Raw genomic sequence first — 56,978 nt, forward strand, 5'->3', positions numbered from 1 at the left:
AGCGTTAGGGAAACGCCCGGTTACATTCCGAACCCGGAAGCTAAGCCTTTCAGCGCCGATGGTACTGCAGGGGGGACCCTGTGGGAGAGTAGGACACCGCCGAACAATCTTTCAAAGGACCCTTGGTCCAGCGTTCAACGCTGGACCAAGGGTCCTTTTTGTTTTTGTACATCTTTACGCCGAAGCGCGGCCATGGGTTGGTTGCGCGAGAATGACTAGCGGTACCCCGAAGACAGGAGTCACACCCATGTCCAACTCTCCCGACGATCGTCCGGAGCGCGAGCCTCGGCGCAACGACGGCGGTGACAGGGGCGGCTACCGCGGGGGCCGTGACGACCGGGGCGGCGACCGTCCTCCGTTCCGTCGTGACGACCGCGGTGGTCGACCGGCCGGCGGTGGCGGCGGTTTCCGTCGCGATGACCGTGGCGGGCGTCCCGCCGGCGGTGGTGGTGGCGGCTTCCGCCGTGACGACCGTGGTGGCGAGCGTCCGTCGTACCCGCGTCGTGACGATGAGCGTGGTGGGTTCCGTGGCGGTCGTGACGACCGCGGCGGCGACCGGCCGAGCTACCCGCGCCGCGATGACCGCGGTGGCGACCGTCCGTCCTTCCCGCGTCGTGATGACGACCGTGGTGGGTTCCGTGGCGGCCGGGATGACCGGGGCGGCGACCGCCCCTCGTACCCCCGTCGTGACGATGACCGTGGTGGGCGTCCTTCCGGCGGTGGTTTCCGTCGTGATGACCGTGGTGGCGACCGTCCGTCGTACCCGCGTCGTGATGACGACCGTGGTGGGTTCCGTGGCGGCCGTGACGACCGTGGTGGCGACCGCCCCTCGTACCCCCGTCGTGACGACCGTGGCGACCGGCCCTCCGGCGGCGGTTTCCGTCGTGATGACCGTGGTGGCGACCGTCCGTCGTACCCGCGTCGTGACGATGAGCGCGGCGGGTTCCGTGGCGGCCGGGACGACCGTGGTGGCGATCGGCCGAGCTACCCGCGCCGTGATGACCGCGGTGGCGACCGTCCGGCGTTCCGTCGTGACGACCGTGGCGACCGCCCCTCCGGCGGTGGCTTCCGTCGGGACAACGACCGTCCGTCCTTCCCGCGCCGTGATGACCGCGGTGGGGACCGTCCGTCGTACCCCCGTCGTGATGACGAGCGTGGTGGGCGTCCTTCGGGCGGTGGTTTCCGTCGTGATGACCGCGGTGGGGACCGTCCGTCGTACCCGCGTCGGGACGATGACCGTGGTGGGCGTCCGTCCTACCCGCGTCGTGACGACGAGCGTGGTGGGTTCCGTGGCGGTCGTGACGACCGTGGCGGCGACCGGCCGAGCTACCCGCGCCGTGATGACCGCGGTGGCGACCGTGGCGGGTTCCGTGGCGGTCGTGACGACCGTGGTGGCTACCGTGGTCGCGATGACCGTGGCGGCGACCGCGACTACCGTGCGGACCGCGATCGGGACCCGGTCAAGCGGCTTCCGATCGACGAGGACGTCACCGGTCTCGAGATCGACGCCGATGTGCGTCAGGAGCTGCTGAGCCTGCCCAAGGGGCTGGCCGAGGAGGTCTCCAAGAACCTGGTCATGGTCGCCCGGCTGATCGACGAGGACCCCGAGCAGGCCTACGCGTACTCGCGCATCGCCCTGCGGCTGGCCTCCCGTGTCGCCGCCGTCCGCGAGGCCGCCGGCTTCGCCGCGTACGCCACGCAGAAGTACAGCGAGGCGCTCGCGGAGTTCCGCGCCGCCAAGCGCATGACCGGCTCGGTGGAGCTGTGGCCCGTCATGGCCGACTGCGAGCGCGGCCTCGGCCGTCCCGAGCGGGCGCTGGCCATGGCCGGCGAGCCCGAGGTGCAGAAGCTGGACAAGGCAGGCCAGGTCGAGATGCGGCTGGTCGCGGCCGGGGCCCGGCGGGACCAGGGGCAGCTCGAAGCCGCCATCGTGACCCTGCAGAGCCCGGAGCTGGCCTCCAGCTCCGTCCAGCCGTGGACCGCGCGCCTGCGGTACGCGTACGCCGACGCCCTGCTGGCGGCCGGTCGTGAGGACGAGGCGCGCGAGTGGTTCGGCAAGACCCTCGAAGCGGACAAGGAGGGGGCCACGGACGCCTCCGACCGTCTCGCCGAGCTCGACGGTGTCGAGTTCCTCGACGCGGCGGTCGACATCGCCGACGAGGACGACGAGGACGAGGACCAGGACCCGGCCGAGGTGGCCGCGGCCGAGCGTGCCTCCGACGTCGCCGAGTACTACGACGAGGACGACGAGGAGTACGAGCCGCTGGAGGAGTCCGAGGCCGACTTCGACGTGACGGACGAGGTCGCCGTCGTCGACGACGATGACGAGGGCGACGACGAGGACGCGGACCAGGGCAAGGCCTGAGTTCTGAAACGCCCGTGACATGCAGAAGGGCGGCACCCCCGTGGGGTGCCGCCCTTCTGCATGTCCGGAGCACGGTCAGGTCAGGCCGCGCAGCACCAGGCCGGTGGCCGGCTTCGGGCCGAAGGACGTGGACTTGCGGGGCATGGTGACGCCCTGGCGGGCCAGGTCCCGGACGACTTCCTCCCGTACGGGATGCAGCAGGACCGCGGTTCCCCCGTGGCGCTCGGCCATGGCCACGGTGGCGGCGGCGTCGTGGATGTAGGTGATCTGGTCGGGGGTGTCCGGGACGTGCCACACGGCGTCGAGCAGGGTGGCGTGCAGGACGGTGGCGTCGAGTCGGCGCCAGGCCTCGGGGCGGTCGCGGCGGACCGTGCGGTCGAGGAGGGCCGGATCGGGGTCGGTGACGAGGTGGAAGGTGCCGTCGCCGGTGAGGAGGAAGGCGTTGCCCCGCTCCGCGGCGTCCGACAGGGCCTCCAGGGCCAGGGGGAGCGGCCCGTCGACCGTGCGGACCCGGAAGGTGCCGGCGACCGCGGCCAGGGCGTCGGCGACCGGGAGGCGGCGCAGCATCCGGTGGATGGCGCGGACCTGCAGGGGGTAGCGGGCGGTGTCCACGAGGAGGACGAGGCCGAAGTCCCAGGGCGTCGGGGAGCCGTGCTCTTCCTGGAGGCGCAGGTAGGTCGCCCAGCGGTGGTGGCCGTCGGCGATGAGGGCCTGGCGGTGGCTCAGGTCGGCGGTGAGGGTGGCCAGTTCCCCGGGATCCGTGATGGCCCAGAGGCGGTGCTGGAAGCCGTCCTCGGTGGTCGTGGAGAGGAGGGGGGCCCTCCGGGCGGTGTTCTCGACGACCGCGGCCGCGCCCGCCGCGGGGTCGTCGCCGCGGTAGGTCAGGAGGAGGGGTTCGAGATTGGCGGAGGTGGCCCGCATCAGGCCCGCCCGGTCGGTGACCACGTCCGGCATGACGTCCTCGTGGGGCAGGACGATCCCGGCGTCCGCGGTGGACAGGGCGAGGGCGCCGATGACCCCGCGCTGCAGGAGGCCGGCCCGGCGCTGTTCGTACACGTACAGCGCGGGCTCGGGGTCGGCGCTGAGGACGCCCTCGGCCAGCCAGTCGCGCAGGGTGCGCGCGGCCTGTTCGTTGCGGGCGGCGGGGGTGCCCGCCTGCGGGAGGATCAGGCGGACGATGTTGTGCGGGTCGGCGGATTCGAGGTGGTCGACTCCGTCGGGGCGCACGACCACGTCGTACGGCGGCGAGGTGACGGCGGCCAGGCTGCCGACACGCTCCGGGACATAGCGCAGGCCATGGAACGGGATCAGGCGCAGCCCGGGGTCCGCGGTGCCAGATGTGGTCATTGGTGCATGGTAAGACGCGTCTCGCGATGCGGGATGATCGGGGGAGTACGGAATCGGACAAGATCGATCTCTCCCGGCGACGGCTGGGAGGGGCCCCAGAGGAGCGGACAGGATGACCCGGCAGAGCAGGACCAGTCCCGCGGCGAGTGAGCGGAGTCTGCACCAGGCGTACGACACGGCTCTGCTGGACCTCGACGGTGTGGTGTACGCGGGCGGTGAGGCCATCGCGCATGCCGTGGAGTCGCTGGCCGCGGCCCGGGCCGAGGGGATGCACCTCGCGTACGTCACGAACAACGCCCTGCGGACGCCGGACGCCGTCGCGGAGCACCTGGGCGAGCTGGGCATCCCGACCGAGGCGGCCGAGGTGATCACCTCGGCGCAGGCGGTGGCCCGGCTGATCGCGGAGCAGGTGGAGCCGGGGTCGAAGGTGCTGGTGATCGGTGGGGAGGGGCTGCGGGTCGCGCTGCGCGAGCGGGGGCTGGTGCCGGTGGAGTCCGCCGAGGAGGAGGGCCTCGCGGCGGTCGTCCAGGGGTACGGGGGGCCCGACCTGCCGTGGGGGCGGTTCGCCGAGGCCTCGTACGCGATCAACCGGGGCGTGCCGTGGTACGCGTCGAACACCGACCTGACGATTCCGGGGGCGCGGGGGATCGCGCCGGGCAACGGGGCGGCGGTGGAGGTCGTCCGGATCGCGACGGGCGCGGAGCCGCAGGTGGCGGGCAAGCCGCTGCCCCCGATGCACCGGGAGACGGTGCTGCGGACCGGGGCGCGGCGGCCGCTGGTCGTGGGGGACCGGCTGGACACGGACATCGAGGGTGCCTTCAACGGTGAGGTGGACTCGCTGCTGGTGCTGACCGGGGTGACGGACGCGGCGCAGCTGGTGCGGGCCGAGCCCCGGCACCGGCCGACCTACGTGGACCGGGATCTGCGGGGGCTACTGGCCGGCCAGCCGGAGGTCGAGCGGTCGGCGGAAGGCTTCCGCTGCGGTGGCTGGACCGCGGTCGCGCTGGACGGCGTACTGGAGGTGCGGGGCGGGGACGGTGACCCGGTCGACGGGCTGCGGGCGCTGTGCGCGGCGGCCTGGACGGCGGCCGGGGACGGGGTCTGCACGCTGGACGCGGCGAAGGCGCTGGCCCGGCTGGGGCTTTAGCCGGTCGCCGGCCGATCAGGCTCGCCCTCGGGGAGCCGACCCGCGCGGAGGGTAGGCTAACCTAACTTCCGTGTTGGTCGAGAGTCCCCCTGAACCCGAACCGGGCACGGTGCCTGCGCAGGCCGCCGTCGCCCGCCCGCGTCATGCCGCGCGCGCCGCCGGTCTGCTCGGCGCCCTCGCCGTGCTCGCGCTGGTCGCGGTCGTGAGCATCGCCGTGGGCGCCAAGCAGATGCCCCTCGACGAGGTCTGGCACGGCCTCTTCGACTACGCGGGGACGCCCTCCGACGTGGTGGTGCGGGACCTGCGGGTGCCGCGCACCCTCCTCGGCGTGATGGTCGGGCTCGGACTCGGCCTGTCCGGGGCGGTCATGCAGGCGCTGACCCGCAATCCGCTGGCCGAGCCGGGCATCCTCGGCGTCAACGCCGGGGCCGCTGCCGCAGTGGTCTCCGCGATCAGCTTCTTCGGAGCGAGCTCGCTGAGCGAGTTCGTGTGGTGGGCCTTCCTCGGCGCCGCCGTCGTCTCCGTCGTCGTCTACGTGCTCGGGGGCAGCCGCAGTGCCACGCCGGTGCGCCTCGCGCTCGCCGGTACGGCGGCCAGCGCGGCCCTCGTCGGCTACATCAACGCCGTGCAGCTGATGGACAGCAAGGCGCTGGACAAACTGCGCTTCTGGACGGTGGGTTCGCTGGCCTCGGCCGGCATGGACACCGTCCGGCAGGTCGCGCCCTTCCTGCTGGTCGGCGCGGTGCTCGCGCTGGCCCTGGGCCGGCCGCTCAACGCGATGGCCATGGGCGACGACACCGCGCGGGCGCTCGGCGCGAACCTGACACGGACCCGGATCGGCGCGATGCTCGCCATCACCCTGCTGTGCGGTGCGGCGACCGCCGCCTGCGGGCCCATCGTGTTCATCGGGCTGATGATCCCCCACCTCGTACGGGTGTTCACGGGCCCCGACATGCGCTGGGTGCTCGCCTACTCGGCCGTCCTGTCGCCCGTCCTGCTGCTCGGCGCCGACGTCGTCGGCCGTGTCGTCACCCGGCCCGCCGAACTGCAGGTCGGCGTGGTGACCGCGCTCATCGGCGGCCCCGTCTTCATCTACCTGGTTCGGCGCAAGAGGATGGCCCAGCTGTGACCGTGACCGCCACATCCCGTCCGCTGCGCCTTCCCGGCGGGATCTCGCTGCGGGTGGAACGGCGCGCCCTGGCCGTGGGCATGCTGCTCGCCGTCGCCGCGTTCGCGCTGGCCGTGCTGCTCATCGGCACCGGGGACTTCGACATCGCGCCGTGGGACGTCGTACAGACCCTGCTGGGCAACGGCAGCCCCGCCAACGACTTCATCGTCAACGACCTGCGGCTGCCGCGGGTGCTGGTGGCGCTGCTCGTGGGCGCGGCCCTCGGGATGGCCGGGGCCGTCTTCCAGTCCGTCTCCCGCAATCCGCTCGGCTCCCCGGACCTGCTCGGATTCTCGTACGGGTCCGCGGTCGGCGCGCTGATCGTCATCATCCTGTTCGGCGGCTCGGCCACCGAGGTGGCCGTCGGAGCGCTGGTCGGCGGCCTGCTGGCCGGTGCCGCCGTCTACCTGCTGGCGTACAAGCAGGGCATCCACGGCTATCGGCTGGTCCTGGTCGGCATCGGCGCCTCCGCCATGCTCATCGCGGTCATCCAGTACCTGATCACCAAGGCCCGGCTGGTGGAGGCCTCCCGCGCGATGGTCTGGCTGACCGGCTCGCTGGCCGGGCGGGACTGGGCGCAGGTGTGGCCGCTGCTCGCGGTGTGCGCGGTGCTCTTCCCGTTGGTCCTGGGGCAGGGGCGGGCCCTGCGGATGATGGAGATGGGCGACGACGCCGCCCACGCCGTGGGGGTGCGGGTGGAGCGCACGCGGCTGCTGCTGATGCTGGCCGCGATCCTGCTGACCACCGCGGCGAGCGCCGCCGCCGGGCCGATCAGCTTCGTCGCGCTGGCCGCGCCGCAGCTGGCCCGGCGGCTGACCCGGTCGCCCGGGGCCAACCTGGCGACCGCCGCGCTCATGGGCTCGGTGGTGCTGCTCGCCTCCGACTGGGCCTCGCAGCGGGCCTTCGGCGCCGACCAGTTGCCGGTGGGCGTGGTGACCGGGCTGGTCGGCGGTGTCTATCTGCTCTGGCTGCTCGTCACCGAGCGCAGGGCGGGACGTATATGAACGCTAGGAGTACGCAAGTGCAGCGGCTGACCGCGGAGAACGTGACCCTCGGCTACGACCGGCGGGTGATCGCCGAGAACCTGTCGGTGGAGATCCCCGACCACTCCTTCACCGTGATCGTCGGGCCCAACGCGTGCGGCAAGTCCACGCTGCTGCGGGCGCTGTCGCGGATGCTGAAACCGGCGGCCGGGCGGGTGCTGCTCGACGGGCAGGCGATCGGTTCGATGCCGGCGAAGAAGGTGGCCAGGACGCTGGGGCTGCTCCCGCAGTCCTCGGTCGCGCCCGACGGGATCACGGTGGCCGACCTGGTCTCGCGGGGCCGGTACCCGCACCAGGGGCTGCTGCGGCAGTGGTCGGCGCAGGACGAGCGGATCGTGGCGGAATCGATGGCCTCGACCGGGGTCGCCGAGCTCGCCGACCGGGCCGTGGACGAGCTGTCGGGCGGGCAGCGGCAGCGGGTGTGGATCGCGATGGCGCTGGCGCAGCAGACGCCGCTGCTGCTGCTCGACGAGCCGACGACGTACCTGGACATCCAGCACCAGATCGATGTGCTGGACCTGTGCGCGGAGCTGCACGAGACGCAGGGGCGGACGCTGGTCGCCGTGCTGCACGATCTGAACCACGCCGCGCGGTACGCCACGCATCTGATCGCGATGCGGGGCGGGGAGGTCGTCGCACAGGGGGCGCCGGGGGAGGTGGTCACGGCGGAGCTGGTGGAGAAGGTGTTCGGCCTGCGCTGCCAGGTGATCTCCGATCCGGAGACGGGGACGCCGCTGGTGATTCCGGCGGCGCGGAGGTCCCGTGCGGTGACGTCCGCGGTGTAGCGGGTGCGGCGCCGCTGCCGGGGCTCCGCCCCGGACCCCGCGCCTCAAACGCCGGCGAGGCTGGATGTGGCGACGTGTCTGGGGCGGAGCCCCAGGAACGGCGTGGCCGGGCCTCGTTACAGCAGCTTGCGCAGGCGCATCAGGTCGCGGAGGCCGGCCTCGAGGCGGATGCGGCCGGACGCCCAGGCCTTGGCGAAGTGGAGGTCGCCGCCGACCAGGGCGACCAGGTCGTCGCCGGTCATCGCGAGGCGGATGTCGGCCTTGGTGGCGGGCGGGCCGGGGGTGACCGCGTCCACGCGGATGCGGCCGCCGTCCAGGCGGCCCGCGAAGGTGTGGTCCAGGTCCGTGATGTGGCAGCTCAGGGAGCGGTCCAGCGCGGCCGCCCCGCGCACGTCGCCGTCGGCGCGTGCCAGGTTGCCGGAGAGTCGGTCGAGTGCTTCGCGGCACTCCTCGATCGTAGCCATCGTGATCACGACCGTACCGCAGAGCCGTGCGTGGTCGCCGGGCGCTTCGGGGTAGCGTCGGGGGCATGACCGACGAAGACGCCGCCGAGCCCGCCGCGCTGGGCGTCGTACGCACTCCCACCGGGCACTCCGGGGTGGACGCGCAGCTGGCGCGGCTGGCCGACGCCGACCACCTCCCTGCGGACGGCCACCTCGCCGTGTACGAGGATGTCCACAGGGGGCTGCGCGAGGCGCTGAGCGCGCTGGACGCACCGCCCGTCCCCGGTCCGTACGAAAACAGGAGCTGAACCGAACGTGGCAGGAGTGGCACGCCGCCGCCTGGACGCCGAACTGGTGCGCCGCAGCATGGCCCGCTCGCGCGAGCACGCCGCGCAGCTGATCGCCGCGGGCCGGGTGACCGTGGGCGGCACCACCGCGACCAAGGCGGCCACCCAGGTCGAGACCAGTGCGGCCCTCGTGGTCCTCAAGGACGACAGCGACCCCGACTACGTCTCGCGGGGCGGCCACAAGCTGGCGGGCGCGCTCGCCGTGTTCCGGCCGCAGGGGCTGGTCGTCGAGGGCCGCCGGGCGCTGGACGCGGGGGCCTCCACCGGCGGCTTCACCGACGTGCTGCTGCGCGCGGGCGTCGCGCACGTGGTGGCCGTCGACGTCGGCTACGGGCAGCTCGCCTGGTCGCTGCAGAGTGACGAGCGGGTCACCGTCAAGGACCGGACGAACGTGCGCGAGCTGACGGTCGAGCAGATCGACGGCATTCCGGCCGACCTGGTCGTCGGCGACCTGTCGTTCATCTCCATCGGCCTGGTGCTGCCCGCGCTGGTGCGGTGCACGGCGCCGGACGCCGACCTGGTGCTGATGGTCAAGCCGCAGTTCGAGGTCGGCAAGGAGCGGCTCGGCAGCGGTGGCGTGGTCCGCAGCGCCGAGCTGCGGGCCGAGGCCGTACGGGACGTGGCGGCGCAGGCCTGGAAGCTGGGGCTGGGGGTTCTCGGGGTGACGGCCAGTCCGCTTCCGGGGCCGTCGGGGAACGTGGAGTACTTTCTGTGGCTGCGGGCGGGGGCACCGGCACTCGACCCGGGGGACGTAGACCGTGCAGTGGCGGAGGGGCCGCAGTGACAGATTCATCGGGTTCAGCGGGTGCAGCGGGTTCTGTGGGTTCTGCGGGCGCGTCGGCGCCGGCGGTTTCGGACGACGTGGCGGCTCCGGGGGCGGGGCGCACCGTGTTCCTGCTCGCGCACACCGGGCGGCCGGCGGCCATCCGCAGTGCCGAGCTGGTGGTGAAGGGCCTGCTGAGGTCCGGGCTGGGCGTACGGGTCTTCGCGCACGAGGCGGCGGACCTGCCGCTGCCGCGCGAGGTGGAGCTGGTCACCGAGTCCACGCCGGGCGTGCTGGACGGCTGTGAGCTGCTGATCGTGCTGGGCGGGGACGGGACCCTGCTGCGCGGCGCGGAGTTCGCGCGCGCCTCCGGGGTCCCGATGCTGGGCGTCAACCTGGGTCGCGTGGGCTTCCTCGCCGAAGCCGAGCGCGACGACCTGGACAAGGTCGTGGACCGGGTGGTGACGCGCGAGTACGAGGTCGAGGAGCGGATGACCCTCGACGTGGTCGTGCGCACGAACGGCGACATCGTCCACGAGGACTGGGCACTGAACGAGGCCGCCGTCCAGAAGGTGTCCCCGGAGCGGATGCTCGAGGTGGTCCTGGAGATCGACGGCCGCCCGGTGACCGGGTTCGGCTGTGACGGGATCGTCTGCGCGACGCCGACGGGCTCGACGGCGTACGCCTTCTCCGCGGGCGGGCCGGTGGTCTGGCCGGAGGTCGAGGCGCTGCTGATGGTGCCGATCAGCGCCCACGCGCTGTTCGCGAAGCCGCTGGTGACTTCGCCCACCTCGGTGCTGGCGGTGGAGGTGCAGACCGGGACCCCGCACGGGGTGCTGTGGTGCGACGGCCGGCGCATGCTGGAGCTGCCGGCCGGGGCCCGGGTGGAGGTCCGGCGCGGGGCGGTGCCCGTACGGCTGGCCCGCCTGCACCACGCGTCCTTCACCGACCGGCTCGTCGCGAAGTTCGCGCTGCCCGTGTCGGGGTGGCGTGGGGCGCCCCACTGAGACCTCACTCGTATTAGCACACCCGTTCGGGAAACTCCGGGCGGGTGACGTCACATGGCACCCGTGAAACCTCGGTATGGTCGTCCCGTGCTTGAGGAGATGCGGATACGGTCGCTCGGGGTCATCGACGACGCGGTGGTCGAGCTGTCGCCCGGTTTCACCGCGGTGACCGGCGAGACCGGTGCGGGCAAGACGATGGTCGTCACCAGCCTCGGGCTGCTGCTCGGCGGACGCGCCGATCCGGCCCTCGTACGGATCGGGGCCAAGGCCGCGGTCGTCGAGGGCCGCATCGTCATGCGCCCGGATGCCCCCGCCGCCGTGCGCGCCGAGGAGGCCGGGGCGGAGCTCGACGACGGCGCCCTGCTGATCAGCCGGACCGTGTCCGCCGAGGGGCGCTCGCGCGCCCACGTCGGCGGCCGCTCCGTGCCCGTCGGGCTGCTCGGCGAGCTCGCGGACGACCTGGTGGCCGTGCACGGTCAGACCGACCAGCAGGGGCTGCTGCGGCCGGCCCGGCAGCGACAGGCCCTCGACCGGTACGCCGGGGACGCCGTCGCCGTCCCGCTGGAGAAGTACGGCTCGGCCTACCGCAGGCTCCGCGCGGTCGCCGCCGAGCTGGAGGAGATCACCACCCGGGCGCGGGAGCGGGCCCAGGAGGCGGACCTGCTGCGCTTCGGGCTCGACGAGATCGCGGCCGTGGAGCCGGTGGCCGGCGAGGACGCCGAGCTGGCGGCGGAGGCGGAACGACTCGGGCACGCCGAGTCGCTGGCCTCGGCGGCGCAGGTGGCGCACGCCGCGCTCGCGGGCAATCCCGAGGACCCCGAGGGCATCGACGCGAACACGCTCGTCGCGGGCGCGCACCGGGCCCTGGAGGCCGTACGGTCCCACGACGCGGCCCTCGGCGGGCTCGCCGAGCGGATCGGGGAGCTGGGCATCCTGCTGTCCGACGTGGCCGGGGAGCTGGCGGGCTACGCCGACGACCTGGACGCCGATCCGCTGCGGCTCGCGGCGGTGGAGGAGCGGCGGGCCGCCCTGAGCCAGCTGACGCGCAAGTACGGCTCCGACGGCACCGTGGACGCCGTCCTGGAGTGGGCCGAGCGGGGCGCGGCGCGGCTCCTGGAGCTGGACGGCGACGACGAGCGGATCACCGAGCTGACCGCGGAGCGGGACGGGCTGCGCTCCGAACTGTCGGCGCTGGCACAGGCGTTGACGGACGCGCGGGTGGAGGCGGCGACGCGGTTCGCCTCGGCCGTGACCGAGGAACTGGCGTCACTGGCGATGCCGCACGCGCGGGTGACGATCGACGTCCGGCAGGTCGAGGACGCGGACGGAGTGGAGGTCGACGGCCGCGCCGTCGCCTACGGGCCTTCGGGCGCGGACGAGGTCGAACTGCTGCTCGCCCCGCACCCCGGAGCCCAGCCGCGGCCGATCGCCAAGGGAGCCTCGGGCGGTGAGCTGTCCCGGGTGATGCTGGCGGTGGAGGTCGTCTTCGCGGGCTCCGACCCGGTGCCCACGTACCTCTTCGACGAGGTCGACGCGGGCGTCGGCGGCAAGGCGGCCGTGGAGGTGGGCCGGAGGCTGGCGAAGCTGGCCAAGTCGGCGCAGGTCGTGGTCGTCACGCACCTGCCGCAGGTCGCGGCGTTCGCGGACCGGCAGCTGCTCGTCGAGAAGACCAACGACGGGTCCGTGACGCGCAGCGGGGTCACCGTCCTGGAGGGCGAGGACCGGATCCGCGAGCTGTCGCGCATGCTGGCCGGCCACGAGGACTCGGTGTCGGCGCGGGCGCACGCGGAGGAACTCCTCGCGGCGGCACGCGCGGACGGCTGACCGGAGGGACCCGAGGACGCGGCCCGGGGGCCGGCGGCCGGGCCGGCGCCGGGGTTCGGGGTGCGTGCGCTTCGGCCTCCTGCGCCCGGGCGCGGTCGTTCCCCGGGGCGTTGCTCCACTAGCCCGTGTGGGTGAGGCTGGGGGGTGTCCTGCGGTATCTCTCACGGCATCCGCACTCGTATGGTCCCGGAACGCGCGTGCGGACTGGCATTCTGGGCCACGTCTCTGACCCCCCTCACCCTGGAGCTTCGGCCCGTGAGCAGCTCCCCGGTCTCCGCCCCCCTCCCGGCACAGCCCTACGGGCGGCCGCCGCTCCGTACCGTCCAAGTGCTGGGCGGGGCCGCGGGCGTGGGCAGCAGCGCGCACGTGCGGTCGCTCACGACCGGCCTCGCCGCGCGCGGGGTACGGGTCACGGTGTGCGCGCCCGTCGAGGCGGAGGGGGAGTACGACTTCACCGGCGCCGGCGCGCAGTTCGAGCCCGACGCGGTGGGCGCGCTGCGGGCCGCCTGCGCCGGGGCCGATGTGGTGCACGCGCACGGGGTGCGGGCCGGGTTGCGGGCCGCGCTCGCCCTGCGGGGGCGCCGGGTGCCGCTGGTGGTCAGCTGGCACGGCGACGGCCCGGCGGCCGCCGGGGCGCTCGGGCGGCTGGGCCGGATGCTGGAGCGGCACGTGGCCCGGGCCGCGGCGGTGGTCTTGGGGGCCTCCTCGGACCAGGTGGACCTCGCCCGGCTGAGGGGTGCGCGGGACGCGCGGCTGGCGCCGGTCGCCGTGCCGGCGGCGGGGACGGACGCCGAGCCCGGCAAGGCGCGGGCGGAGCTCGGCGCGGTGGCGCGGCCGTTGCTGATCGCGGTCGGGAGCCTGGTGCCGCACCGCGGGTACTCGGTACTGCTCGACGCCGCGCGGGAGTGGCGGACGCTGGAGCCGGTACCGCTGCTGGTGATCGCGGGGGAGGGGCCGCTGCGGGCCGGACTGTCCCGGCGGATCGAGGCCGAGGAACTCCCCGTACGGCTGCTGGGGCGGCGCCGGGACGCGGCTGCGCTGCTGGCGGCGGCGGACGTGGCCGTACTGCCGAGCCGGTGGGAGGACCGGGCCCTGCTGGCGCAGGAGGCGCTGCGGGCGGGGGTGCCGCTGGTCGCGACGGAGGTGGGGGGCGTGCGGGAGCTGGTGGGGGAGGGCGCGGTGCTGGTCCCGCCGGGGGACGCGGGGGCGCTCGCCGCGGCCGTGACCGGTCTGCTGGCGGACCCGGACCGCCGGGCCGAGCTGGTTGCCGCCGGGCGGGCGCAGGCCGCGTCGTGGCCGTCGGAGGACGACACGGTGGCGCAGGTGCTGTCCGTCTACGACGAGCTGACGGAGCGGGGCCGCCGCTAGCCGCCGCCCTCCGGGGGCCGGTCCGGGTCCCCGCGCCTCAATCGCCGGCGGGCTGGGTTTCCGCCCTGCGCGGGTGCGGGTTCAAGATCGGGGCTCCGCCCCGGACCCCGCGCCTCAAACGCCGGCGAGGCTGGAGTTGCCGGCGAGGCTGGTGTTGCCCGGCGAGGCTCGAGTTGCCGGCGAGGGTGGTGTTGCCCGGCGGGGCTGGGTCTGCCCGGCGGTGGGGTCCGGGGCGGAGCCCCGGGGAACGGTGGAAGGGCGGGTAGGGGACACGCCCCGCAGGGCCGGCCACTGACACCCCGCCTCGAGCCGGCCGCAGCACCGCATGCCGTGTCCGTGCCCGCACGCGCCGCCAGGCGGCCCGGTACCTGAGCCCGCGCTGACCGCTCTGTGCCCGCACCCGCCCCCCAGCGTGGCACCCAGAGGGCGTGGCCGGCTCCCGCCCAGCCGTCGTCGGACGGAGTCCGGCGCAGCGGCGCGAAGCCGGGGAGGCCCGCCAGGGCCGAGCCGTGCGAGAGCCGCGTCAGGAAGGAGCAGGAGCGTGGCGGCGGGCGCGGAGGGCCAGGCTGAGGGAGAGGACCGTTTCGGGGTCGTCCAGGTCCGTGCCCAGGAGTTCCGAGATGCGGGCCAGGCGGTTGTAGAGGGTCTGGCGGTTCAGGTGGAGCTCCCGGGCCGTCTCCGCCTTGCGGCCCGCGTGGGCCAGGTACGTCTCCAGGGTGGGGAGCAGGGGCGGGCGCGACGTCGTGTCGTGGGTGCGGAGCGGGCCGATCGCCCGGTCCACAAAGGCCGCCAGGTCGGGGTGTTCGCGCAGGCGCCACAGGAGGAGGTCGATGTCCAGCCTCCTCGCGTCGTACCACGGGCGGGCCGGCAGCCCGTGCGCCGCCGTGGCGGTCTCCGCGGCGTGGCGCAGGCCCGCAGAGGCGGCCGCCCAGCCCCCGGCGACCCCGACGACCACCGCAGGCGGCGCCCCCGCACGGTCGAGGCCCGCGCGCTCCACGCCCGCCCGCAGGGCCGTGGCCACCCGGTCCGCGACCGCCGTGCGTTCCGATTCGGTGCGCAGGGAGACCAGCAGCGGCACGCGGCCCTCCACCGGGCGGACCCCCAGCAGCACCGGAACCCCGACCGACGACAGCTCCTCCAGGACCGCGCGGGCCAGGACCGCCCAGTTCCCCGAGGGGGCCAGTTCCGACGACAGCCGCATCACGATCGGCAGCAGCGGTCCCGCCCCCGGCTTGAAGCCCAGTACGCGCGCCTGCGCCGGGGCGTCCTCCGCCGAGATGCGGCCCTCCGCCAGGTCCGTCAGGAAGTCGCCGCGGCCGCGCGCCGCCAGCTCCTCCTCCTGACGGGCCTGCATCAGCACGACGGCCAGGACACCGGCCGTGCGCTCCGCCGCCATCCGGTGGACCGGCTGCAGCGGGGCCGAGACCCCGACCAGGACCACCCGCGCGCGCACCGAGCCCGTGCCGTGGCCGCCGCCCGGGACGTCGATCACCACCGTGTTCGCCGACGGCTCGGCCTCGCGCTGGCCGCGCAGGCCCTCCCACACCTGCAGCGGATCGGCGCCCGCGTCGCCGCCCGAGCTGGCGGCCGCGTACAGCAGCTGCCCGTCGGGGGTCTCCAGGAAGACCGGGTTCCCCGTGAAGTCGGCCAGGATCCGCAGGACTTGTGGGATGCCGCCGCCGCCCAGCAGGGCCTCCGTACATCGCCGGTGGACCTCCTCGGCCCGCTGGAGCAGCGCGTAGTGGTGGTTGACGATCTCGGTGTGGATCTCCTCCGTGACCGTGACGAAGGGGACCTCGCGGTGGAGTTGGACGAGGGGGAGGCCCGCCGTGCGGGCCGTTTCCACGAGCGTCGCCGGGAGCCTGGTGAAGCGCGGGCCCAGCTCGACCACCAGCGCCGCGATGCCCCGGTCCGCGAGGCGGCGTACGAAGGCGCGCTGCTCGGCGGGCCGGGTGCCGAGGCCCAGACCCGTCGTCAGAAGCAGTTCCCCGCCCTTGAGCAGGGACGCGATGTTCGGCACCTCGCCCGCGTGCACCCAGCGGACGGTCCGGCCCAGCCGGTCGGCGCAGGCCACCACCTCCGGCAGCCCGCTGCGCAGCCCCGGCAGCTCAAGTGCCCGCTGAACCGTGATTCCGCCCTGGTTGTCCATGCGCGGGACGCTACCGCCAGGCCTGTTCCGTGCACATCACCGGCCGGTTACGGACGGCCATGTGCGCCCGTCCGGCCCGACAACTCGTCGCCCCCGCAACAAGATTATCGGACCACGTGCCGATTGTGGTCTGCGTCACGCGGGGCGAGAGTGGGCGCCCTCCACACGGAAGAGGAAGCCATGAGCAGAGGTATCACCGGTCAGCCACCCGAGGCGTCGACAACTCCGCAGGTGCAGCGGCTCAAAGCCAACTCGGTCGGACTGGTCGGCGTCGTCTTCATGGCCGTCGCCACCGCCGCCCCGATCACCGCCATGACCGGCAACCTCCCCATCGCCGTCGGCTTCGGCAACGGCACCGGCGCACCGGCCGGTTATCTCTTCGCGACGCTCGTCCTGACGGTCTTCGCGGTCGGTTACGTGGCCATGGCCAAGCGGATCACGGCAGCCGGAGCCTTCTACGGCTACATCTCGCACGGCCTCGGCCGGATCGCCGGCATGGCGTCCGGGATGCTCGCCGTCCTCGCCTACATCGTCTTCGAGGCCTCGATCGTCGGGGTCTTCTCCTACTTCGCCAAGACCACCGTCCACGACCAGCTCGGCGTCGACCTGCCCTGGGTCCTGTACGCGGCCGCCATGCTCGCCGTCACCGCCGCCCTGGCCCACTTCGACATCAACCTCACCGCCAAGGCCCTCGGCGTGATGCTCGTCGCCGAGATCGCCGTCCTGTTCGCCGTCGCCACCGCCGTGCTCATCGCGGGCGGCGGCCCGGACGGGATCCCGGTGGAGCCCGTCAACCCCAAGAACGCCTTCACCGGCACCTCCGCCGGCCTCGGCCTCTTCTTCGCCTTCTGGTCCTGGGTCGGCTTCGAGTCCACCGCCATGTACGGCGAGGAGTCCCGCGACCCCAAGCGGGTCATCCCCAAGGCGACACTGATCTCCGTCGTCGGCGTCGGCCTCTTCTACATCTACGTCTCCTGGATGACCATCGCCGGCAACGGCCTGGCGAAGTCCGTGGAACTGTCCGCCTCCGCCAGCCCCCTGGACCTCTTCTTCGCCCCCACCGAGACCTTCATCGGCGCATGGGCCGTCGACGCCTTCCAATGGCTGCTGCTCACCGGCTCCTTCGCCTGCGGCATGGCCTTCCACCAGTGCGCGGCCCGCTACCTCTACGCGATCGGCCGCGAGGGCTTCCTGTCCCCGAAGCTCGGCCGCACCCACGTCAGGCACGGCTCGCCGTACGTGGCCTCGGTGGTGCAGACCGCCATCGCCACCGCGCTCGTCGCCGGTTTCTGGCTCACCGGACAGGACCCGTACCTGCACCTGTACACCCTGCTCGCGATCCTGGGCACGATGGCCATCCTGATCGTCCAGACGCTCTGCTCCTTCGCCGTCATCGGGTACTTCCGCAAGAACCACCCGGAGGACCGGCACTGGTTCAAGACCATGACCGCGCCGCTGCTCGGCGGTGTCGGCATGACCGCCGTCGTGGTCCTGCTGGTGCTGAACATGGAGACCGCCGCCGGGGCCGCGGCCGGCTCGCTGTTCTTCAAGCTCATCCCGTGGATCGTCGGCGCCGTCTTCCTCGGCGGCCTCGGGCTCGGCTTCTGGCTCAAGGCGAAGGCCCCCGCGCGCTACGAGATCATCGGCCGGATCGTCCTGGAAGACGCCACCGAGCGCGCCGACGCCCCCTCCTCCCCCTCCACCACCGCCGCGAACGTCTGAGGAGCTCCACCATGGCACGTACGCCCGTGATGCACGCCCTGCGCAGGCTCGCCGCCGAGCACGCCGCCGCCCGGCGCCTCGGCCTGCCCGCCGCCGAGGTCCGCGGCTCCACCCGCCGCGAACTCCTCGGCCGCGCCGCCGCCCTCGGCCTCGGTACCGCCCTCGCCTCCACCGCCACCGCCCACGCCGCCGGATCCGCCCCCGCCCCCGCCAAGAAGCCCGTCGGGCCCGCCCGCGTCGCCGTCGTCGGCGCCGGCATCTCCGGCCTGACCGCCGCCCTCACCCTCAAGGACGCGGGCATCCCCTGCACCCTCTACGAGGCCAACCCCGCCCGCGTCGGCGGCCGGATGTGGACCCAGCGCGACCACTGGGCGTACGGGCAGACCTCCGAGATCGGCGGCGAGCTCATCGACACCAGCCACAAGAAGATCCTGGAGCTGTGCCGGCGCTTCAACCTGCCCACCGAGGACTTCCTCGGCGGCGGCCCCAACGGGGCGGAGGAAGTCCTCTGGTTCAACGGCGAGTACTACTCCCGCACCCAGGCCGACGAGGACTTCAAGGCCGTCTACCAGGCGCTGCACCGCGACCTCGTGGACGCCGGCGAGGTCTCCTGGAACTCCAGCACCCCCGCCGGCACGGCCCTCGACAACATGACCCTGTACGAGTGGATCGAGACCCGCGTCCCCGGCGGCCACGGCTCCCGGCTCGGCCGTTTCATCGACGTGGCCTACAACGTCGAGTACGGCGCCGACACCGACCGGCAGTCCGCCCTCGCGCTGGTCCTCCTGATGGGCTACCAGCCCAACCCCGGCAACTTCAACGTCTGGGGCCTGTCCAACGAGCGCTACCACATCACCGGCGGCAACGACCAGCTGCCGAGGGCCATCGCCGCCGCACTGCCCGCCGGCACCCTGGTGATGGGCCGCGAGCTGGTCGCCGTACGCGCCAACGCCGACGGCACCCAGACCCTCACCTTCAACGACTCCGGCGCCACCCGGACCGTCGTCGCCGACCACACCGTCCTGTGCCTGCCGCTGCCGATCCTCCAGCGCATCGACACCTCCGGGGCCGGCTTCGACCCGCTGATGCGCAACCTGCTCAGGGACGCCAGGATGGGCTACTGCACCAAGCTCAACATGCAGTTCACCGCCCGCCCCTGGCGCGGCACGGGACCCTGGCCCGGCGTCTCCGCCGGCGACTGCTTCACGGACTCCACCGTCCAGCAGACCTGGGACACCACCAAGGTGCAGCCCGGCACCGGCGGCATCCTGCTGCAGTACGGCGGCGGCACCCTGGCCGGGGCGCTCACCCCCGCGACCCCCTTCGCCACCGAGGCCGATCCGTACGTACGCGACCTCGCGGGCCGCGTCCTGACCGGCGTCGACTCCTTCTTCCCGGGCACCAAGGCGGTCTGGAACGGGCGCGCCCAGCTCTCCGCGTGGCACCGCAACCCCTACTCCCTGGGGGCGTACTCGTACTGGCCCACCGGCTACCTGCACCGCTACGCCAAGTACGAGGGCACCGCGCAGGGCAACGTCCACATCGGCGGCGAGCACTGCAGCTACGACTTCCAGGGCTTCATGGAGGGCGGCGCCACCGAGGGCGAGCGCGCGGCACGCGAGGTGATCGCCGCTCTCGCGTAGGTCCCTACAGCGGCTTGATGTTGTGGTTGGAGCGGAAGACGTTGTCCGGGTCGTACTCCCGCTTCAGCTCGCCCAGCCGCCGCATGTTCTCGGCGCCGAGGCCCGCGACCACCCGGTCGTGGCCCTCGTCCCCGGTGAAGTTGAGGTAGACCGCGCCGGTGCTCCACGGCCGGACATCGGCGCGGACGTCCTTGACCCACTGCCGGGCGCGTTCGTCGTCGGCCGGGTCCTCCCAGATCCCGAAGGGGTGCACCGCCCAGGGCGCGTCGCGGAACGGCACCGGGTAGTCGGCCGGGCCCTCGGCGATCGCGCCGCCCTGCGGCCACACCACGTGCTGGGTGCCGGTCGGCACCGGCATGGAGTCCGCGCGGGCGCAGAACACGTCCACGAACTCGTCGGGCACACCCGTCAGGTACTCCGCCGACCAGTAGTTCCGCATGCCCGGCGGGTCGTCGAGCATGCACTGCAGATCGGCGTACGGGATGGCGGTGACCATCTCCACCTCGTGCGGGATCGCCAGCAGCGGCGCGGCCAGCCTGCGCAGCTCCTCCTCGGGACCCGCGTACGTCACGAGCGCCCCCGCCAGCAGCAGGCCGACCAGGTGCGGCGGGACGAACTCCTCGGGCGGACCGGTCAGGTAGATGGCGCCGCCCGCGGCCTCGCGCGGCCCCGCTTCGATGACGTCCCGGTACGTACGGACCACCTCGGGCCCGCGCTCCGGCAGGTACAGCAGGAACGCGACGGACATCACCGGCAGTTCGTGCAGCCGCAGCGTCAGGGACGTCGCGATGCCGAAGTTCCCGCCGCCGCCGTGCAGCCCCCAGAACAGCTCGGGATGGTCCTGCGCCGTCGCCGTCACCATCTCGCCGTTCGCCGTCACCAGGTCCACGCCCAGCAGGTTGTCCACCGCCAGGCCGAACTTCCGGTCCAGCCACCCACTGCCGCCGCCCAGCACGAAGCCGCCGACCCCGGTGGTGGAGGCGCGGCCGCCGGTGGTCGCCAGCCCGTACGGCTCGCAGGCCCGGTCCAGGTGGCTCATCGTCGCGCCGCCCTCGACGCGGACGGCCGAGGCCCCCGGGTGGACCGTCACCGCGTGCATCCGGCGCAGGTCCACGACCACGCCACCGTCGTTGAGGGACATCCCGGCGACGCTGTGGCCGCCGCCGCGCACCGCGACGGGCAGGTCGAGCCGCCGCGCGAACCGCACGGCGGTCACCACGTCCACCGGGCTCTCGCACTGGGCGATGACGGCCGGCCTGCGGTCGATCATCGCGTTGAAGACCGTCCGGGCCTCGTCGTACCCCGGATCCTCCGGAGCGAAGACGTCGCCGGACAGGTCTTCGCGGAGCTCGGCGAGTGCCGTGCGCGCCTTCGAGAGGGGAGCCATGGCTACCCCCTTCCGGGAGGGGCGGAGGGGCCTACGACCCTTCCAGGCTAATCAGGCCCCGTACGCCCCGCTCGCCGTCAGCCCGGCTCGCGGTCAGCCCCGCTCGCCGTCAGCCGCCGTACGCCCCGCTCGCCGTCAGCCGCAGGGCCGTGTCGATCAGCGGAACGTGGCTGAAGGCCTGCGGGAAGTTCCCGACCTGCCGCTGGAGCCGCGGATCCCACTCCTCCGCGAGCAGCCCGAGGTCGTTGCGCAGCGACAGCAGCCGCTCGAAGAGCCGCCGGGCCTCGTCCACCCGCCCGATCATCGCCAGGTCGTCGGCCATCCAGAACGAGCAGGCCAGGAAGGCCCCCTCGTCGCCCTCCAGGCCGTCGACACCGGCCTCCTCGCCCGCCGTCGGGTAGCGCAGGATGAACCCGTCGGGCGTGGACAGCTCGCGCTGGATCGCCTCGATGGTGCCGATGACCCGCTTGTCGTCGGGCGGCAGGAAGCCCATCTGCGGGATCAGCAGCAGGGAGGCGTCCAGCTCCTTCGACCCGTACGACTGGGTGAACGTGTTGCGCTCCTTGTCGTAGCCCTTCTCGCACACGTCCTGGTGGATCTCGTCGCGCAGCTCGCGCCAGCGCTCCAGGGGGCCGTCCGCGTCCCCGCTCTCGATCAGCTTGATCGTGCGGTCCACGGCCACCCAGGCCATCACCTTCGAGTGCACGAAGTGGCGGCGCGGGCCGCGCACCTCCCAGATGCCCTCGTCCGGCTGGTCCCAGTGGGTCTCCAGGTAGCGGATCAGCTTGAGCTGGAGCAGCGAGGCGTAGTCGCTGCGGGCCAGGCCGGTCATGTGGCCCAGGTGCAGGGCCTCGGTGACCTCGCCGTACACGTCGAGCTGGAGCTGGCCGGCGGCGCCGTTTCCGACGCGGACCGGGCGGGAGTTCTCGTAGCCCGGCAGCCAGTCCAGCTCGGTCTCGCCGAGCTCCCGCTCGCCCGCGATCCCGTACATGATCTGCAGGTTCTCCGGGTCGCCGGCCACCGCGCGCAGCAGCCACTCGCGCCAGGCGCGGGCCTCTTCGCGGTAGCCGGTGCGCAGCAGCGACGACAGGGTGATGGCGGCGTCGCGCAGCCAGGTGTAGCGGTAGTCCCAGTTCCGGACGCCGCCGATCTCCTCCGGCAGGGAGGTGGTCGGAGCGGCGACGATCCCGCCCGTGGGGCCGTAGGTCAGGGCCTTGAGGGTGATCAGGGAGCGGACCACCGCCTCCCGGTAGGGCCCGTGGTACGTGCACTGTTCGACCCACTCGCGCCAGAACTCGGTGGTCGAGTCCAGCGCCGCCTCGGCGTCGGGGGCCTCCGGCGCGCCCTTGTGTGACCGCTCCCAGCTGATGCTGAAGGCCATCCGGTCGCCCGGCCCGACGGTGAAGTCGGAGTACGTGGTCAGGTCCTTGCCGTACGTCTGCGCGTCGGTGTCCAGCCAGACCGAGTCGGGGCCCGCGACGGCCACCGTGCGCCCGTCGACCTTGTGCACCCAGGGCACGACCCGCCCGTAGCTGAACCGCATGCGCAGCGCCGAGCGCATCGGGACGCGCCCGCTGACGCCTTCCACGATGCGGATCAGCTGCGGGGCGTGGTCCTCGCGGGGCGGCATGAAGTCGATCACGCGGACGGTGCCGCGCGGGGTCTCCCACTCCGATTCGAGCACGAGCGAGTCGCCGCGGTAGCGGCGGCGGGTGGCTCGCGGGGCCTCGGATCCCGCCGGGAAGGCCGGGCCGATCCGCCAGAAACCGTGATCTTCGGTGCCGAGAATGCTCGCGAAAATGGCATGGGAGTCGAAACGGGGCAGACACAACCAGTCCACCGCCCCGTCCCGGCAGACCAACGCCGCGGTCTGCATGTCCCCGATCAGTGCGTAATCCTCGATGCGCCCGGACACGTGCATCTCCAGTCGAACGGCCACGTCCGCCCCTAGGGGCGCTTGCATTGCGCGGTGCGCGGTCTCCTGTGTGTGGATCCCCGCGTGAGCCATGATTCCGTATACCGGCTCGGTTACGCCGTCCGACGGACTGCTCGGGCGGCGATGTGTGCGATATCCGAGCAGGATAGAACGGCACCCTAGTGATCTCCCGAAGCCCCCGGGGAATGCGGCTGCTCCAAACGGGTGACCTGCGCCTCCGCGGCCGCGGAGTCCTGCCGCGGCCCCGCCGCGACCCCGGAGGGAACCTCCGCGCCGCGTGGCCGGAGGCGGACCGGTCCGGGCGCTGATAGGCTGGTACCCCGTGGACCGGTGGTCTGCCTGTGCGAATCAGGAGCCCCGAAACCGCAGCTTCGGCGCCCCCTGAGACCCTTCCGGATCGACGGCGGCCGGTGCCGGACGCACTTCACCTCGCGACCACGGGAGCCCCCTCTTGGCGATGCCGCCCAAATCTCTGACGACCAAGCACATCTTCGTCACCGGGGGTGTCGCCTCCTCCCTCGGCAAGGGCCTGACGGCCTCCAGCCTGGGTGCGCTGCTGAAGGCGCGCGGCCTGCGGGTCACGATGCAGAAGCTCGACCCCTACCTGAACGTCGACCCGGGCACGATGAACCCGTTCCAGCACGGCGAGGTGTTCGTCACCAACGACGGCGCCGAGACCGACCTGGACATCGGCCACTACGAGCGCTTCCTCGACGTGGACCTCGACGGCTCGGCCAACGTCACCACCGGCCAGGTCTACAACACGGTCATCGCCAAGGAGCGGCGCGGCGAGTACCTCGGTGACACCGTGCAGGTCATCCCGCACATCACCAACGAGATCAAGCACCGCATCCGCCGCATGGCGACCGAGGACGTCGACGTCGTCATCACCGAGGTCGGCGGCACCGTCGGCGACATCGAGTCGCTGCCGTTCCTGGAGACCGTCCGCCAGGTCCGCCACGAGGTCGGCCGCGACAACGTCTTCGTCGTGCACATCTCGCTGCTGCCCTACATCGGCCCCTCCGGCGAGCTGAAGACCAAGCCCACCCAGCACTCCGTCGCGGCCCTGCGCAACATCGGCATCCAGCCCGACGCGATCGTGCTGCGCGCCGACCGCGACGTGCCCACCTCCATCAAGCGCAAGATCTCGCTGATGTGCGACGTGGACGAGGCGGCCGTGGTCGCGGCCATCGACGCCAAGTCGATCTACGACATCCCGAAGGTCCTGCACACCGAGGGCCTGGACGCGTACGTCGTGCGCAAGCTCGACCTGCCCTTCCGCGACGTGGACTGGACCGTCTGGGAGGACCTCCTGGACCGCGTCCACAACCCCGACCACGAGGTCAAGGTCGCGCTCGTCGGCAAGTACATCGACCTGCCGGACGCCTACCTGTCGGTGACCGAGGCGCTGCGCGCCGGCGGTTTCGCCAACAAGGCCCGCGTCCAGATCAAGTGGGTCACCTCCGACGACTGCAAGACCCCGGCGGGCGCGGCGGCGCAGCTGGCCGACGTGGACGCGATCTGCGTGCCCGGCGGCTTCGGCGACCGCGGCGTCAACGGCAAGGTCGGCGCGATCACCTACGCCCGCGAGAACAAGATCCCGCTGCTCGGCCTGTGCCTGGGCCTGCAGTGCGTGGTCATCGAGGCCGCGCGCAATCTGGCGGGCATCGAGGACGCGAACTCCACCGAGTTCGACGCCTCCACCGCCAACCCGGTCATCTCGACCATGGAGGAGCAGCTGGCCTTCGTCGAGGGCGCGGGCGACCTGGGCGGCACCATGCGCCTGGGCATGTACCCCGCGAAGCTCGCCGAGGGCTCCATCGTCCGCGAGGTCTACGGCGACCAGGCGTACGTGGACGAGCGCCACCGGCACCGCTACGAGGTGAACAACGCCTACCGCGGCGAGCTCGAGAAGAAGGCGGGCATCGTCTTCTCCGGCACCTCCCCGGACAACAAGCTCGTCGAGTACGTCGAGTACCCGCGCGAGGTGCACCCCTACCTGGTGGCCACCCAGGCCCACCCGGAGCTGCGCTCGCGCCCGACCCGCCCGCACCCGCTCTTCGCGGGCCTGGTCAAGGCGGCCGTGGAGCGGCAGCAGTCGGCGAAGTGACGGCCTGACAGCCCGACCGCATAACGTAGGCAGCCGGGGCACGCACCGTGCCCCGGCTGTCGCGTTTCGGAAAGGTACTGGCCATGGCCCTGGACAACGACAACGGCACCGCCATCGTGGACACACCGGAGTCGTGGGAGGTCGTCGCCTCGCGCACCCCGTTCCAGGGCGCGAAGACGGCCGTCCGCTCGGACCAGGTGCGGATGCCGGACCGGTCGGTGGTGCGCCGCGACTACCAGGTGCACCCCGGGTCGGTGTGCGTCCTCGCCCTCGACGAGCAGCAGCGGGTCCTGGTCCTCAAGCAGTTCCGGCACCCGGTGCGGCACCGGCTGTGGGAGCTGCCGGCGGGGCTGCTGGACGTGCCCGGGGAGAACCCGCTGCTCGCCGCGCAGCGGGAGCTGTACGAGGAGGCGCACGTCAAGGCGGAGGACTGGCGGGTGCTGGCCGACTTCTTCTCCTCGCCGGGGGGTTCCGACGAGGCGGTCCGGATCTTCCTCGCGCGTGACCTGTCCGAGGCGGAGGGCGCCCGGTACGCCGTCTCCGAGGAGGAGGCCGACATGGAGATCGCCCGCGTCCCGCTCGGCGACCTGGTCGCCGGAGTCCTGGCGGGCCGGCTGGGGAACCCGGGCCTGGTGACGGGCGTGCTCGCCCTGTCCGCCGCCCTCGCCTCCGGCGGGCTGGAGTCCCTGCGGCCCGCACTGGCCCCCTGGCCGGCCCGGCCGTACGAGGCCTAGGCCGTCTCTTTCGGATCTTGCCGGGCCCGCGGTGTCCGGTGCCGCACCTGGCCGCGTTGTCGGGGCACCCGAGTACGTCCCGTACACGGGTGCCCCTCCGCCTTGCCATGCACGGCACCGGACACGCGGGCTCGGCCGACAAGATCCGAAAGAGACGGCCTAGGCGGCGGAGCGCCCCGAGCGGCGAGTGAATAAGAGGACCATCGGCTGATCCGATTGGGGGATTTGTCCGCCGCGCTCCCCCCGGATCGTCGCTCTGCGTGAACTACGCTCGCAATCCGAAGCAGCGAGAGGAGCGGATCCGTGGCGGATTTCGTCGGGCGGCGGCGTGAGCTCAAGGAGCTGCGCGAGGACATCGCACGGACCGGGCTCGACACCCTCTCCGGCCGCAAGGCCAAGGCGCCCCGCGCGCGCGTCCTGCTGATCGCCGGGCGCCCGGGCTCCGGGCGGACCGCGCTGGCCGAGGCGTTCGTACGGGAGGTCGCCGAGCAGTATCCCGACGGGGTCCTCCGCACCCGGCTCACCACTCCCGGCGGGGAGAAGGTCGCCACCGAGCGGGCGCTCAGGGGCCTGATCGAAGCGCTCGGGCAGACCACGCCTCCCGGGGCCGCGGAGGACGAGCTCAGTTCCGCCCTGCGCACCGCGCTCGACGGGCGGCGAGTGATCGTCCTCGTCGACGACGCCGCCGACCCGCACCAGGTCGACGCCCTGCTCCCGGACACCCCCGAGTGCCTCGTCCTCGTCACCGCCGAGGGCCCGCTCACCGGGATCCCCGACGTGCGCCCCTGCACCCTGGGCGGCCTGGACACCCCCTCCGCCGTCCAGATGCTCGCCCACCGCATCGGCGACACCCGGATCACGGTCGACCCCCTCGCCGCCGAGGCGCTCGCCGAGGAATGCGGGGGCCAGCCCGCCGCTCTCTCCCTCGTCGGCGGCTGGCTCGCCGCCCACCCCAAGGCCTCCGTCGCCGATGTGGCCAAGCAGCTGCACGACAGCCCCGCCCCCGCCGGAGGACCGCTCGGCCGCGCCTTCCGGCTGGTCTACGAGTCCCTGCCGCAGCCCGCCCAGCGGACCCTGCGGCTCCTGCCCCTCGCCCCCGCCGGCAGCGTCGACTCCCACACCGCGTCCGCCCTCGCCGGCTGCTCCGTGGCCGCCGCCCAGTCCACCCTCGACGATTTCGCCGGCCTGGGCCTGCTGCGCCATGCCCACAACGGCCTCTTCCATCTGCCGGGCTGCCTGGTGCCCCTGCTCCGGACCGTGCTGGAGAACAACGAGCGCCCGGCCGAGGTGCAGCTCGCCCGGGCCCGGATGCTGGAGCGCACCGTACGGCTGCTGCACTCCTGCCGGGCCATGGCCGACCCCGACCAGGACGGTCAAGGCTTCCTCGGCGTACCGGAGAAGCTGGAGACCCTGCCGCGCGCCCTGCGCTTCCCCGACCGGCGGGCCGCCGCCACCTGGCTGGACACCCGGTTGCCCGCCCTCTCCGCCGCCGCGTCCCTCGCCGTGGCCGACGGTGAGCTGGACACGCTGGCCCGCCGGCTGGTCGCAGCCCTCGTACGGGCGCTCGCGGAGCACCGCGGCACCGCCGAGGCCGCCCCCGAGCTGTACGGGCTGCACCGCCTGGTCCTGGACGTGGCCGAGCGCCGGGGCCTGCACCGGGAGCAGGCCGCCGCCCTGCTGAACCTGGCCGACCTCGACGCCGAGACCGGCCGGACCCGTGAGGCGCTGGAGCGCTACCGGGCCGCGCTGGACGCGGGACGGGCCGCGAACGATCCCTACGCCACCGGCCGCGCGATGGAATCCGTAGGCGGGGCGTACCAGGAGCTGGCGGACTGGCACCGGGCCTCGGACTGGTTCGGCCGGGCGCTCGCCCAGGCGCACGCGCGGGGGGAGCGCGAGGACGAGGCCCGCCTGTACGGGCGGCTCGGAAACGTGCACACCTACGCGGGCCGCTACGGGGACGCGCTGCGCAGCTGGCGGGCCGCCGCCGCGGGTTACCGGCGGCTGGCCGATGTCCCGGGTCAGGCAAAGGCGTTGAGCGAGATGGCCCGGGTCCAGGAGTACGCCGGGCGGCCCGAGGAATCGCTGCACACCTGCCGCGAGGCGGTGGAGCTCGCGCGCCGTGCCGGGGACCAGCGGCTTCAGGCCGCGCTCCAGGTGCGGCTGGCCGACACGCTCGACCGTCTGGGCGACCCCGCGGCCGCCAGGCTGCACCGTTCCGCTGCCGACAGATTGCTGGGAGACGACCCCGCGGCCTGCGAAATCCGTAGTACTTCCGACTGAGATTATTCGTTTGCAAGGCTAGACAGCGAGTCATCCTTCATTAGACTGGGTTCACCGCGGCTTCCCGTGGTGCATCCCGTTGCGCGTTCTTGTGGGCGGGTATGTATGGAAGTGCCCCCGTTATTCCCCCTGAGTCAAGGACCGTGATCGACGATGAAGGTCGGCATCCCCCGCGAGGTCAAGAACAACGAGTTCCGTGTGGCCATCACCCCCGCCGGTGTCCACGAGCTCGTCCGTAACGGCCACCAGGTCTTCATCGAGCAGAACGCCGGTGTGGGCTCCTCGATCACGGACGCCGAGTACGTCTCGGCCGGCGCCGAGATCCTCGGTACCGCCGACGAGGTCTGGGCGACCGCTGATCTGCTGCTGAAGGTCAAGGAGCCGATCGCGGAGGAGTACCACCGCCTCCGCAAGGACCAGACCCTCTTCACCTACCTGCACCTCGCGGCCTCCCGCGAGTGCACGGACGCGCTGCTGGAGTCCGGCACCACCGCCATCGCCTACGAGACGGTGGAGCTCGCCAACCGCGCGCTGCCGCTGCTCGCCCCGATGTCCGAGGTCGCGGGCCGCCTGGCCCCGCAGGTCGGTGCCTACCACCTGATGCGCTCGGCCGGCGGCCGCGGCGTCCTCCCGGGCGGTGTCCCCGGCACCCACGCCGGCGAGTGCGTGGTCATCGGCGGCGGCGTCTCCGGCTGGAACGCCGCGCAGATCGCCATCGGCATGGGCTTCCACGTGACCCTGCTCGACAAGGACATCAACAAGCTCCGCGAGGCCGACAAGATCTTCGGCACGAAGATCAAGACGATCGTCTCCAACGCCTTCGAGCTCGAGAAGGCCGTCATCGAGGCCGACCTCGTCATCGGCGCGGTGCTGATTCCGGGTGCGAAGGCGCCGAAGCTGGTCACCAACGAGCTCGTCGCGAAGATGAAGCCCGGAAGTGTCCTTGTCGACATTGCGATCGACCAGGGCGGCTGCTTCGAGGACTCCCGTCCGACCACCCACGCCGAGCCGACCTTCCAGGTCCACAACTCGGTCTTCTACTGCGTCGCCAACATGCCGGGCGCGGTGCCGAACACCTCCACCTACGCCCTGACCAACGCCACGCTGCCCTACATCGTGCAGCTCGCGAACCTCGGCTGGGTCGAGGCGCTGCGTCGTGACCCGGCGCTCGCGCTGGGCCTCAACACCCATGACGGCCAGGTCGTTTACGGTCCGGTCGCCGAGGCCCACGGTCTCGAGACCCTCGAGCTGAGCACGCTGCTCGGCTGAAACGTCAACGACTGACGTCAATCTCACGTATCCGGCCGGACCTTGCCCGCAAGGTCCGGCCGGACGCGTTTGCGGCGTGCCCGCGGACCCCGCTCAACTCGCCTCGAACGTAACCCTTTAACCCTTTCGCACACCCGCGAAACTTCGCGGTGGCAGCCCGCACGCCCTTGACAGAGTGGTGTTCGGTTGCCGACACATCGTGCCGGGTCCGGCGGATTGTGTTGCCGCTGAGTGGTGACACGCCATAGAGTCGCCAACCGTCGGCATGGTGCCACGCTGACCTATCGATAAGTGTCCTGGTCACGTCCGAGGAGGTAAGACGACTTGTGAATGAGTCGACATTTGCTCCTGGGGGTGGTCGAGGGCTCGAAGCTGTCGGCTCCGTCGCAGTCCGCACCTTCGCAAACCACCAGCACATGACGACGCCCCAAAAGAGCATGGACGGCCTAGACGTGAACTCCAGGGCCGGCGACCTGAGCGGCGAACAGCCCGTGGGTTTCGCCGACTACGAAAACGTGCCCGAAGGGCACTTCTACGACCCCGACGCGGAGTACGAGCCCGACCCCGAGTACGCGGCCACCCTCGCCCCCGACGCTGCCCGCCAGCGCCGTGAGCGGATCGGCCCGACCGGACGCCCGCTCCCGTACTTCCCCATCCCCGGTCCGCTGACCGACCACGGTCCCGCGAAGATCATCGCGATGTGCAACCAGAAGGGCGGCGTGGGCAAGACCACGTCCACCATCAACCTGGGTGCCGCGCTCGCCGAGTACGGGCGCCGCGTGCTGCTCGTCGACTTCGACCCGCAGGGCGCGCTGTCCGTGGGCCTCGGCGTGAACCCGATGGAACTCGACCTGACGGTCTACAACCTGCTCATGGAGCGGGGCATGTCGGCCGACGAGGTGCTGCTCAAGACGGCGGTCCCCAACATGGACCTGCTGCCGAGCAACATCGACCTGTCCGCGGCCGAAGTGCAGTTGGTCAGCGAGGTCGCGCGCGAGTCGACCCTCCAGCGGGCCCTGAAGCCCCTGATGGCCGACTACGACTACATCGTGATCGACTGTCAGCCCTCGCTCGGCCTGCTGACCGTGAACGCCCTGACGGCGGCTCACAAGGTCATCGTCCCGCTGGAGTGCGAGTTCTTCGCGCTGCGCGGTGTGGCGCTGCTGACCGAGACCATCGAGAAGGTGCAGGAGCGGCTCAACCCCGAGCTGGAGCTCGACGGCATCCTCGCCACGATGTACGACTCCCGTACGGTGCACAGCCGCGAGGTGCTGGCGCGCGTCGTCGAGGCCTTCGACGACCACGTCTACCACACGGTCATCGGCCGCACGGTGCGCTTCCCGGAGACCACGGTCGCCGGTGAGCCGATCACGACGTACGCCTCCAACTCCGTCGGGGCCGCCGCCTATCGCCAGCTGGCCAGGGAGGTGCTCGCCCGGTGTCACGCCGAGTGAGTCTGCCCGGAGCCGACGAACTGTTCCGCACGACCGGGGGGATGGCCCTCCAGTCGTCCTCGCCGCGGCGCGGGGCCGAGGAGGCGTCGGGTCCGGAGCACTCGGCCGCCCCGGCCGACGGCTCGGCGGGCGAGGGCCGCAGCCGGGAGGCCGCGGCCGGCACGGAGCCCGGCGTGGGCGCACCCCGGCGGTCGCAGGAAGGTTCTGTCACCTCCCAGCCGGCCCGTCGGGGCAAGGGCCAGGGCCGGGGCGCGAACCGGCGCCCCAGCGGGCGCGAGCGGCACGACGAGAAGATCACGGTCTACGTCTCCGCCGAGGAGCTCATGGACCTGGAGCACGCGCGGCTGGTCCTGCGCGGCGAGCACGGGCTGGCGGTCGACCGCGGCCGTATCGTCCGCGAGGCGGTGGCGGTCGTCCTCGCCGACCTCGAGTCGCGCGGGGACGCGAGCATCCTCGTACGGAGACTGCGCGGCCGCTGACCGGCCCGCGGCCCGCCGCTCCGCCGACGGGGGGCGCCGGGTCCGTTCCGCCGAGCGCGAGCGTCCTCGTACCGAGACCGTCCGGGCCGCTGACCGGCCCGCGGCCCGCCGCTCCGCCGGCGGGGGTGGCGCTGGCTACGCTGGTCGCGGGTGAGCCCGCCCGGCCGCTCCGTCGCCACCTCCCGCACCACCTGGACCCCGATGCCCCTCCCCGCCGAATCCGGCCGACCGCCCCGCCGCCCGCTGGGCCGGGGTCCCGGTGCCCCGGAGGAGACCCCCGAGGCGCCTGGGACGCCCGCAGAGCGCCCGGGAGCGGCCGGGGCCGGGAACGGCCCGGACGGCACCCCCACAGCCCCTGAGGCCCCTGCCGGAGGCCCTGACGGCTCCCGGGCGCCCGCCGACGGCCTGGACCCGGGTGCGCCGGAGGCCGTTCCCCCTGCGGAGGCGGGCCGGGAGGGACCGCCCGACGCACCGCCCCCCGCCGGAGGCGAGGGCCGGTTCACCTTGCGGCTCGCCAACTTCGAGGGGCCCTTCGACCTGCTGCTCCAGCTGATCTCCCGGCACAAGCTGGACGTCACCGAGGTCGCGCTGTCCAAGGTCACCGACGAGTTCATGGCCCACATCCGGGCCATGGGCCCCGACTGGGACCTCGACCAGACCACCGAGTTCCTCGTCGTCGCCGCCACCCTCCTCGATCTGAAGGCCGCCCGGCTGCTGCCCGCCGCCGAGGTCGAGGACGAGGCCGACCTCGCCCTGCTGGAGGCCCGGGACCTGCTCTTCGCGCGCCTGCTCCAGTACCGGGCGTACAAGCGCATCGCCGCGATCTTCGAGGAGCGCGCCGAGGCCGAGGCCCGGCGATACCCGCGGACGGTGGGGCTGGAGCCGCACCACGCCGACCTGCTGCCCGAGGTCGTCATCAGCGTCGGCGCGGAGGGGTTCGCCCGCCTCGCCGTCAAGGCCATGCAGCCCAAGGCGAAACCCCAGGTCTACGTGGACCACATCCACGCACCGCTCGTCAGCGTGCGCGAACAGGCCGGGCTCGTCGTACGGATGCTGAAGGCCCGCGGGGAGGCCACCTTCCAGGAGCTCACCGAGGACGCCGCCGACACCCTCACCGTCGTCGCCCGCTTCCTGGCCCTCCTGGAGCTCTACCGCGAGAAGGCGGTGGTCCTCGACCAGGAGGACGCCCTGAAGACCCTGACCGTCCGCTGGACCGGCGGGGACGGCGACGGCATGCCGACCGTGACCGACGAGTTCGACCAGATCGTGGAGGCGAAGGATTGAACGGCGACGCGCACACGGCACATACGGCGACCACCGCGCACGCGGCGGGTGCGGTGGCCGCGCTCGACCTGAAGCCGGCCCTGGAGGCCGTCCTGATGGTCGTGGACGAGCCCGCGACCGAGGCGCACCTCGCCAAGGTGCTGGAGCGCACCCCGCGCGAGGTCGCGGACGCGCTGCGCGAGCTGGCCGACGAGTACACCGTCCAGGGGCGCGGCTTCGAGCTGCGGCTCGTCGCCGGGGGCTGGCGTTTCTACACGCGGGCGGAGTACGCCGACGCCGTCGAGCGGTTCGTCCTGGACGGCCAGCAGGCCCGGCTGACCCAGGCCGCACTGGAGACCCTGGCGGTGGTCGCGTACCGCCAGCCGGTGAGCCGCTCGCGGGTCTCGGCGGTGCGCGGAGTGAACTGCGACGGGGTCATGCGGACCCTGCTCCAGCGCGGTCTGGTCGCCGAGGCGGGCACGGAACCCGAAACAGGTGCGATCCTGTACAGGACGACGAACTACTTTCTGGAGCGGATGGGCCTGCGCGGCCTGGACGAGCTCCCGGAGCTCGCGCCCTTCCTCCCCGAGGCGGACGCGATCGAAGCCGAAACGCAAGAGGGTGTTCCGTCGTTCGATCCGGACGCACCGGACACTGATGAAGACGACGACAAGACGACGGACATTTGATGCGAAGCAGCGGCAACGGCAACGGTGGCAACAGGAACAGCGGCGGCGGTGGCGGCGGCGGGCGTGGTAACTCCCGCGGCGGCAGCTCCAGCGGCGGCGGTGGCTACCGCGGTGGCGGCGGCTCCGGCGGCGGCAGCGGCTCCGGCGGCCACCGCAGTGGCGGCGGCTCCGGCGGCGGTTACCGCTCCGGCGGCAGCGGCTCGGGTGGCAGCGGCTACCAGGGCGGCGGCTACCAGGGCGGCGGCTCCGATTCCCGCGACCGCGACCGCGACAGGCCGGCCCCCCGCATCCGCAACCCCCGCCCCGAGGAGCGTCGCTACGACGTGGGCCCCGAGGGCGAGCGCAGCGGACGCAGCGGCCCCAAGGCCGGCGGCGGCGGTGCCCGCGGCGCTGCCGCGCGCGGTGGCGCCAAGGGCGGCCCCAAGGCCCCCAGGACCCCCGGCGTCGGCGGGGCCGGCGGCCCGCGCCGCGGCCCGGGCAGCCGCAGCGGCCAGTCCCGTCCGCGTGAGCTGGACGCGCGCATCGAGGAGCGCGTGCGCGACCGGTACGCGGACAAGCCGGTCATCAAGACCCCGAAGACCTTCCCGGGCGCCGAGGAGGAAGGCGAGCGCCTGCAGAAGGTGCTCGCCCGGGCCGGCATGGGCTCGCGCCGCGCGTGCGAGGAACTGATCGAGCAGGCCCGCGTCGAGGTCAACGGCGAGATCGTGCTGGAGCAGGGCAAGCGGGTCCTGCCGAAGGACGAGATCAAGGTGGACGGTCTGACCGTCGCCACCCAGTCGTACCTGTTCTTCGCGCTGAACAAGCCGGCCGGCGTCGTCTCCACCATGGAGGACCCGGACGGCCGCCAGTGCCTCGGCGACTACGTCACCAACCGCGAGACCCGCCTCTTCCACGTCGGCCGGCTCGACACCGAGACCGAGGGCGTCATCCTGCTCACCAACCACGGTGAACTGGCCCACCGCCTCACGCACCCGAAGTACGGCGTGAAAAAGACGTACGTCGCCGCGATCACCGGCCCGCTGCCGCGCGACATCGGCAAGCGCCTCAAGGACGGCATCGAGCTGGAGGACGGCTGGGCCCGCGCCGACCACTTCCGCGTCGTGGACCAGGTCGGCAAGAACTACCTGGTCGAGGTGACCCTCCACGAGGGCCGCAAGCACATCGTCCGCCGCATGCTCGCGGAGGCCGGCTTCCCGGTCGAGAAGCTCGTCCGGACCTCCTTCGGCCCGATCGAGCTGGGCGACCAGAAGTCCGGCTGGCTGCGCCGCCTGACCAACACCGAGGTCGGCATGCTGATGCGGGAGGTCGGTCTGTAGGACCGACGCCTCGACCGACCGCTCCAGGTGTGAGAGCCCGCAGTGCCCCGAGGCACTGCGGGCTTTTCCCTTGTCCGGACCCCTCCCCCCTGTTTATAGTCAAGATGACTATTAAAGGGGAGGGATCGCCGTCATGAGCTGGACCGAGGTGCTCGGATTCGCCACTGGTGCCCTGTGCGTCTGGCTCGTCGCCCGGCAGCACGTCGCCAACTGGCCGATCGGCATCGCCAACAACGTCTTCTTCATCGTGCTCTTCGCCCAGGCCGGCCTCTACGCCGACGCCGGACTGCAGATCGTCTTCATTGCCCTCGCCGCGTACGGCTGGTGGTCCTGGACCCACGGGGGTGGCCCGGGAAGCACCGAGGCCCTGCCGGTGCGCCGCACCACGCGCACCGAATGGGTCTGGCTGGCCGCGGCGGGGGCGGTGGGGGTGCTCGGCCTGACCCTGCTGCTGGGCGAGGTCACCGACTCGACCGTGCCGTTCTGGGACGCCCTGACCACCGGGCTCTCGCTCGCGGCCACCTACGGTCAGTGCCGCAAGCTCGTCGAGTCCTGGTGGCTGTGGATCGCCGCCGACCTCGTGTACATCCCGCTCTACGCCTACAAGGAGCTCTACCTCACCTCCGTCCTCTACGTCGGCTTCCTCGCCCTCTGCGTGGTCGGGCTGCTCGGCTGGCGGCGGACGCTCCCGGGCCGTGGCGCCCGTACGGTCCTGGAGGCACGGGCGTGAGGCGCTACGGGCACGGCCTGGTCCTCGGCAAGTTCTATCCGCCGCACGCCGGCCACCACCATCTGGTGCGCACCGCCCAGGACCAGTGCGAACGGCTGACCGTGCTGGTCTGCGCGGCCTCCGTGGAGTCGGTCCCGCTCGCCGACCGGGTCGCATGGATGCGCGAGGCGCACCCGGGCGCGCAGGTCGTCGGCGCGGTCGACGACGTCCCGGTCGACCTGCACGACCCGGTCGTCTGGGAGGCCCACATGGCGATCTTCCGGGCGGCGGTGGCCGGGCCGGTGGACGCCGTCTTCACCTCGGAGGAGTACGGGACCGAGCTCGCGCGGCGGTTCGGCGCCGAGGAGGTCTGCGTGGATCCGGCACGGACCCTCTTCCCCGTCTCCGGGACGGCGGTACGGGCCGACCCCGTCGGCTGCTGGGACTTCCTGGGGCCGGCCGTACGCGCCTCCCTGGCGCGGCGGGTCGTCGTGCTCGGCGCCGAGTCCACGGGCACGACCACGCTGTCGCGGGCGCTGGCCGCGCACTACCGGCGGCGCGGCGGAGTGTGGGCCAAGACGGGCTGGGTCGCCGAGTACGGGCGCCGGTACAGCGAGGAGAAGCTGGCGGCGGCCCGCGCGGCCGATCCCGCGGCCACCTGGGCCGACATCTCCTTCACCTCGGAGGAGTTCCCGGTCATCGCACGGCGCCAGGACGCCGACGAGGAGCGGGCGGCCCGGCTGGGCTCGCCCGTGCTGTTCTGCGACACCGATTCCTTCGCGACCGGCATCTGGCACGAGCGGTACACGGGCGGCCGCAGCGAGGAGGTCGAGAAGACCGCCGAGCTCACCCGGCGGGACCTCTACCTGCTGACCGACCACGCCGACGTGCCCTTCGAGGACGACGGACTGCGGGACGGCCCGCACCTGCGGCCCTGGATGACCGGCCGGTTCCGGGAGGAACTCGAACGCACCGGGAGACGCTTCCTCCTCGTGCGGGGCGACCGCGAGGAGCGGCTGGCGGCGGCCGTGCGGGCCGTCGACGAACTGCTCGCGGAGGGCTGGCACTTCGCCGATCCCCTGCCGGAGACCCGATGAGCGGGGTCCCGCCCGAGGGCTACGATCCGCACGTCTTCGAGCCGTTCGCGGTGACCGTCGACCTCGCGGTGTTCACCGTGCGGGGCGGGCGGCTCCACGTCCTGCTGATCCGGCGGGGGCAGGAGCCGTACGCGGGGGCCTGGGCGCTCCCCGGCGGCTTCCTGCTGCCCCGGGAGTCGGCGGAGGCCGCCGCCCGCCGCGAACTGGCCGAGGAGACCGGCCTGTCGCAGGCCGTGGTCGCCACCCTGCACCTCGAACAGCTGCGGACCTACAGCGAACCGGACCGCGACCCCCGGATGCGGGTGGTGTCGGTGGCCTTCACGGCCCTCGTGCCCGACCTGCCCGAACCGGCTGCGGAGGGCGGCGGCGACGCGGCGCACGCCCGATGGGTGCCGGTGGGGGAGGTCCCGGAGCTGGCCTTCGACCACGCGGTGATCCTGGCGGACGCCCGGGCGCGGACCGGCGCGAAGCTGGAGTACACCTGCCTGGCCACCGCCTTCTGCCCGCCCGAGTTCACGCTCGGGGAGCTCCAGGCCGTCTACGAGACCGTCTGGGACACGGTCCTCGACCGCCCCAACTTCCGGCGCAAGGTCCTGGCCACACCCGGTTTCGTCGAGGCCGTCCCGGGAGCCGCCCGGCTCACCGGGGGCCGCGGCAAACCCGCCGCCCTCTACCGGCCGGGACCGGCCACCACCCTGCATCCGCCCCTGCTCCGCCCTTCGGAAGGACACCACCGATGACCACGACCAAGAAGCGCGCGGCGACGGGCGCCCTGATCGGCCTGGCCCTGGGCGACGCCCTCGGCCTCCCGACCGAGTTCCACGACGTCCCCTCGATCCTGGCCAAGACCGGCCCGTGGCGCGAGATGAAGCTGCCCCGCCCGGCGATCGTCACGGACGACACCCAGATGACCCTCGCCCTCGCGCGCGGCATCCGGACGGCGATGGAGCGGGGCCGCAGCGGCCCGCTGCGGCTGACCCGGCCCGTCCGGGAGGAGTACGTCGAGTGGTACCACTCCCCGGAGAACAACCGGGCACCGGGCAACACCTGCCTGACGGCATGCCGGCTGCTGGACCGGCCGGAGCGGGACTGGCGGGAAGCGAGCCAGCTCGGCTCCAAGGGCTGCGGAGCCAACATGCGGGTGGCTCCGGTCGGGCTGGTCCCCGGCTGGACCGACGAGGAGCGGGCCGGCGCCGCCCAGCTCCAGTCGGCCCTCACCCACGGCCACCCGACGGCCCTCGCCGCCTCCGACCTCACCGCACGCACGGTGTACCTCCTGGCCCAGGGCACCGAGGTGACGGGCCTGGTCGGGCGGCTGCGCTCCTACGCCCTGGAGAACCGCACCCGCTACCACGAGCGCTGGCTCGGGGACCTCTGGATGCGGACCGCCTGCGACGCCTCGCCCGAGTCCTTCATCGCCCGCGGCTGGGACGAATGCCTGGCGGTGCTCGACCGCCTGGCGGCCGCCCTGCGCACGCCGTCCCCGGAGACCGACCCCTGCCTGACCACGGGCGACGGCTGGATCGCCGAGGAAGCCTTCGCCACCGCCCTCCAGTGCTTCCTGCTCTTCCCGCAGGACCCCCTCCTGGCCCTGCGCCGCGCGGCCTGCACCCAGGGCGACTCCGACTCCATCGCCTGCCTGGCCGGCGCCTTCGCGGGCGCCCACCTCGGCGCGGACGTCTGGCCCCGCGACTGGGAGGGCCGCATCGAGTACCGCGACGAACTCCTGGCCCTCGGCGCCCTCTGGGATGCTTGATCCATGCTGGACGCCCTGAGCATCGACCTGACCCCCGTCGTGGCGGAGCAGCCCGACCCGCTGCTCTTCGCCACGGTCTCGGGAGCACACCTGTACGGCTTCCCGTCCCGGGACTCCGACATCGACCTGCGCGGGGCGCACCTGCTCCCGGCGGAGGACCTCCTCGGCCTCCGGGAGCCGGAGGAGACCCGTACCCGCATGTGGGACCGGGACGACGTGGAGATGGACCTCGTCACGCACGACCTGCGCAAGTTCGTCCGCCTGATGCTGAACCGCAACGGCTACGTGCTGGAGCAGTTGCTCTCCCCGCTCGTGGTCCACACGACGCCGGCGCACGAGGAGCTGATCGCGCTGGCCCCGGGCGTCCTGACCTCCCACCACGCACACCACTACCGGGGGTTCGCCAACACCCAGTGGCGGCTCTTCGAGAAGGCCGCGGAACTCAAGCCGCTGCTGTACGCGTTCCGCGCGCTGCTCACCGGCATCCACCTCATGCGGTCGTCCGAGGTGCAGGCGCACCTGCCGACCCTGCTGGCCGAGGTGCCGGAGGCACCCCCGTACCTCACCGCCCTGATCGAGGCCAAGGTGGCCGCGGAGCACGGGAGCTACGCGGGCCCGGCCCTCGACGGGGTACGGAAGGACTTCGAGGCGCTGCACGCGGTGCTGGACACCGCGCAGTCCGCCTCCGCGCTGCCGGAGCAGGGGTCGGCGTACGACGCGCTCGACGCGTTCGTCGTGCGGCGGCGGACCCTGGGGGCGAGCCCGGCCTGATCCGTTAGCCCGCTGACCTCCGGCGGGTGCGGACCAGGAAGTCCTCCACGCGGGCCCGGTCCGGCTCGGCGGGCAGGGGGGTGCCGGCCAGGGCCGTCTGCGTTTCGTCGACGAGGCGGGACATCCAGGCGTCGACCTCGTCCCAGGTGAGCTCGCCGCGCCGGACGGCCAGGAGGCGGTCGCGGTGCGGGCCCGCGTCGATGGTCAGGCGGCCCGTGCGCAGGAGGTCGCGGCAGGACAGCAGCAGGCGCAGCAGGTGCATGGCGTGCTTCCAGCGGGGGGCGCCGTGGACGCGGACGTCCGCGAGGAGTTTGCCGCGCTGGGAAGCCGCGTACCGGCTGAAGCTCGTGTGGGCCCGGCGGGAGAGGAAGGCCCCGCGGAGGGAGAGGAGTTCCTCGCCGACCGGGGTGACGTGCTCCACCAGCGGGGAGTGCAGGCACTCCAGGATGTTCGGGTTGGCCCGCAGGGCCAGTTCGCAGAAGCGCTCCAGCTCCCAGGAGAACTCCTCGTCCCGCGGGCCCTCCACGTGCGTGGGGGGCTTCTCCAACCGCCAGAAAAGCGGCGTCGGGGCGAGATAGACACCGCGCCGGTCGGTGTCGCTCGCCTCCGTCGCCAGCCCGAACGCCCGGGAGCCCATCACGCACCGGTAGACCGTGTGGTCCCGTACCAGCGTCAGATCGTCCATTCGGGGAGCCTAGGCTCCCGGTCGCCGCCGGGCCATCTCTTTCGGATCCTGCCGGGGCCCGCGGCGCCCGGCACCGCACCCCGGCCGCACCGGACGCCGCGGGCTCGGCCGACAGGATCCGCAAGAGACGACCCACAAGAGACGACCTACGCGAGCGAGATGTTGCCGTCCGGCGCGACCGTGATCTTCTTCTCCGCCAGCGGGCGGGTGGCCGGGCCCTGGGCCACCGCGCCGTCCGTCGCCTGGAACTTGCTGCCGTGGCAGGGGCAGTCGATGGTGCCGTCCGCCACCTTGTTCACCAGGCAGCCCTGGTGGGTGCAGACCGCCGTGAAACAGCGGAAGCTCCCGGCGGTGGGCTGGGTGACGACCAGCTTCTCCTCCTTCAGGACCGTGCCGCCGCCCACGGGTACGTCCGCCGCCTTGGCGATGACCTTCCCCGCCGCCGCGGACGTGGAGGGCGCGGCGGAAGCGGAGCCGGCGGGCGTGGTGGCCGCCCCGCTCCCGGCCGTCCCCGCGTCGCCGTCGCTTCCGCAGGCGGCGAGCGCACCGCCTGCCAAGGTGGCCGCGCCGGCCGCCAGTACCGTGCGCCGGGCGGTGCGCGTGGGGTCGCTCATGAGTGTCTCCTCGCATGTGTGGCCGGATGAACGTGCAGCATCCTGGCCTGCGGCGGCCCTCAGGAGAAGTCCGCCGCGCCGTTGTGACCCCCTAGCCCCTCGGGGCCAGTGAGGCAGGATTGCCGGGTGTGCGTACGACCTCCCACACGCGGATCACGGCGTCCCGGTTCAGTGGGCCGTGGACGTGCGGGTAGCGGGCGCCGGATTCACCCTCGCGCCGGACCTCCGCGGTGAGGGCGTCCTCGTCGAGTTCCACCGCGAGCAGGGTCCCTCCGACGTCGCGGTAGCGCGCCTCGGCGATGGCGAGCGCCGTGGCGCGGTCCGTCGAACAGTGCACGAAGCCCTCCGACTCGAGGGAGGGCGGGGCGTACGGACGCTCGGGCGCGGCGTTCCAGTCGGCGAGCGGGACGAGGTGGAAGATCATGCCGCTCGTTCTACCGCAGGAGCCGCCGGTACGCGTACCCGGTGGCGGCCGTGCCGGCGCCCAAGCGGGACCCGGCCGCCGTCCCACCGGGCGGACCGCCGGACGCTCGCGCGGTGCGGGCTGGCTACCCTGAGTCCAGAGCCCCTCATGCTCGGTCAGGCCCGCCGTCACCCACCCCTGGAGCAGCCCGTGAGAACCGCCGTCGTCATCGGAACCGGACTGATCGGCACCTCCGCGGCTCTCGCACTGTCCGGCCGGGGGATCACCGTCCACCTCGTCGACCACGACCCGGCGCAGGCCCACACGGCCGCCGCCCTCGGGGCGGGTTCCGACGAGCCGTACGAGGGCACGGTCGACCTCGCGGTCATCGCGGTACCGCCCGCCCACGTGGCCGCGACCCTCGCCGACGCGATCGGGCGGGGCCTGGCCCGGGCCTACGTGGACGTGGCCAGCGTCAAGGGCGGCCCGCGGCGGGAGCTGGCGGCGCTCGGCGCGGACACGTCGGCGTACATCGGCACGCACCCCATGGCGGGCAAGGAGCGGTCCGGTCCCCTCGCGGCGACCGCCGACCTCTTCGAGGGCCGGCCGTGGGTGCTGACCCCGACCCGGGACACCGACCACGAGGTGCTGAACCTGGCGCTGGAGCTGGTGTCCCTGTGCCGGGCGGTACCGGTGGTGATGGACGCCGACGCGCACGACCGGGCGGTCGCGCTGGTCTCCCACACCCCGCAGCTGGTGTCGAGCATGGTCGCGGCGCGGCTGGAGGAGGCCGACGAGACGGCGGTCCGGCTGTGCGGGCAGGGCATCCGGGACGTCACGCGGATCGCGGCCTCGGACCCCGGGATGTGGGTGGAGATCCTCTCGGCGAACCCGGGCCCGGTGGCCGACGTGCTGGCCGGGATCGCGGCCGACCTGGACGAGACGGTGGAGGCGCTGCGGGGGCTCCAGTCCGCCGACGAGGCCAAGCGGCGGGGCGGCGCGGCCGGCATCGAGGACGTGCTGAGGCGCGGGAACGCGGGGCGGGTGCGGGTGCCGGGCAAGCACGGTGCCGCGCCCGCGGTGTACGAGACGGTGGCCGTGCTCATCAGCGACCAGCCGGGAGAGCTCGCGCGGATCTTCGCCGACGCGGGGCGGGCCGGGGTCAACATCGAGGACGTGCGGATCGAGCACGCGACGGGCCAGCAGGCCGGCCACGTGCAGCTGATGGTGGAACCCCGAGCCGTCGCGGCCCTGACGGCCGAGCTGCGCGAGAGGGGCTGGGCGCTGCGGCAGCAGTAGCCGGCCGGAGGCGGGCCGGCCCCCGGCCCCGGCCCCGCAGCCGGTCCGCAGCCGTCCTGGGGATCGGGGGTGGCTGGGGCCCGGTAACCTGGAGCAGGGGCGTTTTCGCGCGCCCGGACACGTACGCGCAACCAGGAAGGTGCCCGCACCGTGGAAACCGCAGCTCCGTCCGCCGTGATCGTCGCCATCGACGGTCCCTCCGGCACGGGCAAGTCCAGCACCTCCAAGGCCGTGGCCGCCAAGCTCGGGCTGCGCTACCTGGACACCGGCGCCCAGTACCGGGCCATCACCTGGTGGATGATCACCAACGGCGTCGACACCGACGACGCGCAGGCCATCGCCGTCGCCGCGGGCAAGCCGACCCTCGTGTCCGGCACGGATCCGGCCGCCCCCACGATCACCGTCGACGGACTGGACGCCGCCGGGCCGATCCGGACCCAGGAGGTCACCTCCAAGGTCAGCGCCGTCAGCGCCGTCCCCGAGGTGCGCGCCCTGATCACCGAACTCCAGCGCTCCATCGCCGCCGAGGCGGCGCAGGAGTCCGAGGGGATCGTCGTCGAGGGACGGGACATCGGCACCACCGTCCTGCCCGACGCCGACCTCAAGATCTTCCTCACCGCCTCGCCCGAGGCGCGCGCCGCCCGGCGCAGCGGTGAGCTCCGCGGCAAGGAGGCCGCCGACCTCGCGGCCACCAAGGAGGCGCTGATCAAGCGCGACGCGGCCGACTCCGGCCGCAAGACCTCCCCGCTCGCCAAGGCCGGCGACGCCGTCGAGGTGGACACCACCGACCTCACGCTGGACCAGGTCATCGAATGTGTCGTTACCCTGGTCGTGGAGCGGCAGACGGAGAAGCGGGCGGGCCGCAAGTGAGCGAAGCGCCCTCGCTCAGGGGGGCGGCGGTCGGCAGGCGCATCGGCATCGGGCTCATGTACGGGCTGTGGAAGCCGCGCGTACTGGGTGCCTGGAAAGTGCCCGCCTCGGGCCCCGTGATCCTTGCCGTGAACCACTCCCACAACATCGACGGCCCGATGGTCATGGGCACCGCGCCCCGGCCCCTGCACTTCCTGATCAAGAAGGAAGCGTACGTCGGCCCGCTCGGCCCCTTCCTCGAAGGGATCGGGCAGGTCAGGGTCGACCGCGGCGGCGCCGACCGGACGGCCATAAGCCGCGCCCTCGCGGTGCTCGGCAACGGCGGGGCCCTGGGGATCTTCCCCGAGGGCACCCGGGGCGAAGGCGACTTCGCCTCGCTGCGCGCCGGGCTCGCGTACTTCGCGGTCCGCAGCGGTGCGCCCATCGTGCCGGTGGCCGTGCTGGGCAGCGGCGACACCCGGGGCCGGCTCGTCAAGGGTCTGCCGGCCTTCAAGAGCCGGGTCGACGTCGTCTTCGGCTCGGCCTTCGACGCCGGAGACGGCACCGGCCGCCGTACCCGTACCGCGCTGGACGAGGCCACCGTACGCATCCAGGACCGGCTGACCGCCCACCTGGCCGACGCCAAGCGCCTGACCGGGCGCTGAGCCAGACTTGACCCTAGTAGTGGAGCCGCGCTGCGCGGGTACCACCGATCACCACGAACGACGAGGAACGGACTTCATGAACGACCAGCACGACCACGGAGCACTTGGCGATGCCGAGTACGCGGAGTTCATGGAGCTCGCCGCGGAAGAGGGCTTCGACATCGAGGACGTCGCAGGCGCGCTCGAGGAGGCGGCCCACGGCCCCCTTCCCGTCCTCGCCGTCGTCGGCCGGCCGAACGTCGGCAAGTCGACCCTGGTGAACCGCATCATCGGCCGCCGCGAAGCGGTCGTCGAGGACAAGCCCGGCGTCACCCGCGACCGCGTCACCTACGAGGCCGAGTGGGCCGGCCGCCGCTTCAAGGTCGTCGACACCGGCGGCTGGGAGCAGGACGTCCTCGGCATCGACGCCTCCGTCGCCGCCCAGGCCGAGTACGCCATCGAGGCCGCCGACGCGGTCGTCTTCGTCGTCGACGCCAAGGTCGGCGCCACCGACACCGACGAGGCCGTCGTCCGCCTGCTGCGCAAGGCCAAGAAGCCCGTCGTGCTGTGTGCCAACAAGGTCGACGGCCAGAGCGGCGAGTCCGACGCGGCCTCCCTGTGGTCGCTGGGTCTCGGCATGCCGCACCCCGTCTCCTCGCTGCACGGGCGCGGCACCGGCGACATGCTGGACGCCGTCCTCGAAGCCCTGCCGGAAGCCCCCGAGCAGACCTTCGGCGGCGCCGCCCCCGGCGGCCCGCGCCGCATCGCGCTGATCGGCCGCCCGAACGTCGGCAAGTCCTCGCTGCTCAACAAGGTCGCGAAGGAGGACCGCGTCGTCGTCAACGAGCTGGCCGGCACCACCCGCGACCCGGTCGACGAACTGATCGAGCTCGGCGGCGTCACCTGGAAGTTCGTGGACACCGCGGGCATCCGCAAGAAGGTCCACCTCCAGCAGGGCGCCGACTACTACGCCTCGCTGCGCACGGCCGCCGCCGTGGAGAAGGCGGAGGTCGCGGTCATCCTGATCGACACCACCGAGACCATCAGCGTCCAGGACCAGCGCATCATCACCATGGCCGTCGAGGCGGGCCGCGCCATCGTGATCGCGTACAACAAGTGGGACGAGCTGGACGAGGAGCGCCGCTACTACCTCGAGCGCGAGATCGAGACCGAGATGCAGCAGGTCTCCTGGGCGCCCCGCGTCAACGTCTCCGCGAAGACCGGCCGCCACATGGAGAAGCTGGTCCCGGCGATCGAGACCGCGCTCGCCGGCTGGGAGACGCGCGTCCCCACCGGCCGGCTGAACGCCTTCCTCGGCGAGGTCGTCGCCGCGCACCCGCACCCGATCCGCGGCGGCAAGCAGCCGCGCATCCTGTTCGGGACCCAGGCCGGCAGCAAGCCGCCGCGCTTCGTCCTCTTCGCCTCCGGCTTCCTGGAGCACGGCTACCGGCGCTTCATCGAGCGCCGGCTGCGCGAGGAGTTCGGCTTCGAGGGCACCCCGATCCACATTTCGGTGCGGGTGCGCGAGAAGCGCGGCGCCCAGCACAAGAAGAAGTAGTACGCCGTTGCCGGGGTCAGTAGCCCCGGCGCGGAGCGGGCGGCAGGGCCGCCGGGATGTGCGTCATCCCGGTCTGGTGCTGCCGCCCGTTCGTGTAGGCGGGGCTGCCGGCGACCTGGCCCGCGTACGCGTACGAGGGGGCCGGCTGCGAGGTGTACGAGGGCTGCCAGCTGTCGGCCTGCTGCTGCCACTGGGACGAGGAACCGTTCCAGCCGCCGCTGCCGCTGCCGCTCCCGCCGCTGTACGCGCCGCCGTACGAGAACGCCGTGAAGCCGAGATCCTCCTCGCCCGTCCGGTCGCCCGGCAGGGCGCGGAAGGAGCGCAGGTACTCCGAGTACAGCGCGTCGTAGATCGGGGTGTGCGAGACGGGGCTCGTACGGGACGGGGCGCGGGAGGAGTCGTATGGATGCACGTATCAGCCAACGAAACCGGGGCGCTGCGGATGCGGGCTGACGGGGCTCAAAACGCAGATCGCCGGGGGTGCGCGGGACGGACCGCGCACCCCCGGCGCACGCCGCCCCGGCCCCCTGGGCAGGGGGCCGGGGCGGGGTTTCGGGAGGCCGAAGGGCCGGCCCGGTGAGCCGGGTGACGGCCTGGGAGGGCGGAGGGTCAGGCGCCCGGGGTACCGGCCAGGGGCATCGAGGCGGCCACGAGCTTGCCGTCGGCGGCGGCCTTGTCGAGCGCGTCCCGCAGCAGGTCCTCACGGGGCTGCTGGCCGATGGAGCCGACCGGGGCGGCGAAGATGAGAACCCGCTGGGTCTTGTTGACGGCGGTCCGCCAGCCGTCGGTGACGGACAGCGCCTGGTGCGCCTGCCACCAGGCGACCTGGCCGCCGCCTTCGGCGCCCGGCTGGAGCACGGCGTGCAGCTGACCGCCGGCGAGCAGGACCGACCAGCCGCTCAGGGGAGTGGGGAGCTCGGACAGGTTCGTGACCGGGATGAAGCCCTGCTCGATGAGGAGCGGGAGGAAGTCGTCGCCGGGGCCGTCGCTGCCGGGGCGGGCGATCGGCGCGGTCGGCTCGACCACCAGGGCGGGGTGCAGCTCGCCGCCGATCAGGATCAGGCCGCTGGTGATGCCGAGGACGGCCTGGCCGCCGGGCACGCTCTGCGGCGTCTCGCCCGGGACGGACGCGGCGGGGGCCGGGCTGTCGCCCGTGATGCTGCGGACGGCGCCCTGGAGCTGCTCCTCGGAGACGGAGACGACCTGCGAGGGGATGCAGGTGGCGTGGGCGAAGGCGAGGACGGCGGTCTCCTCGCCGACGAACAGCACCGTGCTGGTGCGGTCGTTCTCGGGGTCGCCCGGAGTGCGGCAGGAGGTGCAGTCGTAACTGCGCGGCGCGTCCTCGCCGACGAGCAGCCTGTCGGCTTCTTCGTCACCGATCTCGGCACGTACCTCATCACTGACTTCGAGCATGCGCGGCACGGGGTGGCTCCTCGGCATAGGTGCGTGGGCCGGGTGGTTCCCGGCTCGCCGGGCTCAACGGGGGAGCGGCGGCCGGGGTCACGCCATTTGAGGGAACGGAATCGAACCGGGCCCCCGAAGGAGTGAACCGTCCGACCGGTCCTTCGTTTTCCTTCCAACTGTTTTCTGATTGTGCGCAGTTGATGTCCGGGGATGGCCGTTTGGGGCGGGGGTGCGGATCGGCCGAGCGGGTGGGGCGCGGGAGCGCGCCGCGTGGCGGGCCGGGAGGCCGCCCGGGGGCTCCGTAGCGTGACCCGATGCCCAAGCCGAGCATCAGGTGGGCCGCACGGGCGGCCGCCGCCGCGCTGGTCCTCGTACCGCCGACGGACGCCGTCGCACCGGTCGCCGTGGCGGCGGCCGTCGCCCCGCCACCGCCCGCGCCCGGTCCGGCCGCGGCGGCGCACCCCGGATCGCCCGGCGTGATCGGCACCGGGCCCGGCGACTGCGGTCCGGGCGGGGAGTGGCCGTGGGACTGCGTCGCCGACTGCGAGAGCGGGGGCCGCTGGGCGGTCAACACCGGCAACGGCTTCTACGGCGGGCTGCAGTTCCGGCAGCCGACGTGGGAGGCGTACGGCGGGCTGGTGTTCGCGCGGCGAGCCGATCTGGCGAGCCGGGGGCAGCAGATCCGGGTGGCGGAAGACGTGATCGGCAGGCAGGGGTGGGAGGCCTGGCCGGTGTGCTCGAAGCGGTACGGGCTCGCCGGGCGGATGCACGCGGTGCGGGCGGGGGAGACGCTGGTGTCGATCGCCCGCAGACACCGGGTGCCGGGCGGCTGGCAGGCGCTCTACGCGGCGAACCGGCCGGTGATCGGGCCCCGGCCCGGGCAGCTCAGGCCGGGCACCCTGCTGTCCCTCCCCCCGGCCCGGCCGCCCGGAGCCACCCCGCCGCCGTCACCGGATCCCACCACACCCGCCGGGCCCCAGACACCGCAGCAGCCGACGAAGCCGCCGCCGCCGCAGCCGCAGCCGCAGCCGCAGCCGACGGAGCCGCCGCAGCCGGCGACGCCGCAGGCCGGACTCGCGCCCCAGCCCCCGGCCCAGGCCGCTCCGCGGCCGGCGCCCCGGCGGTAGCGGGCGCCGGAGCCGCCGGCCGGGGGCGGGGTGCGATTGCACGTCGGCGGTGGGGCGCCGACGCTGGAAGGACCGGGCGGAAGGGCTCGGTCGGACCCTGGTGGTGAGCCGGATGGAGCTGAGCGGACACCCTCGCATCGGCGTGTGGGCGGCGGCGGCCGTGCTGGCCGGCGTTTCCGTCCTCGCGGGATGCTCCTCCGATTCCGGCAGCGGCGCGGACGGCTCGGCTCCCCTCGTCGGTGCGCCCGTCGCGCAGACCGGCGGCCCCGCGGACCCGGCGGCGGCCCGGGCGCAGATCGAGAAGAACTGGGCGGCCCTCTTCGATCCGGAGGTCACCGCCGGGGAGAAGGCCGGGCTGGTGCAGAACGGTGAGCTGATCCAGCCCCTGCTGGAAGGGCTCGCCGACCGATCCGGCGCGGACAAGGTCTCCGCGGAGGTCACCGAGGTGGTCTTCACCTCGCCCACCGGGGCGAGGGTGACCTACGACCTGCTCGTGAGCGGCTTCCCGGTGCTGGACGGCCGCACGGCGGACATGGTCCTGGAGGACGGGGTGTGGAAGGTCTCCACCCGGACGCTCTGCGGTCTGGCCGAGCTCCGCGGCAGCTCGACGACCCTGCCCGGCTGCCCGCCGGAGCGGTGAACCCGGACGTCCGGGTGATTCACGTGATGCGGCCCGGCTGTGAGTTCGACGTGGCCGAGAGGCCGGAACGGAAGACGGATCAGACCCGCGCGGGATCTCCCGGGGCCGGCCGTGGAGTCCGGCCGCCGTGAAGGAAATGTAGGGGACCTGGGGGGATTCGCCTGGTCCCGTTCGGGCCGCCGCGCCAATCTCCGGGGGGAATTCCCCGGCCACGACAAGGGGTTCGGGGGGAAATTCAAACGGCCCGCACGGCGGGCGTGTCGCGGTCCGTAAAACAATTGGCAGTTGTCGATATTCTGTGACACAAGCGTGACCCGGGACGGACGAACGTGCAGGCGTGGCGCTGACGAACGAACGACGGACGACGAAGGCGGGCCGGGTCATCGACCCGGCCCGCCTTCGTCGTGTGCGGGGTGAGGTGGTGCGTACCGTCCCCGCCGTGGTGGTTCAGCTGCCGGCGACCGGGCTGGCGGCGGCCCCCCGGGCGGCGGTCCGTTCGGTGTGCGCCGGGCGGCGGCCGCCGACCGGGGTGACCGGGGCCCGCTCGGACCTGATCACGTGCGGCCGGCCGGGGACGATCGCCGCCGGCCGGGGCGCCGGGGTGTGCCCGGCGGGGGACGCGTGGACCGCCTGGTGGGCGGGGGCCGCCACGGCGGTGGGCACCACCGCGGGCGCGGGCTCTCCGACGGGGTCGACGGTCCGCCTGAGCTGCCACTTGCCGCCGGCCGAGAGCAGCGGCATGAGCGCGGTCGCGACCGGCGCGGCCATCCGCCCGGTCTCCGCGCGGCGGCGCAGCAACTCGCGCAGCTCGAAGACGTAGGCCTCGGCCCGGGCGATGAGGGGCTCGAACCAGGGCAGGGCCAGCAGGATCAGCAGACCGGCGGACCAGCCGAGCAGGACGTCGCTGACCCAGTGGGTGCCGAGGTACACGGTGGTGGCGCCGACGCTCAGCGAGACGACCGCGGACACCACGGACAACACCCGCCGGGTGACGGTGGTGGAAGCCAGGTAGGCCAGGATTCCCCAGGTCACCACGGCATTGGCGGTGTGGCCGGAGGGAAATATATCGCCGCCCGCGAAGAGTTCGGCGGAACCGATCTGGGTGGCGTAGTGCGGACCGAGCCGGCCGAGGCCGAGCTTGACGGCCCCGACGGTCATGTTGAGGAGCAGCAGTGCCACGCCGAGGGTGATCAGCGGGCGCAGGGTGTGCTGCCGCCAGGAGCGCCAGCCCAGCCAGGCGGCGACCATGACCGCGGTGGGTCCGCGCTGGCCCAGGACGACGAGGTAGTCGAGGAAGGCGTGGAGCTGGGGCCACTGCTCGTAGGGCCGGAAGAACATGACCTGCCAGTCCAGGCGGACGAGCCAGGACGTGGTCAGAACGGCCACCACGATCGCCAGGTAGAAAACGAGGGTCGATCCCAGGAGCACGACGCGGTGCCGGCTCATCTGCGGCGTTTGCAGATGAGCCGGTCGCTCTGGTTCCCGGTCCAGGCGGGCGAACACCCGCTCCAGCCGGGTCAGGATTTGGTCGGTACGCACTCAATCGACGTTACCGCGAGCCGATGGTCGGCCCGGTCGAATCGCGGGCTTTGTGATGACCATGTGATGTGGAGTTGGTCTCACGCGGTACTGAATTCCCGGCATTTCGGCGGTGGTTGGAGTGCGGCTCATCCACTGTCCCGCCGATTATTTCGCACACTTACCCCGGCTTTATCGCGGCAGGTCATTTCCTTTGCCGAAAGATGGAGGGGAATGATCTATTCCGTTACGTCGGCCGGTTCGGCGGGTGCTACGCGTGCCGCCACGTCAGGCCGCGCGGACGTTACGGAGGTCCCGAGCCGTTCAGCCAGAACGCCCCGTAGGCCGCCGAGGCCAAGGCGGCCGCGCCGAGCACCGTGGCCGCCCGCCGGGTCCGCCACCCGGCCAGCGCCACCGCCACCGGCAGCAGCAGCGGGAAGGCCGGCAGCAGCAGCCGGGGCTTGGAGCCGAAGTACCCCGAGGCGCAGAGCGCGAGCGCCACGACGATCCCGCCGTACACGAGGAGCGCGGCCGGCTGCCGCTGCCGTACGCACCGCCCGTACAGCCACAGCACCAGCACGACCCCCGCGATCAGCCCGAGCCCGGCCGCGAAGGCCGGCGAGGTCAGCTTCGCCCCGATGAAGCGGGCGAAGGCCCAGCCGCCGTCGAAGCCGTTGCCCCAGCCGGCCTGCACGTCCAGGTACCCCAACGGCCCGCCGCCGGTGCTCGCGCCGACCCACAGCGCGTACCCCGCCGCCCCCAGCGGTGCCAGCAGTACGCCGGCGGCCATCCGCCAGGACCGCTCCCCGCGCCGCCAGGCCAGTACGGCCGCCACCCACACCGCCGCGACCACCGCCGCGCCGACCGGGCGGGTCAGCCCGGCCCCGGCCGCGAGCAGGCCCGCCGCCGGCCACCGGCCGCGCAGGGCCCCGTACACGGCCCAGACGGCGAGCGCGGTGAACAGCGACTCGCTGTACGCCATGGACTGCACGATCCCGACGGGCAGCGCCGCCCAGACGGCGACGGCCAGCACCCCGGCCCGGCGGCCGTGGAGGAGCTCCGCCACCGCGAAGATCCCCCAGGCCGCGGCGAGCCCCGCCACGGCCGAGACCACCAGGCCCGCCGAGCCGTACGAGAGCCCGTTCGGCGCCGACACCAGCCGCTCCAGCCAGGGGAGCAGCGGGAAGAAGGCCAGGTTGGAGTGGACGTCACCGTTCGGCAGGAGCACCTCGTACCCGTACCCCTCCGCGGCGATGCGGGCGTACCAGAGCGAGTCCCAGCGGGCCGACAGCAGCGTGTGCGGGCTGCTGCCGGCCGCCGCGCACCACACCGCGAGCACGGCCAGGCCGAGCAGCCGGACCCCCGCGAAGACGGCGAGCGCGGGCGCGGCCCGGCGAAATCCAAGATCTTCCACGGGCATGATTATCGGTGGCGGCGGCCGGGGGACGGCCGACGGGCCGCCAGTGGGCGGCTGCTGGACGGCGGATGGGCGCGGCCGAGAACCACGGGCCGTGAGCGCGCGTGTACGCGGGGGAGGAGCGGGGTGGGAGTGAGTGGCGTACGCCACACGACGGCCGCCGCCGGGATGAGAGCTTGGCCACGTGTCGGGCAGACGAACTCGCGTACGCTGACCGTTCACTCGCGTGTCGATGCCGGACCCCGTTGGACGCCGCACAGCGCACCACCCCCCGCGGCTCCGTCAGACGCTGGTCCGCCGAGCGCGAGGGATCACCTGGGAGGTACATGCATGTCGGGGACGAACGCGACCGGGACCAGGACCCCATCCCCCTGGCAGCGGCTCTGCGCGGCCTCCGGCGGGACCAACCGCTGGGTCGTCCTGGCGGTCCTGTGCGTCAGTCTGGTCCTCGTCGCGCTCGACGCGACGATCCTGCACGTCGCCGTCCCCTCCGTCACGGAGGACCTGCGCCCCGGCTCCATCGAGCTCCTGTGGATCGTCGACGCCTACCCCCTGGTCTGCGCCGCCCTGCTGATCCTCTTCGGCACCCTCGGCGACCGGGTCGGCCGCCGCCGCATACTCCTGCTCGGCTACGGCCTCTTCGGCGTGGCCTCCGCCATGGCGGCCCTGGCCGACAACGCCCAGGTCCTCATCGCCGCGCGCGCCCTGCTGGGCATCGGCGGGGCGATGATCATGCCCGCCACGCTGTCGATCCTGCGCCAGGTCTTCCCCGACCGGCGCGAGCGGGCGCTCGCCATCGGCATCTGGACCGCAGTCGCCGCGATCGGCGCCGCGAGCGGTCCCGTGCTCGGCGGCTTCCTCGTCCAGCACTTCTGGTGGGGCTCGGTCTTCCTCATCAACATTCCGCTGATGGCGCTCATCCTGCCGCTGGGACGCTGGCTGCTGCCCGAGTCGAAGGGCTCCGCCGACGGGCCGTGGGACGTGCTCGGCGCGGTGATGGCCGCCACCGGCGTGCTCGGCACGGTCTTCGGGATCAAGCGGCTCGGCGCCGAACGCCAGCTGCTCGACGCCCAGGCGCTGGTGCCGCTGATCCTCGGCGTGGCCCTGCTCGTCCTGTTCGTCCGGCGGCAGAAGCGGCGGACGCACCCGCTGATCGACATGCGGATGTTCTCGCGCGCCGCCTTCTCCACCGCGGTGGGCTGCATCGTGCTCGCCATGCTGGCGCTGGTCGGCCTGGAGCTGATCGCCGTCCAGTACCTCCAGCTGGTGCTGCACCTGAGCCCGCTCGAGACCGGACTGCGGCTGCTGCCGCTCACCTTCGCCGCCATGGCGGCCGGCGCCACCGGCTCCTACACCCTGGCCCGGATCGGACCGCGCACCATGGTCTCGCTGGGCTTCGTCCTGACCGCCGGCGCCGTGCTGCTGCTGACGCTCATGGGGCAGCACGACCGGCCCGTGCTGCTCACGGTCGGCTTCGTCCTGCTCGGGTTCGGGCTCCAGACCACGCTGTTCGCCGCCTACGAGTCGATGCTGAGCGAGGCCCCGGCGGCCAGCGCCGGTGGTGCGGCCTCGATCGGCGAGACCTCCTACCAGCTGGGCGCGGGCATGGGCATCGCGCTGCTGGGCAGCGTGATGAACGCGGCGTACCGGCCGGGGCTGCTGGGGGTGCCGGGGGTCTCGGCGGCGGACTCGGCGGGCGCCGCCCATTCTCTGGGCGAGGCCTACCAGATCGCGGCGCAGCTGGGCGGGACCGCGGGGCAGTCGCTGTACGCCGCCGCGCGGCACTCGTTCGTGCAAGGGCTGCACGTGACGCTGGTGGTGAGTGCCGGGCTGCTGCTCGCCGGCGCCGTGATGGCGCTGAAGCTGCCGCGGGTGATGGAGTGCGGGGCGCCTGCCGGCGGGCCGGATGCGGTGCGGCTGCCCGCGCAGGCTTCGGCGGAGCCGTACGTGGCTCCTGCGGAGCGGGTGGGCTGACCGCCCCTGCCGGGTGCGGCGCCGTTGCGGTGTGACCAGGTAGGGCTTGATCGGTGGGGAGGGGCGCGTCTAGCGTCGGCCGCGGTGCAAAACTTGCGCTGCTGGGTACGACTCAGGCCGCCGGGAGGCCCCGTGTCACCGTTCCTGCCTCATGATCCGCTCGGGCTCGACGAGCTGCTCGGGCCCGAGGACCTCGCCATCCGCGACACCGTGCGCGACTGGGCCGCCGACCGGGTGCTGCCGTACGTCGCCGAGTGGTACGAGAGCGGGGAGCTGCCCGGCATCCGGGAGCTGGCCCGTGAGCTCGGGGCCATCGGGGCGCTCGGGATGTCCCTCACCGGCTACGGCTGCGCGGGCGCCAGCGCCGTGCAGTACGGCCTCGCCTGCCTGGAGCTGGAGGCCGCCGACTCCGGTATCCGCTCGCTGGTCTCCGTACAGGGGTCGCTGGCCATGTACGCGATCTGGAAGTACGGCTCGGAGGAGCAGAAGCAGCGCTGGCTGCCCGGGATGGCCGCCGGTGAGCTGATCGGCTGCTTCGGCCTGACCGAACCGGATGTCGGCTCGGACCCGGCCGCGATGCGGACCTACGCCAAGCGCGACGGCGGCGACTGGGTGCTGAACGGGCGCAAGATGTGGATCACCAACGGTTCGGTGGCCTCCGTCGCCGTGGTGTGGGCGCAGACCGACGAGGGGATCCGCGGCTTCGCCGTCCCGACGGACACGGCCGGGTTCTCCGCGCCGGAGATCAAGCACAAGTGGTCGCTGCGGGCCAGCGTGACCAGCGAGCTCGTCATGGACGACGTGAGGCTGCCGGCCGACGCGGTACTTCCCGCAGTCACCGGGCTGAAGGGACCGCTCGGCTGTCTCAGCCACGCGCGGTACGGGATCGTCTGGGGGTCCATGGGCGCGGCGCGCGCCAGTTTCGAGGCCGCCCTCGCTTACGCGAAGACGCGCGAGCAGTTCGGAAGGCCGATCGGCGGCTTCCAGCTCACCCAGGCCAAGCTGGCGGACATGGCCCTCGAACTCCACAAGGGCATCCTGCTCGCCCACCACCTGGGCCGGCGTATGGACGCGGGCACCCTGCGGCCGGAGCAGATCAGCTTCGGCAAGCTCAACAACGTCCGCGAGGCCATCGAGATCTGTCGCACCGCGCGGACCATCCTCGGTGCCAACGGGATCTCCCTCGAATATCCCGTCATGCGGCACTCCACGAACCTCGAATCGGTCCTCACCTACGAGGGCACCGTCGAGATGCACCAACTGGTGCTGGGCAAGGCGCTCACCGGGCTGGACGCCTTCCGGTGAGAACCCTGCCTAGCTCTGGTTGAAGAAGTCGCGCGAGCGGCCGCCGGGCTCGCCGCTCACGATCTGGGTGTCGGCCGGGGTCAGCAGGAAGACCCTGGTCGCCACCCGCTCGATCGAACCGCGCAGCCCGAAGGTCAGGCCGGCCGCGAAGTCGACCACGCGCTTGGCGTCACCCGGGTCCATCGACGACAGGTTCACGATCACCGGGACGCCCTCGCGGAACAGCTCGCCGATTCCACGCGCGTCACGGAAGCCGTCGGGGGTGACCGTCGCGATCCGGCGGCCCTGCTCGACAGCCGACTCGGAGGCCACCCTGACGCGCGGGTCGGTGACCCACTGCTCGCCGGGACCGGCCACCGAACCCTGTGCCGGCTCCGCGTAGTCGTCGTCGTAGTAACGCTCGTCGTCGCTGTCCTCCACGAGACCCAGCCAGGCACTCGCCTTGCGCACCGAACCCATGGACGCCTCCTTTCACCGCGGTCAGTTGTCTTCTCTCCGCTGCCCCTATGGTCGTCCATGATGCTGACAACGCGCCAAGTGGATAGTCGCGGCGCAGTGGTTTCGTGACGGTACTGGTGCAGAACATCCGTTGCACGGTCAAGGTTCCTGGCGGCTACCACTGCTGACTGAGTGAAAATACGACTGGTGCCACCGTGCGGGTGACCGGTGGGGACGTACGGGTGAGGCGCGCGGCTGGATACGATGCCCCGCAGGCACGCGCACGACACACGGGGGAAGCGGTTTGTTCGGCATAGTCAGACCCTGCACGCACCGGCTGGGAGAGCGGTTCAAAACGGAGTGGATGGCCCATCTTTGCGGGCTGTGTCTGGCACTTCGTGGGGACCACGGCCAGTTCGCCCGGATCGTCACGAACTATGACGGGCTGCTCGTCTCCGTCCTGACGGAGGCTCAGTCCGGTCCCGCGCCCGGTGCCCGGCGCACCGCCGGGCCCTGTCCCCTGCGCGGGATGCGCACCGCCCCCGTGGCCAACGGCGAGGGGGCGCGGCTCGCGGCCGCCGTCTCGCTCGTCCTGGCCTCCGCGAAGGTGCGGGACCACGTGGCCGACCGGGACGGGCTGTTGGCCCGGGCCCCCATCGCCGCCGCCGCGCGCAGGGTCGCCCGCGGCTGGGACCGGGCCGGCGCCCGCACCGGGGCCTCGCTCGGCTTCGACACGGCGGTCCTCGTCGACGCCGTGGACCGGCAGGCGGGCATCGAGACGCTGGCCGGCCCCGGCACGCCGGTGCTGGTGGTGACCGAGCCGACGGAGACCGCGACGGCCGCCGCCTTCGCGCATACCGCACAGCTGGCCGGACGTCCCGGCAACGCGCCGGCGCTCGCCGAGGCGGGCCGCTACTTCGGGCGGCTCGCGCACCTGCTCGACGCGGTGGAGGACCAGGGCGCGGACGCCGCGGCGGGCGCCTGGAACCCGCTCACCGCCACCGGGACCTCGCTCGCCGAGGCGCGGCGGCTGTGCGACGACGCGCTGCACGGGATCCGGCTGGCGCTGCGCGAGGTGGAGTTCGCGGACGCCGGGCTCGCCCACCGGCTGCTCGTGCACGAGCTGCGCACCTCGGTGGACCGGGCCTTCGGGACCGGTGGCTGCGGGCACACGGCGACGGCCTCCGCCGGGCAGGGCGGCGGGCCGTACGCCGCGAACCCCTACGCGGCCACGCCCCAGGCCGGCGGCGGCCCCTACTCCTCCGCCCCCTACGGCTCCCACCCCTACGCGCCGGGCGCGCCGCAGCAGGCCCCGGGCGGACCGGGCCAGCCGCCGCCGATGGGGCCCGGCGGTGGCGGCTGGGGCGGTGGCGGTGGCGGAGGCGGCTGGGGTGCTCCGCCCCCGCAGAAGCCGCGCCGGGGGCTGCTGGCCGGCTGCGCGGTGGCCGTGGGGCTGTTCTGCACCTGCCAGCTGTGCTGCACCGAGCACGAGGGGCCGTGGTCCAGGGAGAAGAAGCAGGCCTGGTGCGACGACTGTGACTGCGGCAACTGCAACTGCGACGGCTGCAACTGCTGCTGCGGCGACGGCGGCTGCTGTGACTGCGGGTGCGACTGCTGAGGCCCCTTCAGGCTGAGGGCCCCTTCACGACGTTCAGGCCCGGACGGAGTACCCCGCGGTTCCCGTCCGGGCCGGCGTGGAAGGGTTGACCGGCATGAACGACGACGCGGACGACCCGCCCGCCGCCTGGCGGACCTGGCACGAGCATCGGGTGGCCGCGGTGTCCGCCCCCCACGGCCCCCTCGCGCTGACCGGAACCTTCTGGCTCGCCGACTACCCGGAAGGTCGAATTCCGGCCGTTCCGGGGCAGTGGCGCGCGACCGGCGCGGGAGTCGCGCTGACGGCCGCCCCCGGCGATTCCCTTCGGCTTGACGGCGAGCCCTTCACCGGTGACGCCGTACTCGCCGCCGACGAGGCCGCGCCCGCCCACGCGCGGGTTTCCGCGGGGGAGCGGCGGGTCGTCGTCATCCGGCGCGAAGGAGAGTGGGCGGTACGGGTCTTCGACCCCGCCGCCGCGACCCGCCGGGCCTTCACCGGTATCGAGGCCACCCCCTACGACCCCGCCTTTGCGCTGCCGGGACGCTTCCGCCCGTACGGGGAGGACCGGACCGTCCGGGTGGAGAACGCCGACGGACGGACGCGCGGACTCGGCCTCGGCGGCGAGCTGGGCTTCGCCTTCGCGGGCGTCGAGCACACTCTCCGGGTGGCCGTCGACGAGCAGGACGGCAGCCTCTGGGCGGTCTTCGGCGATGCCACCGGCGGGCACTCCAGCTACCGCTTCCGCTTCCTGAAACCCGGCACCCCGGAGCCGGACGGCTCGATCACGGTGGACTTCAACCGGGCCCTGCTGCCGCCCTGCGCCTTCACCGACCACTTCATCTGCCCTTTCCCGCCTCCGGGGAACACCCTTCCCTTCGAGGTGGCGGCGGGCGAGCGGCGGCTGAAAGGCGCCCTTGCGACCGGTATCTGACGCCAGGACACTCCCGACAGTGCTTGTCAGGGACACGGCGCAAATCTAGGCGCTCCCCGTGCCCCCGGCTGCGCCTCACGGGCTCCGGCACCCCCACGACAGCCGGGCCCCCGAACCTCTCGGAGGACGATAAGTGAGGATCAAGAGCATCACCCGTACCAGGCTGCTCGCGGTGGCCACCGGCCTGGCCGCCATCGCAGC

50 protein-coding genes, 1 rRNA gene and 1 pseudogene (1 of these 52 running past the window's edge) are annotated in these 56,978 nt (G+C 73.1%); 39 read left to right on the top strand and 13 right to left on the bottom strand.

The window, feature by feature from the left end; genetic code table 11:
- The 3 genes and pseudogenes from rrf to ACIP5M_RS33010 all read left to right on the top strand — a co-directional run.
- Nucleotides 1-105, top strand: a 5S ribosomal RNA gene (gene rrf / locus ACIP5M_RS33000); the annotation flags it as partial.
- Between the two features lie 226 nt (nt 106-331).
- Nucleotides 332-1,297, top strand: a pseudogene (locus ACIP5M_RS33005) (hypothetical protein); the annotation flags it as partial.
- 216 nt (nt 1,298-1,513) lie between these two features.
- A complete protein-coding gene (locus ACIP5M_RS33010) occupies nt 1,514-2,365 on the top strand; it encodes a hypothetical protein (protein ID WP_401204139.1) in 852 nt (283 codons plus the stop codon).
- Nucleotides 2,366-2,440: 75 nt separating this feature from the next.
- Here ACIP5M_RS33010 and ACIP5M_RS33015 read toward each other — a convergent pair whose 3' ends face one another.
- Nucleotides 2,441-3,712 (bottom strand): DUF1015 family protein, encoded by a 1,272-nt coding sequence (locus tag ACIP5M_RS33015; RefSeq protein ID WP_401203857.1) that lies wholly within the window; start codon nt 3,710-3,712, stop codon nt 2,441-2,443.
- A gap of 112 nt (nt 3,713-3,824) precedes the next feature.
- Here ACIP5M_RS33015 and ACIP5M_RS33020 point away from each other — a divergent pair, with 112 nt between their 5' ends.
- The 4 genes from ACIP5M_RS33020 to ACIP5M_RS33035 all read left to right on the top strand — a co-directional run bounded on the left by ACIP5M_RS33020 (nt 3,825) and on the right by ACIP5M_RS33035 (nt 7,855).
- Nucleotides 3,825-4,859, top strand: a complete 1,035-nt coding sequence (locus ACIP5M_RS33020; protein ID WP_401203859.1) for an HAD-IIA family hydrolase — start codon at nt 3,825-3,827, stop codon at nt 4,857-4,859.
- A 70-nt stretch (nt 4,860-4,929) separates the two neighbouring features.
- On the top strand, nt 4,930-5,988 hold the full coding sequence (locus tag ACIP5M_RS33025; protein WP_401203862.1) for a FecCD family ABC transporter permease: 1,059 nt from the start codon (nt 4,930-4,932) through the stop codon (nt 5,986-5,988).
- Nucleotides 5,985-7,031, top strand: coding sequence for a FecCD family ABC transporter permease (locus ACIP5M_RS33030; RefSeq protein ID WP_401203865.1), 1,047 nt, complete (start codon nt 5,985-5,987; stop codon nt 7,029-7,031). Before ACIP5M_RS33025 ends, ACIP5M_RS33030 begins: the two co-directional genes overlap by 4 nt.
- A gap of 17 nt (nt 7,032-7,048) precedes the next feature.
- Nucleotides 7,049-7,855, top strand: coding sequence for an ABC transporter ATP-binding protein (locus ACIP5M_RS33035; protein ID WP_401203868.1), 807 nt, complete (start codon nt 7,049-7,051; stop codon nt 7,853-7,855).
- A gap of 116 nt (nt 7,856-7,971) precedes the next feature.
- Here ACIP5M_RS33035 and ACIP5M_RS33040 read toward each other — a convergent pair whose 3' ends face one another.
- Complete coding sequence (locus ACIP5M_RS33040) at nt 7,972-8,319, bottom strand: SCP2 sterol-binding domain-containing protein (protein ID WP_401203871.1); 348 nt, start codon at nt 8,317-8,319, stop codon at nt 7,972-7,974.
- 26 nt (nt 8,320-8,345) lie between these two features.
- Between ACIP5M_RS33040 and ACIP5M_RS33045 the strand changes: the two genes are divergently transcribed.
- The 5 genes from ACIP5M_RS33045 to ACIP5M_RS33065 all read left to right on the top strand — a co-directional run bounded on the left by ACIP5M_RS33045 (nt 8,346) and on the right by ACIP5M_RS33065 (nt 13,607).
- Nucleotides 8,346-8,606 (top strand): hypothetical protein, encoded by a 261-nt coding sequence (locus tag ACIP5M_RS33045; protein ID WP_401203874.1) that lies wholly within the window; start codon nt 8,346-8,348, stop codon nt 8,604-8,606.
- A gap of 7 nt (nt 8,607-8,613) precedes the next feature.
- A complete protein-coding gene (locus tag ACIP5M_RS33050; RefSeq protein ID WP_401203876.1) occupies nt 8,614-9,429 on the top strand; it encodes a TlyA family RNA methyltransferase in 816 nt (271 codons plus the stop codon).
- A 77-nt stretch (nt 9,430-9,506) separates the two neighbouring features.
- The gene (locus ACIP5M_RS33055) at nt 9,507-10,415 is read left to right on the top strand and encodes an NAD kinase (RefSeq protein ID WP_401204142.1); all 909 of its coding nucleotides are present in this window, start codon (nt 9,507-9,509) and stop codon (nt 10,413-10,415) included.
- Nucleotides 10,416-10,514: 99 nt separating this feature from the next.
- Complete coding sequence (recN, locus tag ACIP5M_RS33060; RefSeq protein WP_401204145.1) at nt 10,515-12,239, top strand: DNA repair protein RecN; 1,725 nt, start codon at nt 10,515-10,517, stop codon at nt 12,237-12,239.
- A 255-nt stretch (nt 12,240-12,494) separates the two neighbouring features.
- Entirely contained in the window at nt 12,495-13,607 is a 1,113-nt protein-coding gene (locus tag ACIP5M_RS33065; protein WP_401203879.1) for a glycosyltransferase family 4 protein, read from the top strand.
- 523 nt (nt 13,608-14,130) lie between these two features.
- Here ACIP5M_RS33065 and ACIP5M_RS33070 read toward each other — a convergent pair.
- On the bottom strand, nt 14,131-15,756 hold the full coding sequence (locus ACIP5M_RS33070) for a PucR family transcriptional regulator (protein ID WP_401203882.1): 1,626 nt from the start codon (nt 15,754-15,756) through the stop codon (nt 14,131-14,133).
- 180 nt (nt 15,757-15,936) lie between these two features.
- Between ACIP5M_RS33070 and ACIP5M_RS33075 the strand changes: the two genes are divergently transcribed.
- A complete protein-coding gene (locus ACIP5M_RS33075) occupies nt 15,937-17,478 on the top strand; it encodes an APC family permease (protein ID WP_401203885.1) in 1,542 nt (513 codons plus the stop codon).
- 11 nt (nt 17,479-17,489) lie between these two features.
- On the top strand, nt 17,490-19,121 hold the full coding sequence (locus ACIP5M_RS33080; protein WP_401203887.1) for an FAD-dependent oxidoreductase: 1,632 nt from the start codon (nt 17,490-17,492) through the stop codon (nt 19,119-19,121).
- A 4-nt stretch (nt 19,122-19,125) separates the two neighbouring features.
- Here the strand turns inward: ACIP5M_RS33080 and ACIP5M_RS33085 are convergent, their stop codons facing one another.
- Both ACIP5M_RS33085 and ACIP5M_RS33090 read right to left on the bottom strand, forming a co-directional pair.
- Nucleotides 19,126-20,508 (bottom strand): FAD-binding oxidoreductase, encoded by a 1,383-nt coding sequence (locus tag ACIP5M_RS33085; RefSeq protein WP_401203890.1) that lies wholly within the window; start codon nt 20,506-20,508, stop codon nt 19,126-19,128.
- Between the two features lie 109 nt (nt 20,509-20,617).
- Complete coding sequence (locus ACIP5M_RS33090; RefSeq protein WP_401204148.1) at nt 20,618-22,429, bottom strand: glycoside hydrolase family 15 protein; 1,812 nt, start codon at nt 22,427-22,429, stop codon at nt 20,618-20,620.
- Nucleotides 22,430-22,901: 472 nt separating this feature from the next.
- Here ACIP5M_RS33090 and ACIP5M_RS33095 point away from each other — a divergent pair, with 472 nt between their 5' ends.
- The 14 genes from ACIP5M_RS33095 (at nt 22,902) to ACIP5M_RS33160 (ending at nt 38,374) form a co-directional block, all read left to right on the top strand.
- A complete protein-coding gene (locus ACIP5M_RS33095) occupies nt 22,902-24,554 on the top strand; it encodes a CTP synthase (RefSeq protein WP_401203893.1) in 1,653 nt (550 codons plus the stop codon).
- 83 nt (nt 24,555-24,637) lie between these two features.
- A complete protein-coding gene (locus tag ACIP5M_RS33100; RefSeq protein ID WP_401203895.1) occupies nt 24,638-25,288 on the top strand; it encodes an NUDIX domain-containing protein in 651 nt (216 codons plus the stop codon).
- Nucleotides 25,289-25,591: 303 nt separating this feature from the next.
- Nucleotides 25,592-27,571, top strand: a complete 1,980-nt coding sequence (locus ACIP5M_RS33105; RefSeq protein ID WP_401203898.1) for a tetratricopeptide repeat protein — start codon at nt 25,592-25,594, stop codon at nt 27,569-27,571.
- Between the two features lie 153 nt (nt 27,572-27,724).
- The gene (gene ald, locus ACIP5M_RS33110; protein ID WP_401203900.1) at nt 27,725-28,840 is read left to right on the top strand and encodes an alanine dehydrogenase; all 1,116 of its coding nucleotides are present in this window, start codon (nt 27,725-27,727) and stop codon (nt 28,838-28,840) included.
- Between the two features lie 416 nt (nt 28,841-29,256).
- Complete coding sequence (locus ACIP5M_RS33115) at nt 29,257-30,294, top strand: ParA family protein (protein ID WP_401203903.1); 1,038 nt, start codon at nt 29,257-29,259, stop codon at nt 30,292-30,294.
- The gene (locus tag ACIP5M_RS33120) at nt 30,279-30,773 is read left to right on the top strand and encodes a hypothetical protein (RefSeq protein ID WP_401203905.1); all 495 of its coding nucleotides are present in this window, start codon (nt 30,279-30,281) and stop codon (nt 30,771-30,773) included. The genes ACIP5M_RS33115 and ACIP5M_RS33120 overlap by 16 nt, the downstream gene beginning before the upstream one ends.
- A 201-nt stretch (nt 30,774-30,974) precedes the next feature.
- Complete coding sequence (locus ACIP5M_RS33125; protein WP_401204151.1) at nt 30,975-32,057, top strand: segregation/condensation protein A; 1,083 nt, start codon at nt 30,975-30,977, stop codon at nt 32,055-32,057.
- Nucleotides 32,054-32,725, top strand: a complete 672-nt coding sequence (scpB, locus tag ACIP5M_RS33130) for an SMC-Scp complex subunit ScpB (RefSeq protein ID WP_401203908.1) — start codon at nt 32,054-32,056, stop codon at nt 32,723-32,725. Before ACIP5M_RS33125 ends, scpB begins: the two co-directional genes overlap by 4 nt.
- Nucleotides 32,725-34,041: a pseudouridine synthase gene (locus tag ACIP5M_RS33135; protein ID WP_401203911.1), complete on the top strand. Its 1,317-nt coding sequence runs from the start codon at nt 32,725-32,727 to the stop codon at nt 34,039-34,041. Before scpB ends, ACIP5M_RS33135 begins: the two co-directional genes overlap by 1 nt.
- Before the next feature lie 133 nt (nt 34,042-34,174).
- Entirely contained in the window at nt 34,175-34,771 is a 597-nt protein-coding gene (gene pnuC / locus ACIP5M_RS33140; RefSeq protein WP_401203914.1) for a nicotinamide riboside transporter PnuC, read from the top strand.
- Nucleotides 34,768-35,847, top strand: a complete 1,080-nt coding sequence (locus ACIP5M_RS33145; protein ID WP_401203917.1) for an AAA family ATPase — start codon at nt 34,768-34,770, stop codon at nt 35,845-35,847. The genes pnuC and ACIP5M_RS33145 overlap by 4 nt, the downstream gene beginning before the upstream one ends.
- The gene (locus ACIP5M_RS33150) at nt 35,844-36,587 is read left to right on the top strand and encodes an NUDIX domain-containing protein (protein WP_401203920.1); all 744 of its coding nucleotides are present in this window, start codon (nt 35,844-35,846) and stop codon (nt 36,585-36,587) included. The genes ACIP5M_RS33145 and ACIP5M_RS33150 overlap by 4 nt, the downstream gene beginning before the upstream one ends.
- Nucleotides 36,584-37,603, top strand: a complete 1,020-nt coding sequence (locus tag ACIP5M_RS33155) for an ADP-ribosylglycohydrolase family protein (RefSeq protein WP_401203922.1) — start codon at nt 36,584-36,586, stop codon at nt 37,601-37,603. Before ACIP5M_RS33150 ends, ACIP5M_RS33155 begins: the two co-directional genes overlap by 4 nt.
- Nucleotides 37,604-37,606: 3 nt before the next feature.
- Nucleotides 37,607-38,374: a DNA polymerase beta superfamily protein gene (locus ACIP5M_RS33160; protein WP_401203925.1), complete on the top strand. Its 768-nt coding sequence runs from the start codon at nt 37,607-37,609 to the stop codon at nt 38,372-38,374.
- A 4-nt stretch (nt 38,375-38,378) separates the two neighbouring features.
- Here ACIP5M_RS33160 and ACIP5M_RS33165 read toward each other — a convergent pair whose 3' ends face one another.
- The 3 genes from ACIP5M_RS33165 to ACIP5M_RS33175 all read right to left on the bottom strand — a co-directional run bounded on the left by ACIP5M_RS33165 (nt 38,379) and on the right by ACIP5M_RS33175 (nt 40,097).
- Nucleotides 38,379-39,059 (bottom strand): DNA polymerase beta superfamily protein, encoded by a 681-nt coding sequence (locus ACIP5M_RS33165; protein WP_401203927.1) that lies wholly within the window; start codon nt 39,057-39,059, stop codon nt 38,379-38,381.
- A 146-nt stretch (nt 39,060-39,205) separates the two neighbouring features.
- Nucleotides 39,206-39,673: a Rieske (2Fe-2S) protein gene (locus ACIP5M_RS33170; RefSeq protein WP_401203930.1), complete on the bottom strand. Its 468-nt coding sequence runs from the start codon at nt 39,671-39,673 to the stop codon at nt 39,206-39,208.
- A gap of 91 nt (nt 39,674-39,764) precedes the next feature.
- Nucleotides 39,765-40,097 carry a DUF952 domain-containing protein gene (locus ACIP5M_RS33175; protein ID WP_401203933.1) on the bottom strand — a complete coding sequence of 111 codons (333 nt, stop codon included), beginning with the start codon at nt 40,095-40,097 and terminating at the stop codon, nt 39,765-39,767.
- A gap of 189 nt (nt 40,098-40,286) precedes the next feature.
- On the opposite strand from ACIP5M_RS33175, the gene ACIP5M_RS33180 reads away from it, so the two are divergent.
- The 4 genes from ACIP5M_RS33180 to der all read left to right on the top strand — a co-directional run bounded on the left by ACIP5M_RS33180 (nt 40,287) and on the right by der (nt 44,426).
- A complete protein-coding gene (locus tag ACIP5M_RS33180) occupies nt 40,287-41,375 on the top strand; it encodes a prephenate dehydrogenase (RefSeq protein ID WP_401203935.1) in 1,089 nt (362 codons plus the stop codon).
- Between the two features lie 150 nt (nt 41,376-41,525).
- Nucleotides 41,526-42,245, top strand: coding sequence for a (d)CMP kinase (gene cmk, locus ACIP5M_RS33185; RefSeq protein WP_401203937.1), 720 nt, complete (start codon nt 41,526-41,528; stop codon nt 42,243-42,245).
- A 56-nt stretch (nt 42,246-42,301) separates the two neighbouring features.
- A complete protein-coding gene (locus tag ACIP5M_RS33190) occupies nt 42,302-42,889 on the top strand; it encodes a lysophospholipid acyltransferase family protein (RefSeq protein ID WP_401204153.1) in 588 nt (195 codons plus the stop codon).
- 76 nt (nt 42,890-42,965) lie between these two features.
- On the top strand, nt 42,966-44,426 hold the full coding sequence (der, locus tag ACIP5M_RS33195) for a ribosome biogenesis GTPase Der (RefSeq protein ID WP_401203939.1): 1,461 nt from the start codon (nt 42,966-42,968) through the stop codon (nt 44,424-44,426).
- A 16-nt stretch (nt 44,427-44,442) separates the two neighbouring features.
- On the opposite strand, the gene ACIP5M_RS33200 is transcribed toward der, so the two are convergent.
- Nucleotides 44,443-44,838 carry a hypothetical protein gene (locus ACIP5M_RS33200; RefSeq protein ID WP_401203942.1) on the bottom strand — a complete coding sequence of 132 codons (396 nt, stop codon included), beginning with the start codon at nt 44,836-44,838 and terminating at the stop codon, nt 44,443-44,445.
- A 197-nt stretch (nt 44,839-45,035) separates the two neighbouring features.
- Nucleotides 45,036-45,848 (bottom strand): hypothetical protein, encoded by an 813-nt coding sequence (locus ACIP5M_RS33205; protein ID WP_401203944.1) that lies wholly within the window; start codon nt 45,846-45,848, stop codon nt 45,036-45,038.
- A gap of 296 nt (nt 45,849-46,144) precedes the next feature.
- On the opposite strand from ACIP5M_RS33205, the gene ACIP5M_RS33210 reads away from it, so the two are divergent.
- Both ACIP5M_RS33210 and ACIP5M_RS33215 read left to right on the top strand, forming a co-directional pair.
- Nucleotides 46,145-46,957 (top strand): transglycosylase family protein, encoded by an 813-nt coding sequence (locus tag ACIP5M_RS33210; RefSeq protein WP_401203947.1) that lies wholly within the window; start codon nt 46,145-46,147, stop codon nt 46,955-46,957.
- 112 nt (nt 46,958-47,069) lie between these two features.
- On the top strand, nt 47,070-47,597 hold the full coding sequence (locus ACIP5M_RS33215) for a hypothetical protein (protein ID WP_401203949.1): 528 nt from the start codon (nt 47,070-47,072) through the stop codon (nt 47,595-47,597).
- A gap of 447 nt (nt 47,598-48,044) precedes the next feature.
- Here the strand turns inward: ACIP5M_RS33215 and ACIP5M_RS33220 are convergent, their stop codons facing one another.
- Both ACIP5M_RS33220 and ACIP5M_RS33225 read right to left on the bottom strand, forming a co-directional pair.
- Nucleotides 48,045-49,136, bottom strand: coding sequence for a phosphatase PAP2 family protein (locus ACIP5M_RS33220; RefSeq protein ID WP_401203952.1), 1,092 nt, complete (start codon nt 49,134-49,136; stop codon nt 48,045-48,047).
- A gap of 283 nt (nt 49,137-49,419) precedes the next feature.
- Nucleotides 49,420-50,535, bottom strand: a complete 1,116-nt coding sequence (locus ACIP5M_RS33225; protein WP_401203955.1) for a hypothetical protein — start codon at nt 50,533-50,535, stop codon at nt 49,420-49,422.
- Nucleotides 50,536-50,862: 327 nt separating this feature from the next.
- Between ACIP5M_RS33225 and ACIP5M_RS33230 the strand changes: the two genes are divergently transcribed.
- Both ACIP5M_RS33230 and ACIP5M_RS33235 read left to right on the top strand, forming a co-directional pair.
- The gene (locus ACIP5M_RS33230) at nt 50,863-52,506 is read left to right on the top strand and encodes an MFS transporter (RefSeq protein ID WP_401203957.1); all 1,644 of its coding nucleotides are present in this window, start codon (nt 50,863-50,865) and stop codon (nt 52,504-52,506) included.
- Nucleotides 52,507-52,638: 132 nt separating this feature from the next.
- Nucleotides 52,639-53,811, top strand: coding sequence for an acyl-CoA dehydrogenase family protein (locus tag ACIP5M_RS33235; RefSeq protein ID WP_401203960.1), 1,173 nt, complete (start codon nt 52,639-52,641; stop codon nt 53,809-53,811).
- Nucleotides 53,812-53,820: 9 nt separating this feature from the next.
- On the opposite strand, the gene ACIP5M_RS33240 is transcribed toward ACIP5M_RS33235, so the two are convergent.
- Nucleotides 53,821-54,270 (bottom strand): cell division protein SepF, encoded by a 450-nt coding sequence (locus tag ACIP5M_RS33240; protein WP_362050927.1) that lies wholly within the window; start codon nt 54,268-54,270, stop codon nt 53,821-53,823.
- A gap of 283 nt (nt 54,271-54,553) precedes the next feature.
- On the opposite strand from ACIP5M_RS33240, the gene ACIP5M_RS33245 reads away from it, so the two are divergent.
- The 3 genes from ACIP5M_RS33245 to ACIP5M_RS33255 form a co-directional block, all read left to right on the top strand.
- Nucleotides 54,554-55,867, top strand: a complete 1,314-nt coding sequence (locus tag ACIP5M_RS33245; RefSeq protein ID WP_401203962.1) for a DUF5685 family protein — start codon at nt 54,554-54,556, stop codon at nt 55,865-55,867.
- A gap of 94 nt (nt 55,868-55,961) precedes the next feature.
- Nucleotides 55,962-56,777: a DUF1684 domain-containing protein gene (locus ACIP5M_RS33250; protein WP_401203964.1), complete on the top strand. Its 816-nt coding sequence runs from the start codon at nt 55,962-55,964 to the stop codon at nt 56,775-56,777.
- A 133-nt stretch (nt 56,778-56,910) separates the two neighbouring features.
- A protein-coding gene (locus ACIP5M_RS33255; protein WP_401203966.1) for a S1 family peptidase crosses the window boundary here: on the top strand, nt 56,911-56,978 show its beginning. It continues 817 nt past the right edge of the window; only the first 68 of its 885 coding nucleotides appear in the window; the start codon lies at nt 56,911-56,913; the stop codon falls past the right edge of the window.

Origin of the sequence: Streptomyces sp. NPDC088762 (genome assembly GCF_044750905.1) — a bacterium.
GTDB lineage: Bacteria > Actinomycetota > Actinomycetes > Streptomycetales > Streptomycetaceae > Streptomyces.

Bases quoted from the DNA above. Each gene is read 5' to 3' on its own strand.
- ACIP5M_RS33230 (WP_401203957.1), top strand. From the start codon at position 50,863: ATGTCGGGGACGAACGCGACCGGGACCAGGACCCCATCCCCCTGGCAG.
- ACIP5M_RS33175 (WP_401203933.1), bottom strand. From the start codon at position 40,097: ATGATCTTCCACCTCGTCCCGCTCGCCGACTGGAACGCCGCGCCCGAG.
- ACIP5M_RS33015 (WP_401203857.1), bottom strand. From the start codon at position 3,712: ATGACCACATCTGGCACCGCGGACCCCGGGCTGCGCCTGATCCCGTTC.
- ACIP5M_RS33100 (WP_401203895.1), top strand. From the start codon at position 24,638: ATGGCCCTGGACAACGACAACGGCACCGCCATCGTGGACACACCGGAG.
- ACIP5M_RS33160 (WP_401203925.1), top strand. From the start codon at position 37,607: ATGCTGGACGCCCTGAGCATCGACCTGACCCCCGTCGTGGCGGAGCAG.
- pnuC (WP_401203914.1), top strand. From the start codon at position 34,175: ATGAGCTGGACCGAGGTGCTCGGATTCGCCACTGGTGCCCTGTGCGTC.
- ACIP5M_RS33225 (WP_401203955.1), bottom strand. From the start codon at position 50,535: ATGCCCGTGGAAGATCTTGGATTTCGCCGGGCCGCGCCCGCGCTCGCC.
- ACIP5M_RS33170 (WP_401203930.1), bottom strand. From the start codon at position 39,673: ATGAGCGACCCCACGCGCACCGCCCGGCGCACGGTACTGGCGGCCGGC.
- ACIP5M_RS33150 (WP_401203920.1), top strand. From the start codon at position 35,844: ATGAGCGGGGTCCCGCCCGAGGGCTACGATCCGCACGTCTTCGAGCCG.
- ACIP5M_RS33090 (WP_401204148.1), bottom strand. From the start codon at position 22,429: ATGCACGTGTCCGGGCGCATCGAGGATTACGCACTGATCGGGGACATG.
- ACIP5M_RS33155 (WP_401203922.1), top strand. From the start codon at position 36,584: ATGACCACGACCAAGAAGCGCGCGGCGACGGGCGCCCTGATCGGCCTG.
- ACIP5M_RS33190 (WP_401204153.1), top strand. From the start codon at position 42,302: ATGTACGGGCTGTGGAAGCCGCGCGTACTGGGTGCCTGGAAAGTGCCC.
- ACIP5M_RS33040 (WP_401203871.1), bottom strand. From the start codon at position 8,319: ATGGCTACGATCGAGGAGTGCCGCGAAGCACTCGACCGACTCTCCGGC.
- ACIP5M_RS33165 (WP_401203927.1), bottom strand. From the start codon at position 39,059: ATGGACGATCTGACGCTGGTACGGGACCACACGGTCTACCGGTGCGTG.
- ACIP5M_RS33080 (WP_401203887.1), top strand. From the start codon at position 17,490: ATGGCACGTACGCCCGTGATGCACGCCCTGCGCAGGCTCGCCGCCGAG.
- ACIP5M_RS33240 (WP_362050927.1), bottom strand. From the start codon at position 54,270: ATGGGTTCGGTGCGCAAGGCGAGTGCCTGGCTGGGTCTCGTGGAGGAC.
- ACIP5M_RS33085 (WP_401203890.1), bottom strand. From the start codon at position 20,508: ATGGCTCCCCTCTCGAAGGCGCGCACGGCACTCGCCGAGCTCCGCGAA.
- der (WP_401203939.1), top strand. From the start codon at position 42,966: ATGAACGACCAGCACGACCACGGAGCACTTGGCGATGCCGAGTACGCG.
- ACIP5M_RS33095 (WP_401203893.1), top strand. From the start codon at position 22,902: ATGCCGCCCAAATCTCTGACGACCAAGCACATCTTCGTCACCGGGGGT.
- ACIP5M_RS33250 (WP_401203964.1), top strand. From the start codon at position 55,962: ATGAACGACGACGCGGACGACCCGCCCGCCGCCTGGCGGACCTGGCAC.
- ald (WP_401203900.1), top strand. From the start codon at position 27,725: ATGAAGGTCGGCATCCCCCGCGAGGTCAAGAACAACGAGTTCCGTGTG.
- ACIP5M_RS33135 (WP_401203911.1), top strand. From the start codon at position 32,725: ATGCGAAGCAGCGGCAACGGCAACGGTGGCAACAGGAACAGCGGCGGC.
- recN (WP_401204145.1), top strand. From the start codon at position 10,515: ATGCGGATACGGTCGCTCGGGGTCATCGACGACGCGGTGGTCGAGCTG.
- ACIP5M_RS33070 (WP_401203882.1), bottom strand. From the start codon at position 15,756: ATGGACAACCAGGGCGGAATCACGGTTCAGCGGGCACTTGAGCTGCCG.
- ACIP5M_RS33020 (WP_401203859.1), top strand. From the start codon at position 3,825: ATGACCCGGCAGAGCAGGACCAGTCCCGCGGCGAGTGAGCGGAGTCTG.
- ACIP5M_RS33125 (WP_401204151.1), top strand. From the start codon at position 30,975: ATGCCCCTCCCCGCCGAATCCGGCCGACCGCCCCGCCGCCCGCTGGGC.
- ACIP5M_RS33215 (WP_401203949.1), top strand. From the start codon at position 47,070: ATGGAGCTGAGCGGACACCCTCGCATCGGCGTGTGGGCGGCGGCGGCC.
- ACIP5M_RS33210 (WP_401203947.1), top strand. From the start codon at position 46,145: ATGCCCAAGCCGAGCATCAGGTGGGCCGCACGGGCGGCCGCCGCCGCG.
- ACIP5M_RS33075 (WP_401203885.1), top strand. From the start codon at position 15,937: ATGAGCAGAGGTATCACCGGTCAGCCACCCGAGGCGTCGACAACTCCG.
- ACIP5M_RS33115 (WP_401203903.1), top strand. From the start codon at position 29,257: ATGACGACGCCCCAAAAGAGCATGGACGGCCTAGACGTGAACTCCAGG.